Annotated in this window: 53 protein-coding genes and 1 tRNA gene (2 of these 54 cut by a window edge); 18 read left to right on the top strand and 36 right to left on the bottom strand. The window is 47.8% G+C overall.

Annotated elements, in window-relative coordinates; translation table 11 throughout:
- Nucleotides 1-1,074, top strand: partial view of an MFS transporter gene (locus BUA56_RS07980; protein ID WP_072850655.1) — the 3' portion only. It extends 105 nt beyond the left edge of the window; 1,074 of the gene's 1,179 nt are visible here — the last part of the coding sequence; its start codon lies beyond the left edge, outside the window; it ends in the stop codon at nt 1,072-1,074.
- 59 nt (nt 1,075-1,133) lie between these two features.
- Here the strand turns inward: BUA56_RS07980 and BUA56_RS07975 are convergent, their stop codons facing one another.
- The 13 genes from BUA56_RS07975 to BUA56_RS07915 all read right to left on the bottom strand — a co-directional run bounded on the left by BUA56_RS07975 (nt 1,134) and on the right by BUA56_RS07915 (nt 16,731).
- The gene (locus tag BUA56_RS07975) at nt 1,134-2,375 is read right to left on the bottom strand and encodes a CapA family protein (RefSeq protein ID WP_072850653.1); all 1,242 of its coding nucleotides are present in this window, start codon (nt 2,373-2,375) and stop codon (nt 1,134-1,136) included.
- 78 nt (nt 2,376-2,453) lie between these two features.
- Nucleotides 2,454-3,206, bottom strand: a complete 753-nt coding sequence (gene yaaA, locus BUA56_RS07970; protein WP_072850651.1) for a peroxide stress protein YaaA — start codon at nt 3,204-3,206, stop codon at nt 2,454-2,456.
- A gap of 203 nt (nt 3,207-3,409) precedes the next feature.
- Nucleotides 3,410-4,603, bottom strand: a complete 1,194-nt coding sequence (locus BUA56_RS07965) for a transglutaminase domain-containing protein (RefSeq protein ID WP_072850649.1) — start codon at nt 4,601-4,603, stop codon at nt 3,410-3,412.
- Between the two features lie 121 nt (nt 4,604-4,724).
- Nucleotides 4,725-7,379 (bottom strand): ABC transporter permease, encoded by a 2,655-nt coding sequence (locus BUA56_RS07960; protein ID WP_139249476.1) that lies wholly within the window; start codon nt 7,377-7,379, stop codon nt 4,725-4,727.
- Nucleotides 7,369-8,094 (bottom strand): ABC transporter ATP-binding protein, encoded by a 726-nt coding sequence (locus BUA56_RS07955; protein ID WP_072850646.1) that lies wholly within the window; start codon nt 8,092-8,094, stop codon nt 7,369-7,371. Before BUA56_RS07955 ends, BUA56_RS07960 begins: the two co-directional genes overlap by 11 nt.
- A 65-nt stretch (nt 8,095-8,159) precedes the next feature.
- Nucleotides 8,160-9,110, bottom strand: coding sequence for a sensor histidine kinase (locus BUA56_RS07950; RefSeq protein ID WP_103710989.1), 951 nt, complete (start codon nt 9,108-9,110; stop codon nt 8,160-8,162).
- Complete coding sequence (locus BUA56_RS07945) at nt 9,107-9,793, bottom strand: response regulator transcription factor (protein ID WP_072850644.1); 687 nt, start codon at nt 9,791-9,793, stop codon at nt 9,107-9,109. The genes BUA56_RS07950 and BUA56_RS07945 overlap by 4 nt, the downstream gene beginning before the upstream one ends.
- A 38-nt stretch (nt 9,794-9,831) precedes the next feature.
- The gene (locus BUA56_RS07940) at nt 9,832-12,300 is read right to left on the bottom strand and encodes an ABC transporter permease (RefSeq protein ID WP_072850642.1); all 2,469 of its coding nucleotides are present in this window, start codon (nt 12,298-12,300) and stop codon (nt 9,832-9,834) included.
- Nucleotides 12,297-12,971: an ABC transporter ATP-binding protein gene (locus BUA56_RS07935; protein ID WP_084067773.1), complete on the bottom strand. Its 675-nt coding sequence runs from the start codon at nt 12,969-12,971 to the stop codon at nt 12,297-12,299. Before BUA56_RS07935 ends, BUA56_RS07940 begins: the two co-directional genes overlap by 4 nt.
- A gap of 122 nt (nt 12,972-13,093) precedes the next feature.
- Nucleotides 13,094-14,251 carry a sensor histidine kinase gene (locus tag BUA56_RS07930; RefSeq protein ID WP_072850640.1) on the bottom strand — a complete coding sequence of 386 codons (1,158 nt, stop codon included), beginning with the start codon at nt 14,249-14,251 and terminating at the stop codon, nt 13,094-13,096.
- On the bottom strand, nt 14,224-14,901 hold the full coding sequence (locus BUA56_RS07925; RefSeq protein ID WP_072850638.1) for a response regulator transcription factor: 678 nt from the start codon (nt 14,899-14,901) through the stop codon (nt 14,224-14,226). Before BUA56_RS07925 ends, BUA56_RS07930 begins: the two co-directional genes overlap by 28 nt.
- A gap of 83 nt (nt 14,902-14,984) precedes the next feature.
- Nucleotides 14,985-16,154, bottom strand: coding sequence for an SAM-dependent methyltransferase (locus BUA56_RS07920; RefSeq protein WP_072850636.1), 1,170 nt, complete (start codon nt 16,152-16,154; stop codon nt 14,985-14,987).
- 127 nt (nt 16,155-16,281) lie between these two features.
- Nucleotides 16,282-16,731: a GatB/YqeY domain-containing protein gene (locus BUA56_RS07915; protein ID WP_072850635.1), complete on the bottom strand. Its 450-nt coding sequence runs from the start codon at nt 16,729-16,731 to the stop codon at nt 16,282-16,284.
- 283 nt (nt 16,732-17,014) lie between these two features.
- Between BUA56_RS07915 and BUA56_RS07910 the strand changes: the two genes are divergently transcribed.
- Nucleotides 17,015-17,419, top strand: coding sequence for a bacteriohemerythrin (locus BUA56_RS07910; protein WP_072850633.1), 405 nt, complete (start codon nt 17,015-17,017; stop codon nt 17,417-17,419).
- Between the two features lie 54 nt (nt 17,420-17,473).
- Here the strand turns inward: BUA56_RS07910 and BUA56_RS07905 are convergent, their stop codons facing one another.
- A complete protein-coding gene (locus BUA56_RS07905; protein ID WP_084067771.1) occupies nt 17,474-18,274 on the bottom strand; it encodes a sugar phosphate isomerase/epimerase family protein in 801 nt (266 codons plus the stop codon).
- 223 nt (nt 18,275-18,497) lie between these two features.
- On the opposite strand from BUA56_RS07905, the gene BUA56_RS07900 reads away from it, so the two are divergent.
- Genes BUA56_RS07900 through BUA56_RS07890 form a run of 3 tightly spaced genes read left to right on the top strand, consistent with a single transcriptional unit; the run spans nt 18,498 to nt 19,968 of the window.
- Nucleotides 18,498-18,974, top strand: coding sequence for an RNA polymerase sigma factor (locus BUA56_RS07900; RefSeq protein WP_341443406.1), 477 nt, complete (start codon nt 18,498-18,500; stop codon nt 18,972-18,974).
- Nucleotides 18,975-19,439, top strand: coding sequence for an anti-sigma factor family protein (locus BUA56_RS07895; protein ID WP_072850627.1), 465 nt, complete (start codon nt 18,975-18,977; stop codon nt 19,437-19,439). It begins immediately after the preceding gene.
- Nucleotides 19,432-19,968, top strand: coding sequence for a hypothetical protein (locus tag BUA56_RS07890; RefSeq protein ID WP_072850626.1), 537 nt, complete (start codon nt 19,432-19,434; stop codon nt 19,966-19,968). Before BUA56_RS07895 ends, BUA56_RS07890 begins: the two co-directional genes overlap by 8 nt.
- A 220-nt stretch (nt 19,969-20,188) precedes the next feature.
- Here the strand turns inward: BUA56_RS07890 and BUA56_RS07885 are convergent.
- From BUA56_RS07885 to trmB, 4 genes are all read right to left on the bottom strand, one after another.
- Nucleotides 20,189-20,261 (bottom strand) — tRNA-Lys (locus BUA56_RS07885).
- A 158-nt stretch (nt 20,262-20,419) separates the two neighbouring features.
- Nucleotides 20,420-20,737: a thioredoxin gene (gene trxA, locus BUA56_RS07880; RefSeq protein ID WP_072850624.1), complete on the bottom strand. Its 318-nt coding sequence runs from the start codon at nt 20,735-20,737 to the stop codon at nt 20,420-20,422.
- Nucleotides 20,738-20,779: 42 nt separating this feature from the next.
- Nucleotides 20,780-20,923: a hypothetical protein gene (locus BUA56_RS22950; protein ID WP_158640992.1), complete on the bottom strand. Its 144-nt coding sequence runs from the start codon at nt 20,921-20,923 to the stop codon at nt 20,780-20,782.
- Nucleotides 20,924-21,008: 85 nt separating this feature from the next.
- Nucleotides 21,009-21,662 carry a tRNA (guanosine(46)-N7)-methyltransferase TrmB gene (gene trmB, locus BUA56_RS07875; protein WP_072850622.1) on the bottom strand — a complete coding sequence of 218 codons (654 nt, stop codon included), beginning with the start codon at nt 21,660-21,662 and terminating at the stop codon, nt 21,009-21,011.
- Nucleotides 21,663-22,033: 371 nt separating this feature from the next.
- Between trmB and BUA56_RS07870 the strand changes: the two genes are divergently transcribed.
- From BUA56_RS07870 to BUA56_RS07825, 10 genes are all read left to right on the top strand, one after another.
- Nucleotides 22,034-22,345, top strand: a complete 312-nt coding sequence (locus BUA56_RS07870) for a hypothetical protein (protein ID WP_072850620.1) — start codon at nt 22,034-22,036, stop codon at nt 22,343-22,345.
- A gap of 4 nt (nt 22,346-22,349) precedes the next feature.
- Nucleotides 22,350-23,396, top strand: a complete 1,047-nt coding sequence (locus BUA56_RS07865; protein ID WP_072850618.1) for a V0D/AC39 family V-type ATPase subunit — start codon at nt 22,350-22,352, stop codon at nt 23,394-23,396.
- Between the two features lie 21 nt (nt 23,397-23,417).
- A complete protein-coding gene (locus tag BUA56_RS07860; RefSeq protein WP_072850616.1) occupies nt 23,418-25,364 on the top strand; it encodes a V-type ATP synthase subunit I in 1,947 nt (648 codons plus the stop codon).
- A gap of 34 nt (nt 25,365-25,398) precedes the next feature.
- The gene (locus tag BUA56_RS07855; RefSeq protein WP_072850614.1) at nt 25,399-25,833 is read left to right on the top strand and encodes an ATP synthase subunit C; all 435 of its coding nucleotides are present in this window, start codon (nt 25,399-25,401) and stop codon (nt 25,831-25,833) included.
- A 7-nt stretch (nt 25,834-25,840) separates the two neighbouring features.
- Nucleotides 25,841-26,149, top strand: coding sequence for a V-type ATP synthase subunit F (locus tag BUA56_RS07850; protein WP_072850612.1), 309 nt, complete (start codon nt 25,841-25,843; stop codon nt 26,147-26,149).
- Between the two features lie 35 nt (nt 26,150-26,184).
- Nucleotides 26,185-26,781 (top strand): V-type ATP synthase subunit E, encoded by a 597-nt coding sequence (locus BUA56_RS07845; protein WP_242946738.1) that lies wholly within the window; start codon nt 26,185-26,187, stop codon nt 26,779-26,781.
- Nucleotides 26,774-28,540, top strand: coding sequence for a V-type ATP synthase subunit A (locus BUA56_RS07840; RefSeq protein WP_072850609.1), 1,767 nt, complete (start codon nt 26,774-26,776; stop codon nt 28,538-28,540). The genes BUA56_RS07845 and BUA56_RS07840 overlap by 8 nt, the downstream gene beginning before the upstream one ends.
- A gap of 15 nt (nt 28,541-28,555) precedes the next feature.
- Nucleotides 28,556-29,950: a V-type ATP synthase subunit B gene (locus tag BUA56_RS07835; RefSeq protein WP_072850607.1), complete on the top strand. Its 1,395-nt coding sequence runs from the start codon at nt 28,556-28,558 to the stop codon at nt 29,948-29,950.
- A 16-nt stretch (nt 29,951-29,966) separates the two neighbouring features.
- Nucleotides 29,967-30,587: a V-type ATP synthase subunit D gene (locus tag BUA56_RS07830; protein WP_072850605.1), complete on the top strand. Its 621-nt coding sequence runs from the start codon at nt 29,967-29,969 to the stop codon at nt 30,585-30,587.
- Between the two features lie 868 nt (nt 30,588-31,455).
- Nucleotides 31,456-32,052, top strand: coding sequence for a hypothetical protein (locus tag BUA56_RS07825; RefSeq protein ID WP_103710801.1), 597 nt, complete (start codon nt 31,456-31,458; stop codon nt 32,050-32,052).
- A 160-nt stretch (nt 32,053-32,212) separates the two neighbouring features.
- Here the strand turns inward: BUA56_RS07825 and BUA56_RS07820 are convergent, their stop codons facing one another.
- The 3 genes from BUA56_RS07820 to BUA56_RS07810 all read right to left on the bottom strand — a co-directional run bounded on the left by BUA56_RS07820 (nt 32,213) and on the right by BUA56_RS07810 (nt 35,757).
- Nucleotides 32,213-33,199 carry a C40 family peptidase gene (locus BUA56_RS07820; protein WP_072850602.1) on the bottom strand — a complete coding sequence of 329 codons (987 nt, stop codon included), beginning with the start codon at nt 33,197-33,199 and terminating at the stop codon, nt 32,213-32,215.
- A gap of 255 nt (nt 33,200-33,454) precedes the next feature.
- Nucleotides 33,455-34,420: a thioredoxin-disulfide reductase gene (gene trxB / locus BUA56_RS07815; protein ID WP_072850600.1), complete on the bottom strand. Its 966-nt coding sequence runs from the start codon at nt 34,418-34,420 to the stop codon at nt 33,455-33,457.
- Nucleotides 34,417-35,757 (bottom strand): hypothetical protein, encoded by a 1,341-nt coding sequence (locus BUA56_RS07810; protein ID WP_072850598.1) that lies wholly within the window; start codon nt 35,755-35,757, stop codon nt 34,417-34,419. Before BUA56_RS07810 ends, trxB begins: the two co-directional genes overlap by 4 nt.
- A gap of 158 nt (nt 35,758-35,915) precedes the next feature.
- Between BUA56_RS07810 and BUA56_RS07805 the strand changes: the two genes are divergently transcribed.
- A complete protein-coding gene (locus BUA56_RS07805; RefSeq protein WP_072850596.1) occupies nt 35,916-37,727 on the top strand; it encodes a DUF885 domain-containing protein in 1,812 nt (603 codons plus the stop codon).
- 61 nt (nt 37,728-37,788) lie between these two features.
- On the opposite strand, the gene BUA56_RS07800 is transcribed toward BUA56_RS07805, so the two are convergent.
- Entirely contained in the window at nt 37,789-38,250 is a 462-nt protein-coding gene (locus BUA56_RS07800; protein ID WP_072850775.1) for a MarR family winged helix-turn-helix transcriptional regulator, read from the bottom strand.
- Nucleotides 38,251-38,358: 108 nt separating this feature from the next.
- A complete protein-coding gene (locus tag BUA56_RS07795) occupies nt 38,359-39,000 on the bottom strand; it encodes a TetR/AcrR family transcriptional regulator (RefSeq protein ID WP_072850594.1) in 642 nt (213 codons plus the stop codon).
- Between the two features lie 387 nt (nt 39,001-39,387).
- Between BUA56_RS07795 and BUA56_RS07790 the strand changes: the two genes are divergently transcribed.
- Together BUA56_RS07790 and BUA56_RS07785 are read left to right on the top strand one after the other, a co-directional pair.
- Nucleotides 39,388-40,812, top strand: coding sequence for a trimethylamine methyltransferase family protein (locus BUA56_RS07790; RefSeq protein ID WP_072850592.1), 1,425 nt, complete (start codon nt 39,388-39,390; stop codon nt 40,810-40,812).
- A 90-nt stretch (nt 40,813-40,902) separates the two neighbouring features.
- Nucleotides 40,903-42,213, top strand: coding sequence for an MFS transporter (locus BUA56_RS07785; RefSeq protein WP_072850590.1), 1,311 nt, complete (start codon nt 40,903-40,905; stop codon nt 42,211-42,213).
- Between the two features lie 135 nt (nt 42,214-42,348).
- Here the strand turns inward: BUA56_RS07785 and BUA56_RS07780 are convergent, their stop codons facing one another.
- The 13 genes from BUA56_RS07780 to rfbH form a co-directional block, all read right to left on the bottom strand.
- The gene (locus BUA56_RS07780) at nt 42,349-43,632 is read right to left on the bottom strand and encodes a TRAP transporter large permease (protein WP_072850588.1); all 1,284 of its coding nucleotides are present in this window, start codon (nt 43,630-43,632) and stop codon (nt 42,349-42,351) included.
- Nucleotides 43,632-44,138 (bottom strand): TRAP transporter small permease, encoded by a 507-nt coding sequence (locus BUA56_RS07775; RefSeq protein WP_072850586.1) that lies wholly within the window; start codon nt 44,136-44,138, stop codon nt 43,632-43,634. The genes BUA56_RS07780 and BUA56_RS07775 overlap by 1 nt, the downstream gene beginning before the upstream one ends.
- Before the next feature lie 13 nt (nt 44,139-44,151).
- Nucleotides 44,152-45,219: a TRAP transporter substrate-binding protein gene (locus BUA56_RS07770; protein WP_072850584.1), complete on the bottom strand. Its 1,068-nt coding sequence runs from the start codon at nt 45,217-45,219 to the stop codon at nt 44,152-44,154.
- 239 nt (nt 45,220-45,458) lie between these two features.
- Nucleotides 45,459-46,145, bottom strand: coding sequence for a YczE/YyaS/YitT family protein (locus tag BUA56_RS07765; RefSeq protein WP_072850582.1), 687 nt, complete (start codon nt 46,143-46,145; stop codon nt 45,459-45,461).
- Nucleotides 46,146-46,155: 10 nt separating this feature from the next.
- Nucleotides 46,156-46,911: a creatininase gene (locus BUA56_RS07760; RefSeq protein WP_072850580.1), complete on the bottom strand. Its 756-nt coding sequence runs from the start codon at nt 46,909-46,911 to the stop codon at nt 46,156-46,158.
- Nucleotides 46,912-46,934: 23 nt separating this feature from the next.
- Complete coding sequence (locus tag BUA56_RS07755; RefSeq protein WP_072850578.1) at nt 46,935-48,770, bottom strand: hypothetical protein; 1,836 nt, start codon at nt 48,768-48,770, stop codon at nt 46,935-46,937.
- On the bottom strand, nt 48,739-49,755 hold the full coding sequence (locus BUA56_RS07750) for a glycosyltransferase family 2 protein (protein ID WP_072850576.1): 1,017 nt from the start codon (nt 49,753-49,755) through the stop codon (nt 48,739-48,741). Before BUA56_RS07750 ends, BUA56_RS07755 begins: the two co-directional genes overlap by 32 nt.
- A complete protein-coding gene (locus tag BUA56_RS07745) occupies nt 49,752-50,678 on the bottom strand; it encodes an NAD-dependent epimerase/dehydratase family protein (RefSeq protein ID WP_072850574.1) in 927 nt (308 codons plus the stop codon). Before BUA56_RS07745 ends, BUA56_RS07750 begins: the two co-directional genes overlap by 4 nt.
- Nucleotides 50,675-52,516: a thiamine pyrophosphate-binding protein gene (locus BUA56_RS07740; protein ID WP_072850572.1), complete on the bottom strand. Its 1,842-nt coding sequence runs from the start codon at nt 52,514-52,516 to the stop codon at nt 50,675-50,677. The genes BUA56_RS07745 and BUA56_RS07740 overlap by 4 nt, the downstream gene beginning before the upstream one ends.
- A gap of 12 nt (nt 52,517-52,528) precedes the next feature.
- Nucleotides 52,529-53,842: a phenylacetate--CoA ligase family protein gene (locus tag BUA56_RS07735; RefSeq protein WP_072850570.1), complete on the bottom strand. Its 1,314-nt coding sequence runs from the start codon at nt 53,840-53,842 to the stop codon at nt 52,529-52,531.
- Nucleotides 53,843-53,844: 2 nt separating this feature from the next.
- Nucleotides 53,845-55,089: a lipopolysaccharide biosynthesis protein gene (locus BUA56_RS07730; RefSeq protein ID WP_207650922.1), complete on the bottom strand. Its 1,245-nt coding sequence runs from the start codon at nt 55,087-55,089 to the stop codon at nt 53,845-53,847.
- Entirely contained in the window at nt 55,067-56,380 is a 1,314-nt protein-coding gene (locus BUA56_RS07725; RefSeq protein ID WP_072850566.1) for a phenylacetate--CoA ligase family protein, read from the bottom strand. Before BUA56_RS07725 ends, BUA56_RS07730 begins: the two co-directional genes overlap by 23 nt.
- Nucleotides 56,370-57,671, bottom strand: the 3' portion of a protein-coding gene (rfbH, locus tag BUA56_RS07720; protein ID WP_072850564.1) for a lipopolysaccharide biosynthesis protein RfbH. Its footprint extends 60 nt past the window's final position; 1,302 of the gene's 1,362 nt are visible here — the last part of the coding sequence; the start codon falls outside the window, past its right edge; it ends in the stop codon at nt 56,370-56,372. Before rfbH ends, BUA56_RS07725 begins: the two co-directional genes overlap by 11 nt.

Genomic DNA, 57,671 nt, shown 5'->3' with positions numbered 1-57,671 from the left:
TTTGAAGCTTTTCCTCAATCCAATACAGGACTGCTGAATTTTATCCTCACCGGACCGTCCCTGATTCTTATCTTCTCCTCTGTCCTGTGCGGCGTGATGGCTCAGTATATAGGGAAAAAAGTCCTGATATCCGGGGCCTACATCCTTTTTACACTCAGCTCTCTGGCCTGTGTCTTTGCTGACGCACCGGCTCTGCTGGCGGTCATGCGCGCTCTGATGGGAGTTGCCATGGGCTTTATCGGGACAGCTATGGTAGGTCTTATCGCAGAGCTTTACATAGATGAAAACGCAAGAAGCTCTGTCCTGGGATACTATAACGGCATTATGGCGGGGATGGGGGCACTTTTCTCCCTGGGCGCAGGATATCTGGCACTTAAAAACTGGCATTTTGTGTTTCTTGTATTCCTGGTTATGGTCCCTGTCACTCTTGCTGTCATTGCCTTTATCCCCCAGACAGAGCCGGAAGGGAAAAAAGACTCCCGGGGCACCGCCCGTGAGGCCGTCCCCTATAAGAATGTCCTGGCACTGGCCGGCGCCGCCTTTGTAGTGAATGCTATGTATGCAGTCATTCTCACCCAGGTAGCTGTTGTAGTCACAGAACTGGGGATTGGCAACGCATCCACTGCAGGGGTAATGGGATCTCTTGGGACCATAGGAAGCCTGTGCGCCTGTCTGGCTTTTGGCCGAATCTATGATAAGTGCAAGAACTTTATTCCGGTTATCTTTACCTTAATCATGGCTCTCGGATATACAGGGCTTTACTTCTCCCGAAATATCCTGCTGGTAGGTCTGATGTGTACGATCCTTGGAGCAATGTACGGACTCAGCTTTTCTTATTACCTCATGTATGCCTCTGTCATTGTTCCGCCCTCAAAGGCATCCCTCTCCATCTCTATCGCCAATGCTGCCGTTTATCTGGGCATCTTTGCAGGACCCTATGTCCCTCTTGTGTACCAAAAGGTATTTTCCAGATCCACTATTGTTGCCGTCCTGCCATATATGATTGGGACACTGGCCGTCTGCGGCATCATTTCCGCAGTCCTGTCCGTAAGAAGGAATCATACTGCCGCATAAAAGGGAGCCTGTGGAGGACAGCACATACCTCTGTCCCCCACAGGCTCCTACTTCTCTCTTTACTGCACGCCCGCCATCTTCTTCAGGCTTTTGACTGTAAATTCCTCGTCCGTCTCCCCATGGATTCCATGTTCTTTGGCCAGCTCCTCGGTATAGTCCTCCAGCTTATATACTCCCATGACCTTTCTCGGTTCATCGTAGTGCATAACCAGAGGCGTAAGTCCGTAATCCTCAATCCATACGTTCCCGCTGGCCGGATCCTTCTTCACAGTAATCCGGGCCATTCCGCCCAGGAGTCCTTTTACGTCTTTCTGCAGGGACGCAAAATTCCCCAGAGAATAATAAACCAGCATCTCGCGCCCGTCCCCCACTTTTCTCATTTCATACCCCTGAAGCACATGGGGATGTGTTCCTATAATTATGTCAACCCCCTGTTCCCCCAGAAATTTTACCCACTCCTGCACGGATTCATCCGGTCCGTCAGAATATTCTGTTCCCGCATGGAGGAAAAACACTACCAGATCTCCCATTTCCCGGGCCTCTTTCACCTCTGCCGCAACCTTCTCCTTCTCCAGAATATCCAGAAGATAGGTATCTTTGGACAGGGTGTCCCCATTGACCCCATAGGTATAGTTCAGCATGGCTACCTTGAAGTTTTTAACCTCCGCCACCCGTATAGGGGAATCCCCCTCCTCATCATGGAGCCCCAGAACTGACAGCTGGGGATAATTTTTTTTCCAGAATCCTGCGGTATCCAGTATCCCCTGTTTTCCCCTGTCATAGGCGTGGTTAGACGCATGCTCCACCACCCGGAACCCTGCGGAAACCAGGGCATCTCCCACAGCAAACGGGCTTCCGAAATCAGGGTATCCTCCCACCTCGTCCTCATCCCCGATAAAGATCGTCTCCTGATTCACCGCTGCGAGGTCAACCTTCTGAATCTCGTCTTTCACATGGGTATACAGAAAATTAAAGTCCCAGGAATCGTCACTCTGTCTGGCTTCCTCCAGGATCTGGTCATGCATGATATTATCTCCCACCGCAGCTATCCTGAGTGTGTTTTCTTCTTCCAGAGCCAGCTTCTCCTCCCGCTCCTTTTTCATCTGCACTTCTTTTGCTTTTGCGGCAGCCTCCTCTGCTTTCACCCTTTTTTTATGTATGGATAGAGACACGATGGCTGCGATAACGGCCAGCAGCAGTATTCCCATGCCGGCCAGCCGCAGCCGCATTCTCTTTACCTGCCTCTCTCTTATTTTCTGACGCCTGAGGCGTTCCTGTCTTCTTTTGACCTCCTCGTCCATCCTTCCGCCCCCTCCTGCTTTTTCTTCATTATACCAAAATCAGGCAGAATGAGACAATAAAATCGTCACTTTATGCTATTATTTTAGAAAAACATACTCGTAGCCTGTGGAATACTCCGGGCAGTATTCATATCCCAGCCCTGTAAACTCCTTTACATCCTCCAGATTTTCCACATAGGTCTCTGCCATCCAGCGCACCATCTCCCCTCTTGCCATCTTAGCCTGGGTTGCCTTTACCTTAACAATACTCTGCGACAGTTCCCCGAAGATACAGGAAATATACCGGACACTTTTGCCGGGATATCTTCCCAGGTACCGTTCCACCGTCTTGCTGTATTCTTTGGAGGCCAGATTTAAAATCTCATCCTCGCCTCTGGTTAGTTCCCTGAAGATCTTGTCCCCCCAGAACTCATACAGATTCTGTTTCCCATCTGCCTGCAGTCTGGCCTGCATCTCCAGACGATACGGCGCCACCCCATCCATGGGCCTAAGCACCCCATACAATCCGGAGATAATCCTAAGATAGTGATCTGCATAATCCCACTGCTTGTTTGTAAACACCTGCGGCGCCATATATTGATACTGAAGCCCCTCGTATGCCAGCAGTGCGGGGGTATTCCGTCTGACCGATTCCCAGTTCTGCAGTCTCTCATAGTTCAGCCGCGCAATCTTATCATTGCAGCACCACAGTGTCTTCAGTTCTTCATAGCTCATCTGCCTCAGGCATTGAAAAAGCGCCTCCATCTCTTCCTGAAACACAGGCCTCTGGTCCGTATTCATCATGTCATCACACAGGTTCATCTTCTTTGCCGGAGAAATAATAATTTTCATACCTATCCCACTCCTCATGTAAATCTGACTGCCGGGTTGCTGTTTTCTCTTGTAAATTCATTTTAAAGTTATAGTACCATATTTTATCCTGATGTTACAACTGCCGTTCAGGGTAACTTTTTTAACGTTTATGTCAAAAAAGAGCAAAAAAATACCCGCGGGAAGGAATCCTCTTGTTCCTCCCCGCGGGTATTTTTATGGTGTCACGATTCAACAAAGATAAAGCGGATAAGATGGAGACCGTCAACATTTCCATACCGGAATTCTACATGCTCAATTCCCCGGACCTTCATGTAATACTGACTCAGTTTGTCCAGGCTCTCCTCTGTAAACAGATCCCCGGCAGCAGCCTCATAGCTTTCCTGGTCGGCAAACTTCATCATCATATCAGATGCACCCTCATCTATTTTCCCGGCACAGTACTCATATATCTGCCCGGGATCGTAGGAGGTGAAATAATCTCCCGCCATCTCATAGTAATTATAGGCTCCTGACTCACAGACCGGAAGCTGAAAATCCCCGTCCGGACTGCAGATACTCTCATATTCCCGGGGAACAGGGCAGAGGTAATCATATAAAATGATGCCGTTTAAGATTCCCTGGGTATCCCCCTCTGCCTGGGAGGATGCGCTGTCCGGATCCCCATAGGTGGCATCCACATAGTAATACTCACCGTCTATCTCTACAATATTCCACGCATGTCCGATATTTGTCTCCAGGGAGGTTCCCTGTACATAAATACATGGAATGCCAATTTTGTCCAGAAGGTATTTGACAGAGGCCGCATAGCCGGCGCACACGGACTGGTTATTCTGAAATACACTTACAATATTCTGATCATCCTGAGAGTCCAGATACTGAGTCGTATTGATAATATATTCGTAAACGGCCTTTACCATATCGTAGGAAGATCCGCCTCCGGCAGCAATCTCCTCTGCCACAGCATCTGTCTTCCCCTCTATCTGGGTCTGTATCTCCCCGGCCTCTTCCCGGTTTCTCTCATAATTAGGTTCAAAGACAGCATAGTCATCGTAGAGGGTTGTGTAATAAGTAGAGGCATTCTTTACCCAGAACAGCTCCATCCGGTCACACAGCAGTGCACTGTATGCTCTGTCTATGATATCCTTGTCACCGCTGGCGACCTCCACCTCCCCCTGAAACTCCTGAATGCCCTGTAATAGCTGCCTGTAGATTCCCTTTTCCTCTTCTGCAAGCTGATTGTAATAGTAACCGGCCCGGATCTCCTCTGTCTCTTCCGGGATCTCACCCCCGTGCTCCGGTTCTCCGGAGATGAGATCCGCAATGGCAGATTTCCCCTCTTCTTTCGGCTGACATCCGGCGGCGGCCAGGACAACTGTCATACATACTGCCGCGGCCCATTTTCCATATTTTCTCATTTACCTGCTCTCTTTTCTTCATATTCTAAAAAAGTACTCCCGGGAGCAGCCGGCACAGGCCTGCTCCTCTGCCTATTTTATCATATGAGAGCAGGTTTGCAAAATTTAATTTCTCCTCCTGTCACTCTCTCAGTCTTTCCACTATGCTTATCCTGTTCACCCTCCGGTACATGAGTACAGGAATGGCCACAGCCAGAATTGCCATGAAGGGCAGTACCAGCGCCACCGGCAGCAGGGTAAAGTCATATACAAACCAGCGCAGGGTTCTGCCAAAGGGCCTGAGAATGAGAAGGCTTACCAGGCTTCCCACCGCCGAGCTTATAAGACCGATAAAGATGACATAATACAGCCCCTCTAAAATGAGCATCTTCTGCTGCTGCCGATCCGTCATTCCAATGCTTTTCATCATGGCCAGTTCCTTCCTCCTGGTAATAATTCCTGTCAGTGTCGAGTTTACATAATTCAGCATGCCCACTGCCCCCACTACAATGCACAGAGCGCCTCCGATGAGCTTCAGCACCTCCATCATCTGCATAAACTCCTTCTTCAGCTCTTTTCTGGATCTGTAGTCTGTCTGAGGATTTATCTGAGTTGTATATTTCTCAACCGCAGCTTCCGCTGTGTCCAGGTGTTCCTCCCCTATCTCAAAGCATGCCAGATATCTCTGGTACCCATTGACAGCAGCGGTTCGCTCCAGCTCTTTTTTAGGTACGATCATAGAGATCTCGGGAGCTCCCGCGGCCAGGCCTGCAACACCCTCCCCCAGCTCTACAACAGCCATAACCTCATACTCATCCCACGGAAGTTCTCTGACCCCCCTGTCTGATACGATTCCGGTAGTGTCCACCGGGTTTCCGTAGGCATCATAGAGTTCTTCCTGCCTCTTGTCATACTGCTCCCGGGTATCATACCGGCAAAGCTTTACCTTATCCCCGGGATGATACCAGCTCTCGTTCTTATTATTAATATCCATCTGTGCAACTGCGAGAACATACCCTCCTTCATTGAACTTTTCAAGATCCAGTTCTCCCTCTGTCACATGAAGCTGCCTCAGAATATAGGGATCAAAGGCAAACCGCCGCTCCGTCATGATCCGGTCCCGGGTCAGCACCTCTTCATAGGTTTTCCTGAAACCAGCAGCGGAATCCTTTAGAAATCCCTTTTCCATTCCCTGCCGGAGACGCTCTTTGCCTGTCTCGTCCATGAGATACGGAAAAAACGATATATATGCGCTTCCGCTCTCTTCAATCCCGTCCATCTTATTTACAGTGTCAAAGAAATTCTCCGGCAGCTCAATGTCTCCGGTTCCGTAGTTATGGAAATAATCTGTGGTTCCTATATTGAGATCCCCGCATATCATTTCATCCATATATTTGTCTATGCTGAAACCTCTGACTGCAGAGTATATTGTCAGGAGCAGAATAATCCCAAGAGACAGGGATGTGATAACTACAACTGCCTTTTTCTTATAACGGAACACATTGGCCAGGGCCATCCGGCCGATTTTGCCCCTGTGAGAGGCTGCTTTTTGCTTTTTTCTTTTCCCTTTGTCACATTCTACATATTTAACAGCCTCCACCGGCGACACACAGGAAGCTGCCTTTCCCGGCCTGCGGCAGCTGATTAAAACGGTAATCAGTGAGAAGACAGCTGATCCCATAAATATAACAGGGCTTGCTGTAAAGCCATCTCCATAGACTCCCGAAGCCAAATGAAGCATCACAGGGGTAAGCTTAATCCCCAGCAGCCACCCCAGAATCAGGCCTGCCGGTATCCCTGCGGCGGAGAGTATAAGAGCCTGCCTGCGCACCAGGTAGCGGATCTGCTTTCTGGTAGCCCCCAGAGTCTTTAGCAGTCCGTAAAACCGGATATCCATAACAATGGATATCTGAAAAATATTATAGATTACCAGATACCCGGTTATTCCAATCAGTACCAGCACAAATACAACGCCCAGCATTGTCTGTGCGTCCGCGCTCTCTGTTTTTCCGGACAGATACGCCCAGTTCACCCCGAAATCAATTTCATTATCTTCAAACCCGCATTCCTTTAGTACTGTACGGGCATTTTCCTCTATCCTCCTGCTGCTTCCAAAAAAGACCTCTGCCTGGATCAGTCCTTCTCCCAGGCTCTTCCCGGACCGCATCATTTCTTTTCTGTCTGTTTCATCTACGGAAGCGATCACTTCCTCCACATACTCCTTTGACAGATATATCTGGCTTGCCCCCAGCATGGGATCTCCCTGGTAGATTCCGGACACCGTAAAAGTGTCTCTGTGCTTATGCCCCAGATAATCGAATTCCAGGGTAATCTTTTGGCCAAGTTCCCTGGGTATCCCCATCATCTCCAACACAATGGTATCTGCCAGTATCTCTTTTTTATTCCTGGGATAAGTGCCCTCCTCCGGCTCGCGGAATCCCCACTCCAGATCCTTCGGCTCCCCGTAACGGATCTCTGTCTGGCGTTTCGCCAGCTCCCCGTTGGCAGCCATCCCCACCAGGATGTTATAGCTTATCTCCTTAATCCTGGAATTTCCCCGGATCTTGTCATACTCTGCCCGGGTAAGATCTTTGTAACCCGCATGGGCGCTGGTTCCTACCTGACGCATGATCTCCTTTTCCATGGAAGAAATCAGACCCATTGCCAGGGTAAATAGGGTGGTAAAGAGAATGGTTGTCAGTGCGATGGCGATCACGGCGAATAAGTTTCTCATCCTGCTGTTTCTAAGGCTTGCCTTGGAGAGCTTTTTTACTGCCTTCTGGTTGTTATTCCTCACGTTCTCCGCCACCTTTCTCTCCCCTGCAGGCAGTCTCCCTGTTCCTGGTATCCCCCGCCAGTTTGCCGTCTTCTATATGGAGCACCCGCCCGCAGAGCTGGGCAAGGGCCTCGTTGTGGGTAATCATAATGATGGTCTGGCGGTAGCGCTCCCCGCTCAGTTTCAGAAGTCCCATCACCTCAGTGGTGGTCCTGGAATCCAGATTTCCTGTGGGTTCGTCGGCTAAAAGAATCGCCGGCTTTGACGCCAGAGCTCTCGCTATGGCTACTCTCTGCTGCTGTCCCCCGGACAGCTGACCCGGCAGTGCGGACATTTTATCTGTCAGACCAAGGCTCTCAATAATATCCTCAATAAACGCCCTGTCAACCGCCCCTCCGTCCAGCTCTGCCGGAAGAGTGATGTTATCATAAACATTTAAGATAGGAACCAGGTTATAGTCCTGAAATACAAATCCGATGTTGCGCCGCCTGAAAATGGTGAGCTGATTATCATTCAGGCGGGAGAATTCCACCCCCCGGATGCTCACCCCTCCGCTGGTAGGGTAGTCCAGTCCCCCCAGCATATTTAGCAGTGTAGACTTACCGCTCCCGGAGGTCCCTACTATGGCCACAAATTCTCCTTCCTCCACCGTAAGATCTATCCCGTCAAGAGCCTTTACCGTATTATTTCCCTGCTGATAGTATTTTTTCAGCTGACTGGCTGTTAAAATTGGCATAAAAATGTCCTCCTCTTATTCTATCTGCCTTTAGTATAAGAGAAGGACCTTACATCCTTATGACATCAGGAAGTAATTTTATGACGATTCTGTAAGAAACCCACAGGAAGCATCACGTGAAAGCAGCTCCCGGTTCCCGGCTGGGACTGTACGGCTGCATACCCTTTTTCTTTGGAGAGAATCAGCTGGGTCAGATACAGGCCCAGGCCGGATCCAGGAACTTTCTCCCCATTTTTTCCTCTGTAAAATCTCTGAAAGATAAGATTATATTCATCCTGGGAGATTCCCGGGCCTTCATCCTGAATCTCTATATCCACATAGAGCTCCAGTACATTTACCCTTATCACAATGGCCGAACCTTTGGGAGAATACTTTACAGCATTCTCCAGTATATTTCCCAGGGCTTCCACCGTCCATTTCCGGTTATGCCAGACCTGTATCTCCGGAAACTCCTGAACCTGAATCTCAATCTGTTTCTCGCCTGCTGCCGCAAATACAGAGGCTACACTGTCTGCAACCGTCTGTTTCAGCCCATTCCAGGCGGGGGTGAAGGAGACAGCTCCTGTCTCCAGACGCGAAATCTTCACCAGCTGGGACAAAAGCCACTGTATCTTTTCCGTCTGCTCCCTGATACGGTGAAGAAACTCCAGGCGTTCTCCCTCTGTTAAGGAGGGTTCCTCCAGCAGCTCTGTACACATTTTAATGTTGGAAAGAGGTGTCTTCAGCTGGTGGGAGATATCACCAATCATACCTTTTACTGCCTCTTTTTCCTCTTCCGCCTCCCGGCTGGCATGCAGCAGCTGCCCGGACAGTTTCACGCTGAGGGACACCAGCTTATCCTCCCTGGTGTCCCCCAGTGTCTCACTGTAATCTACGGTTTTCCGGTTCAGGATATCCTGAAGAACTTTTTCTGTTTTTGCATAGGACCTCTCCAGTTTTCTTTTGTACCCTGCCAGGAGGATACCCCCAGCCAGGAGAAGGAGCAGTGAGATCCCCATCCATACGCCCCCGTTCAATCTTTCTCTCCGTGGAACAGATACCCCATTCCGTGAACCGTCTTAATATAGAAGGGATTTACCGGATCATCCTCGATTTTTTTTCTGAGCCGCGATATGGTTACCGGCAGGGTATTCTCTTCCACAAAGTTTCCTTTCTGATCCCATAGGATATCCATGATCTGTTCTTTTAAAAGCACCCGCTCTCTGTTTTCCATAAAGTACTTCAGCAGTCGGAACTCCTGGGTAGTCAGACAGACCTCTTTTCCTCCTTTAAACACCTTCACTCTCTGCGGGTCCAGCGCAAGATCCCCGCAGTACAGCGTACTCTCCTTCTCCCCGCCCTGATGCTTTCTGAGTGCGGTCTGTATCCGCACCTTCAGCACGGCAAGAGAAAATGGCTTCTTAATGTAATCATCTGCTCCGGACTCCAGACCGATTATCTCATCCGTTTCCATATCCCGGGCGGTGAGCATGATAATGGGAACCTGTGACTCTTTTCTGATGCGGCAGCACAGCTTGAGGCCGTCACCGTCCGGGAGATTCAGATCCAGTACTATGAGATCCGGCAGCTTTTCCCGGTACAGCCGGCAGGCCTGTTTCACAGAATCTGCGCCCCAGACCTGATAGCCTTCTCTCTCCAGGGTAAAACATATCCCCCGATTCAGCCCTGCGTCGTCCTCAACCACCAGAATCCCATACATATCATGTACCTCCTAACGTTAGCTTTTATACCTATATTTTATTCCGAAAAACGGATTCTTTCAATCATACTTTGTCTCCTGAAATTTTTCATAATAAGATAGGTAAGCAATAGCTGTATCACAAGCACCACAGCAATAAGAACTATGGTCTGTACTGCCGGGTAATGGTAACTGATAATTCCCAGCAGTCCGTCTTTCTTCCCATAGAGGAAAGTCAGATACCCCAGCAGATTTCCCAGTCCCAGCGAGAGGAGAAGGGTACCTGCGGTGTAGAAAGCCCCTTCCATCTGCAGCATCCGTACCAGCTGGCGTTCCGAAAGCCCTATGGCCTGCATAATCCCAAGCTCTCTTCTTCTCACATAGATGCTGTTTATCATAGTGTTAATAAGGTTCATAATCCCCACACCGCCCAGAACTGCCATAAAGACATAGCAGAGCTGTGATGTAAAGCCCGAATTTTTCGTTCTCTCCGCCAGCTCCTCCTCAAAGGTTCTCATCTTAAGGTTTTGATTCTCCCCAATGACCGCACGGAGCTGTTCTTCCACCGCCTTAACTTCCTTATCCCCGGCAGCAATGGACCAGTAGTAATCCATTGAAAGCCCGCAGATATCATCCAACACGGCTTTGGGCAGCACAAAAGAATTATAATGGCTGAGCCCGTTGGGCATATCTGCTACCGCGGCGATGGTAAATTCCTTTTCCACCGTCTTATCTCCCGCCTCCAGGATCATGTGAATGGTATCCCCTGCCTTAAATTCCGGCGCCCAGTGCCGCATTTTCTGATCCATCACGATTTTATCGCCCTGCAGCAAATCCTCATAGGTGCAGGAGCCTTCTACAATACTTTTCTCCATCTCCCGCGCATATGTCTCCGGGATACCCACGATTCCGGTCTTCCAGTACTCGTCACCATCCATAAGTTCCTTCAAATCTGCGTCGGCGGAGCTGGTCCTTGTTACCTTCTCTGTCCCGGGAATACTCATAATGTAATTCTCTAATTGGTCGTTGAGAGGATTGTTCTGGCTGATCACCGACCACTCCTTCTCGGGGTGCATTTTATCCCCGTTGCTGCTGTCAACAGACAGGACAAACTCATCGAACATGCTGTCACGTGCAATTTCTTCCGGGTCCGCACAGGACAGAACAGTAGAAATTACCATGAACAGAATTCCTGTCAGGCTTAAGGTTATAATCGTAATAACCGTCCGCTTCTTATTGCGGGAAAGATTGGCCCCCGTGAGATGAACCAGATTCATCTCTTCATGGCCCTTTCTCACCTTTTTCCGGGTTTTAATGCTTCCGTCATAGCGCATGGCTTCTACCGGGGAGATTTTAGACGCAATCTGCATCGGACGTATGAGGGAAAGGGCTACAGTAACAAGAGTGATCCCTGCCGCAGCCACATAAATCCAGGGTTTCAGCATGGCAACCTCGTTACACTCTACCAGCTGTCTTGTAATGTCCCCCAGGGCATCTCCCTCCCCGAACGCATTCAGCAGGTATTTAAATCCCAGTTTAGAAGCGATGCTTCCCGCCAAAAGTCCCACGGGAACGGCAATACAGGCTACCAGCATTCCCTCCCGGAACACAATCTGGCGTATCTGGCGCTTTGTGGCTCCCAGGGCTTTTATCTTGCCGTATTCCTGTACTTTATAAATCATAGAAATATAGTAAATGCTGTATATAGTCATGATTCCGGCCAGTACCACTACTAGAAGGATACCCACGATTCCTGAGTAGAATGCAGGATCCACATAATTTGCCATCAGGTAGCTGCTGTTGTCTGCAATGTCTCCCTCCGGAATCCCCAGCTCTGCCGCGACTTTCCCGTACACGTTCTCAATCTGATCCTTGGTCATAGAATCTGCCCCCTGGATCCGGAACATTACTCTGTATTTCCTGGACTCCCCGGGCTGCTCCTGTTCCATAAACTCTTTGGAAACCAGAGCGGAATACATCTTTGTCTCTTTTTGTTCCTCTGAGGACGGAAGCAGTCCGGTAATCAGAAATTCCCCCTTTTTCTCATAACCAAGTCCGCCCTGCTCGACAGGCTGATAGGGCAGTGTAATCGTATCTCCAATCCCCGCGGTAATGCCTAAAGCCTCCAGAAGCCCCTGTGACACAGCAATCTCATTTCCTCTTTTCGGAAACTCCCCCGCCTCCAGTTCCATCTTGCCCAGCTTCAGGGCCGTATCATCCATATAAACCATCATGCCTGCTCCATCCGGCACCGGAATCTGAGCCGGATCCTGCCGGAGTCCCATGGTCTCTATCTCGCCCCGGTAGGACAGCTCCTCGATAGTCTTAAGATCCACATCCCGGAACATGGCGTGAAATGTCGGATAATATTTATTGATGGCAGCCATCTGGGTATCTACTGTTCCAAGTCCAACCGTGGGAATTACAAAAATCAGAATGGTAGTCAGGAAAATTGCGATCCCTGTCAGCATATTTTTGCCCTTGTTCTGCTTCAAATTGGACAGTGCGGTTCTGTTTACTGTATTCATTGGCTCACCACCTTACCATCCTCAATGACAAGAATCCGGTCAGCCATCTGGGCTATGGTCTCGTCATGGGTAATCATAACTAACGTCTGACCATATTCATTTACACAAGCCTTTAAAAGAGAAATGACTTCCATCTCTGTCTTAGAATCCAGATTCCCGGTAGGTTCATCCGCCAGTATAATGGCAGGCTTGGCTGCCAGTGCCCGGGCGATGGCGACTCTCTGCTGCTGGCCGCCGGACAGCGTGTTGGGAAGGGATTTGAGCTTATCCGCAATCCCGATGCGCTCTGCCAGATCCAGGACAAAGCTTTTATCTGCCTTTTTCTTGTCCAGCCCCATGGGCAGTACAATGTTCTCCCACACGTTCAGAGAAGGGATCAGGTTATAGTTCTGAAATATAAATCCGATTTTCCTCCTCCGGAAGACTGCCAGCTGTTCATCTTTCAGGTGAAATACATTCTTCCCCTCAATGAGTACCTTCCCGCTGTCCGGGCGGTCCAGTGCGCCCAGCATATGCAGAAGCGTGCTTTTGCCGGAACCGGAGCGGCCTACTATGGCTGTGAATTCCCCTCTCTGTATATCCATTGTGGTATGGTCAATGGCCTTCACCAGATTATCTCCGCTGCCGTAATATTTACACAAATCAACTGTTTCCAATAACATTGCACCCATAAACAATTCTCCTTTTCTGTTATTCTCTCTTCATATTACTCTGTGATTCTTACAACAACATATCGGGAAAAATAACAGAATTGTAAGATAAGAGTCCGGCAAGCCGGACCTGCACCGGAACTTTACTTCTGTGCTCTGTACGGGGTTTTGGGAAGGGAAATCTGGAAGATGCTTCCCCTTTTTCCTTTCCTGATGCGGATGCTTCCCCCCAGATCCTCCAGGATCTTTCTTGTCAGGTACAGGCCCACCCCGGACCCCTCCGTGTCCTGCACCTCAGTACGGTCTCCCCGGTAAAACCGCTGAAACACCTGATGCATCTCTTCTTTTGGGATCCCTATGCCCTGATCTTCAATTTCAATCAGGCAGCAGCTGACCATTGAGGACACCCGAAGCTCCACTTCTGTTCCCGGCGGGGAATACTTTACCGCATTATCCAGAACATTAACCAGTGCTTCCTGGGTCCATTTGGGGTCCTGAAAAATCTTCTCGTCTTCAAATTCGTCCACAGAGATTGTAATATTCTTTTCAAATGCCTTCATATAAACACTGTTAACCGCACCCCGGATGGTTTTTTTCAGGCTTTCCATTTTCCCCTCCACCCGGATCATGTTAGTCTCCAGACGGGAGATCTGGACAAGTGCTTTGGTCAGATTCTCCAGCTTGTTCACCTCATGTATTCCCTGCCTTAGAAACGTCTGCTGCTCCTCTTCTGTAAAGCTTCCGCTGTCTGCGATTTCATAGCACATCTTCAGGGATGCCAGCGGGGTTTTCAGCTGATGGGAAATATCAGTTACCAGCGTCTTGGTTTTTGCCTCTTCCCTGGCCATTCTCTCCCGCAGTATCTGATTTTCTTCTCCCATTTCAGCCAGCTTATCCTCCAGATCAAAGATTTTAATGTCGGCCAGATGTCTTTTCTTTTGCTGGTAAAAGATAAGAAACCCTGTCAAAAGGGTACAGAACAGCATAAAACTGATCAGCACCGGTAAAAAGGCGGCGAGGGACGGGGAAAACGTCCGGAATCTTTCTGTATATCCATACTTATCCCGTGCCTCCCGGCCCGTGCGTAAGGCGCGCTCCCTATCCACACTATTTTTCCCCAGAAAAGCGGCTGTATATTCTCCTTCTGTCCCTGGTTTCAGCAGAATACACTGCCCCAGCATCTCCAGTTCCTCTGTATGTACCGTATCTATCCACCGAACGGCAGCCAGTGCCCCTCCCAACAGTATAAGAAAGAGCAGCCCTATAAACAGAACTACTCTTTTATGACTTCTTTTGTCCATATATATCCCATTCCCCTTACATTCTGTATGGCATCGTCTTCCAGTTTTCCCTTGAGGCGGCTGATGTTAACGGGTACTGTATTGTCATCTACAAACTGCCCGTCAACATCCCAGACAGCCTCCGTGATCTGTTCTCTGGACAGAATCTGTTTGGGATTCTCCAGGAAGAATATCAGAAGCTGCATTTCCTTTTTGCTTAAGGGGATCTGCTCCTCTCCCCTCCACGCCTTCATTTTCTGAAGAGATACGCGGATATCTCCGCTGTTCAGATAAACAGTCTCTGCCATCTCCACCCGCTTCATCAGCGCATGTACCTTGGAGACGAGCACCATGAGGCTGAAGGGCTTGGTCATATAATCATCCGCCCCGGCGTCATAGCCGTTTACAATATCCATCTCCTGGTCCAGAGCGGTCAGAAAGATAAGATGCACACCGCTGGTTTCCCTTAGTCTGCAGCAAAAATCAATGCCGTTCCCGTCTTCCAGGGTAATATCGCTGATAATCAGCTGGACCTTGTTCTGTTCCATCAGCGCTTCCGCCTGGGATACGCCAAACGCAGAAAGAACGTGGTACCCTTCCTTTTCCAGCCGCATTGTAATCCCACGGTTCAGATTCTTATCATCCTCCAGAAGCAGTATTGTTTTCTTCACCTGAACTCTCCCTTCCCATTGATAGTCTGATTATAGAATACCGGGACGGGAATTGTCAACGGTCCCCGCCGGGCATAGGTTTCCTATACTACCCGGCGCATAGGGAGATCGTTATTCACCCCTTTTGAGACAAGGATCTGGTGGAGGTCTATGATTCCGTTGTGGAAGGTTGCTGCGCAGGAATCCAGATAAAGTTCCCACATTCTTGTGAATTCCTCCCCCATCATATCCATGATCTCCTCCCTGCGGGCCGTAAAATTATCCCTCCAGCAGAGAAGAGTCCTGTTATAATGGCGTCTCAGGCTTTCGATATCCAGGGTATAAAAATTATAGTCCGGAAGAAGATTTACAAGCTCCCGAAGGCTTGGCACCGTTCCGCCCGGGAAGATATATTTGCGGATCCAGGGGTCTCCGGGGTGCTCTTTCTGTGCGGTAATGCAGTGCAGAAGAAAGAGCCCCTGGGGTTTCAGAACTGCGTCTACATTCTTCATAAAGGTCTGGTAATTGTCTCTGCCCACATGCTCAATCATTCCCACACTTACTGCCCGGTCAAAGGCCATACCGCTTTTCTCCAAATCCCTGTAGTCCATAACCTTCACCTCCAGGGAATCTTCCATTCCTGCCTTCCTCGCCCGCTCCTCAAATTCCTTCGCCTGTTCGGTACTCAGGGTAATACCCACGCCCTTTACCTTATACTTTTTCACTGCCTCCATTAAGAGAAATCCCCAGCCGCAGCCGATATCCAGCAGTGTCTGCCCTTCCTGAAGCTGCAGCTTATCCAGAATATGGTGTACCTTATTCACCTGTGCCTCATACAGAGTATCAGACGCCTCCTTAAAATACCCGCAGGAGTAGCTCATAGTCTCGTCCAGCCACAGCTTATAAAAATCATTTCCTATGTCATAATGGCTGGTCACTTCCTTCGCCTGATTTTTCTTACTGCTGGAGGTAAAGAGAAGCTTGTGCAGTACGGACTTATTGGTTGTAAATTTGCCCATCTGTCCCATAAACTTATCCAAAACCTCATAGAGATCCCCGTCCACTTCCAGATCCTTATGCATGTAAGCCTCTCCCAGCGCCAGAGATGTGCTGGTTAATAATTCCTTCTTACTAAGAGGTTTATTCAGAGTTACTGTGAATTCCGGTGTACCTTTGCCGACCGTAGTCGTCTCCTCATCTGTCTTCAGCACAAATGTGCAGGGAATAATGTTTCCCAGGTATTCCGTTAAAAAGCTGTCTGTCTTCATCGTCATACTTCCTTTCCATCAGAACAAATATAACTATAGTTTTCCCCAATTAATTAGTTTCAGACCCCCTTTTCCTCAGATCAAAGCAGGCGAGTCCGATCCCCCATGGGATCCGACCCGCCATTTGTCTCTCCTAACTCTTCATCATCCCTGCCAATACCTGATTGACAGCCTTACCGTCAGCTTTTCCCTTCACCTTCGGCATCAGTTCCTTCATAATCCTGCCTTTATCCTTAGCTGTGGGAGCTTCAATTCCCAGGCCGGACAGAACTTCCCCAATCACAGCCTTAATTTCCTCTTCCCCCATCATCTTAGGCGCAAACTCCTCATAGACAGCAATCCTCAGCCTGCATTCCTCAATAATGTCCCCCCTGTCTTCCGGGGTCATCTCCAGCGTCTCCTTTGTCTGCTTAATCTCCTTTAAGACAACTTCATTCTCCTCCGCTTCCGTCAGATCTTCCCTTTTATCAATGGCCTTATTCTTCAGCGCAGACAGCAGCATAGACAGAGCATCCTTTCTGCCCTTGTCCCCCGACTTCATAGCCGTAACCATTTCTTTTCTTACCTCATCAATTTTACTCATATGGTACCTCCTTTTTAAAAGGGGGACGTGTTCTTTCTAGAAAGAACACGTCCCAAAATCAGGGCGGCCTGTCCCAAATTCAACTTGCCCTGTCCCTTATTCTATATGGTAGCAATCTGTTTAAATTTTGTCAAACATAAATTTTCACAAACTTTGCCCCCGCCCACCATTATTTCTGATAAAATTTTTCAACTTCCTGTGGAAAGCAGGACTAAAACAGTATATAATAAGGACATCAGTGATGTGAAATAATTAAGCATCCCAATTTAAAGGAGGAATTGAAATGAGCATTATATTCGACGAGAGTCTGGTAACCGGAAACAATATGATAGATACACAGCATAAAGAGCTGATTGATCGTGTGAATAAGCTTGTTGCCAGCTGTGAGACGAATAAAGAGAAAAATGTTGCCATCCAGACACTTGATTTTCTGATGGACTATACGGTATTCCATTTTGATGCGGAGGAAAAGCTTCAGAAGGAGACTGACTACCCGGATTATGACTCTCATAAAAAGCAGCATGAAGAGTTTGCCAAGGCTGTAGAAGATCTGAAGGATATGCTTCAGGAAGAAGAAGGACCTACAGATGCATTTGTGGCTGCTGTTAAAAGAAATGTTTCAGACTGGCTGGTAAATCATATCCAGGGGTATGATAAAAAAGTAGCTGACTATGTGAAAAGTTTATAACATTAAAGAGACCTGTATCCGGGTGATTATCTCCGGATACAGGTCTCTTCTGTCTCAACCCACACTCGCTTTGATTAGACCGAGAGCCGCCTCTGCGTCCCTGCTAAAATTATTGGCATATGCCTCAAAGCTGATTCTGCTGTCATATCCGATGGACTTCAGTGCATGAAAAAACTCTTTATAACTGCAGTGCTCCTCCCCTGTAGGATAATATCTGTTATCCGGCCGGGCAAAATGTACATGGCGGAGCATGTCTGTAGTCTGCCCGGTGATATGATCTGCGGGCTCTTTCTCTGTACAAAAATGATAATAATCCACCAGAATCTTTACATTCCTGCTGCCTGTGTCCTCTGCCAGCTGCCTTGCCTCCGTAAGGGTATGGATTAAGTTACATTCTTCTTTTCTCAGAGGCTCAATTAGAATCGTAATCCCCTTTTTCTCCGCTATTCTCCCCAGCTGCCTCATCAGTCCTGCAAGCTGCCGGTATCCCTCATCCAATGGTACACCCTGGGGTACGTTCCTTGACGCACCGCTCCCTAATCCCACATACTCCGCACCTAATCTCTCTGCCCTGTCCAAAACGAGTTCCGTATACTTCAGAATCTCCTCTTCCTTCCTGCGCGGACCTACGAGGGGCATGTCAGCAGGAAAAAAGTTATTACAGGCTTCACATGTGATCCCTGCGTCTTTTATCTGTTTCTTTAATTCATGAAATGCATCCTCTGACAAACTGCCCAGGCCCGACAGAGGCAGTTCTATATAATCGTAACCGATTCGGGCCGCCTCTTTGATAAACTCCCTGCCCGTTTTATCAGGACCTTCTGCTACCATGCTAAGACAACATCCGTATCTCATATCCTAATCCTCCATCCTCTGTTCCTTTACTTTCTGTCTGTTCTATTGTATCATAGATTTTCTACTGCAATCACAGAGAGAAAGAAAAATTAAATAAAATATATAAAAACTGAAGACTTTCTCACCTTTGACTCGTTATAGTATATAGGTGAGTTAAAACACAGGCTTACAAATACCTGCAGAGGAGGCGGATCACATCAACCGGGAAGAATATTTCGAACATCTGATAGACAATTACCAGAATCTCATTTACTCCATATGTCTTCAATCCGCAGGAAATCCATTTGATGCCGAAGATTTGACTCAGGATGTGTTTCTAGCCGCCTACAAAAGCCTTTCATCCTTTGACGGTGCTCATGAAAGGGCCTGGCTCAGCAAAATAGCGGTGCATAAATGCCTGGACTATCGGAAGCAGGCCGCCAGGCGCATGATTCCGGCTGAAGACTCTTATTTCACCGGTATAGCAGACAAGGAAGGCTCCCCGGAAGCGCAGTATCTTCTTGCAGAATCCAGCCTTAAGGTACAGAATCTGTGCGGACAGCTGAAAAGCCCGTATCGGGAAATTGCCACAGAGCATTTCTGTCACGAGCTTTCACCTAAAGAAATTGCGGATAAAACCGGAAAGAACCTTAAAACCATTCAAACTCAGCTCTACCGTGCCAAAGGGATGCTGAAAAAACTTGTGGAAAGGAGCGGTTAGATGCATATAAAGGAAAAGTCCCTGCAGAATTTTCTAAACGGCACACTGAACGCCGATGAACTGCTGCAGGTATTAGAACATCTGGATACCTGTGAATATTGCCGGGAAACTCTGGCCGCACTGGAGAAAAGTACCCCGATGGTTCAGGCTCCCGCCTATCTGAAAGAGCAGATTAAAGACCGGGTGCACCGCCCGGATATACAGGCTGCCGTCCAGGTGAAAGAGACTACGAAGCAGCTTCAGCTGCTATACTACAGTCTGAAAACAGCCGCAGGCGTCATAGGTGCTCTGCTGATTCTCCTGGCAGTGAGCCGATTTGATCTGATTCCTTCCATTTCCCGGGAGGAGTCCCCTGGCATCACCTCACAGATGCCCGGGCGAATTCAGGAAAAAGGCAGTCAGATGTCCGATTGGCTGCAGGATATTACAAATAAAATTATAAATGGAGGTAACTACAATGACTAAACAAAAACGTGGCTTTTGGCTCTTTATCTTCTCTCTTATCCCAGGAGCGGGGGAATTATATATGGGCTTCCGCAGGCAGGGAATCAGTATTATGGGTGTTTTCTGGGGGATTATCGCACTCTCCACAACACTGAATATAGGCATATTGATGCTTGCCATCCCGGTGCTGTGGTTTTACAGCTTCTTTAATGTCCATAATCTGGCATCCCTCTCCGAAGAGGAATTTTACTCCCTGGAAGATACTTATCTGTTCCATCTGGATGAGCTTCTGAGAGATAAAGAAGGCTTTCTCAGAAAATATCAGGGATTTGTCTCCCTTGTACTTATACTTATGGGTGCTTCCATGCTGTGGAACATTATGCGCTCCATCTTCTATAGTTTTATGCCCGCTTTTATTATCGACATTCTCAATGGTATCAGCAATTATCTGCCCAAAACAATTATTGCTGTCGGCCTGGTAGCCCTTGGAGTTTACCTGGTGATGGGTAAGAAAAAAGAGCTGGATATGGAGGATGATGATATCTATTAGAGAAATTCATTGTTAAAAACCGTTCCTACCTCTGGATACCATTACAAAAAACCAGGGCTTGAAACTTTCAGGCCCTGGCTGTATGATCAAGAATCAAAAAATGATTTTTCTAAAGGGATTTTATCCTGAAAAGCTGATACCCTATCCCGCCCATATATCTCCCGTAAACATAAAAAACACCGTCCCCGCAGCTCTACGTCTGCAAAAACAGTGCCTTAAATGCGCGATCAGGGGTTCGAACCCTGGACACCCTGATTAAGAGTCAGGTGCTCTGCCAGCTGAGCTAATCGCGCTTATTTGATTTATTTCTTTTACGCTGCTTCACCAGCGCAAAATTTATTATAATAGAAACTCCCGAAAAATGCAAGCATATTTTTTACTTTTTTCATATTTTTTTTACAAACATGAAATTTAAACGAAATCCTCCCCGAAAAAAGAGAGACGCAATGCTTTAAAGCACTGCGTCAAGCTTTTCTTCCAATTCCTTTTTGTCAATTGCGCCCATGGCCTTTCCTGCCACCTGACCGTCCTTGAGAATCACAAAAGTAGGAATGGACATTACACCGTATTTCTGAGCAAGTGAGGGATTCTCATCCACATTCACCTTTCCGAATACCGCCTTTTCTTTGTACTCCTCAGAAAGCTCTTCTACTACGGGAGCCATCATCTTGCAGGGTCCGCACCAGTCTGCATAGAAATCTACCAGCGCCGCCTTGCCTGCTCCCATCACCTCTGTCTCAAAGTTCTCTTCATTTAACACTTTAACCATAGCTGCTCTCCTTTCTTTGTCGGGGATGTATATTCATCCAATTTACTTATCTTTCTTCTTTTCACCCAGCAGTTTCTGGACCTCTTCCAGCGATTTCATAATATCCGTCATCTTACTTCCGGCCTTCTTATTCTGATAGGCCCACTGGGTCAGCGAAGTTTCTAAGCCTTTCTTTCTTTTTGCCATAGAGCTTTACGTCTCCTGCTTCTGCCTTCTTACACTATAATATGAAAGCATTCCCTTAAATGTAAATTTTATTCTAAAATCACGTTCAGGGTCTGGCGATCAGCTTGTGTATAGGATTTCCCATTCCTGAAAACTTTTCTTCATACTCCGTCATAATGTTGCTCTCAGCCAGTTTCCTATCATGATGAAGATCATACGTACAAGTCATTAATTCCCATCCCGACGCCTGAATCTCCTCCAACGAAAATTCAAACAGGGGCCCATTATCTGTCTTGAATTCTACAAGCCCATCGGGGCATAATATCTTAACATACCGGTCCAGAAACTGGCGGGATGTCAGTCTGCGTTTGGCGTGGCGTTCTTTGGGCCAGGGATCGGAAAAATTGAGGTAAATTTTAGCAACCTCATCCTTTGCAAATACCTCCGGAAGTTCCCTGGCATCCATGCGCAGGAACCTGAGGTTTCCCGGAACACAGCCCTTTGCGTTCTTATCATCCATTTTCTGAAGGGCCCGAAGCAGAACGCTGTCATACATCTCTATCCCCACAAAGTTCCAGTCGGGATAAAGTTCTGCCATATCCATGATAAAGCGGCCTTTTCCCATACCTACCTCAAGGGCGATAGGGTTGCTGTTGCCGAATACATTCATCCATCGGCCTTTATAGTCCTTTTCACCATGTACCACATACGGGCTGTTGGATATCTCATCTTTTGCAGCTGGAATATTTCTTAATCTCATAGCTTCCTAAAAACATTTACGAAATCTTAACGCTCCCTGAGAGAGGGTTAAATTTATCGTTTTGCCCTTTCTACGTTTTTTGCACACCCTAATAGTACAATATATCTTCTGTTTAGGGAAGCTGAAATGTATATTTTAGACCAAATTTAAGCATTTCCGGCAGCGAATCTGCCAAATTTCGAGGGTTAGCCCACAGAATCAGCATAATTTGCCTCTTACGTTAACACTTACGATATTTATTAATAAAATACATTAATTTTATATAAAGACTCTTCCCTTTTTCAAAAAAAGGTGTATGATATAGAAAAGAAGAAAACTGGCAGCCAAGTGTAACTATATTGTCTAGCAGAAATGTAAGAAGGAGGAGAAAGATGGAAAACGTGATTAATAAATTATCCGAGATAGAATCTACTGCGTCGAAGATTATGGAAGACGTTAACATCCAGAAGAAGGCCCTTGCAGCGGAGATGGAGGAAAAGCAAAAGGCCTATGATGCGCAAATCGATTCCCAGACACAGAAAGAATTGGAAAACATTAGAAAGAAGCTGGAAGAGAAAAAGGAATCCGAACTTGCAGGGTTAAAGATGCGTACAGACACCCTGGTGAAAAAGCTGGATGAATTTTTCGAGGAAAACCATGAGGATATCTCCAAGGAAATATTCAATAAACTATTAAGGATGTGATATTATGGGAAGCTTATTATCCTACAGTGGGTTATCCACTAAGATTCGGGCTATGCAGCGCCGTCTGATAGACATCCCCCAGTTCCAGGAGATCTCACAGATGACCAGCGTTCCCCAGGTAGTGGCCTACCTTAAGAAGCAGCCGGGATTTGAAAAACTGTGGGCTGATCTTGACGAGAACACACTTCACCGGGGGGAAATCGAACACCTGCTGACCCATACCATCTACCAGAACTTTACAAGGATTTATCATTTTTCTAATCCAAAGCAGAGAACCTTTCTGGCACTTTACTTTAAACGCTATGAGATCTCAATTATGAAAGATTGTCTTCGTAAGATTTTTGATCACAGGGAGGCAACATTAGACCTGTCAATCTTTAAGGAATTTTTTGACCGCCATTCACAGCTGAACATTTCCAAGCTCACTGCTTCCGGCACCATCGAAGAATTCATTAATAACTTAAAGGACACTGAGTATTATGCCCCCTTAAGCCGCATACTGAACTCCCCAAAAGAACAGCCGCTGCTGTTCGACTATGGAATGGCCCTGGATCAGTACTATTTTGCACAGATCTGGAAGGTGAAGGATAAGCTGTTTAAAAGCGTGGATTTAAAAGAAATGACTCAGGCGTACGGCCGCAAATTCGACATGCTGAATCTTTCGTGGATTTACAGGTCCAAAAAGTATTATCAAATGTCACATGCCGAAATCTATGCACTGCTGATCCCAGTGCGGTTCAAACTTCACAAAGAAGAGATTACGGCCCTGGTAGAGGCAAATGATATGGACGAATTCGGCAAGCTGCTGGCGCAGACATACTATGGAAGAACCTTAGATGATATGACACCTGAGAATCTGGAAAATGAGTACAATTATGTGCTCCGCTCCATTTTGGAAGTGGAAGCCCGCAGGAATCCCCACTCTGTGGCTATCATCTATTCATACCTGTATCACAAAGAACATGAGGTAGACCGGCTAACTACTGCTGTGGAATGTGTAAGGTATGGTGTTCCCCCTCAGGAAACCATGGAACACATAATGAAAAACTAAAAAACCCTGGAGGTAATGCACGTGATTGTAAAAATGAAGTTTTTAAGTATTACCGGCCCTAAGGAAGACATTGACCGAGTGGTAAATAAATACCTGGCCAAATATGAAATCCATCTTGAGAATGCCCTGGCTCAGCTAACCCAGGTACAGCATCTCACCCCTTATATACAGATAAATCCCTACAGGGAAGCACTGAATAAGGCGACTGGATTCACCGAGCTTTTAGGTAATACAGACGATATTCCAATTGAAGACATCAGCGTTGAAGATGCCATTAAGCTGGTACAGGATATGGAAGAAAAACTAAGCGGCCTGAACAGCAAAAGGGCTGCGCTGGAAGAAAAAAGGAGTGCTCTGGAGGCCTCCATGGAGAGGATTGAACCCTTCCAGGAACTCCCCTGTGATATTTCTTCGGTGATTCACTTCAACTTTGTACAGTCCCGGTTTGGAAAGATCGGAAAAGAATTCTATTCGAATTTTGAAAATTATGTTTATGAAAACCTGGATGCAGTGTTTTATCCCTGCCATTCAGATGACGAGTACGTATGGGGCGTGTACTTTGCTCCCCGTACCACCATTGCCAAAGTAGATGCGGTATTCTCTTCCATGCACTTTGAAAAGGTATTTATCCCGGATCACTATCAGGGTACTCCCTCTCAGGCTTACAAAGCACTGGACGGGAAATACCAGGAGATATTAGAAGAGATTCAGTCCTGCAAGATGGAAATTACCCAGGTTCTTCAAAAAGAAGCAATCCGCCTGGTTTCCGCCCAGGACCGCCTGGCAGCTCTCTCTACAAACTTTGACGTCCGCAAGGTAGCTGCCTGCACGGCAGCGGATCTGGATACCTTCTATATCCTGTGCGGGTGGATGGCTGAAAATGATGCGGAGGCGTTCCAGAAAGAAATTGAGAATGATATGAATCTCTTCTGTATTATTGAAGATGATCAGAACAACATTCACTGCCAGCCGCCTACTAAGCTAAAGAATCCCAGACCGTTCCGTCCTTTCGAGATGTTTGTAAGGATGTACGGACTGCCGGCATACAATGAAATCGATCCGACTATATTTGTAGCTGTTACCTATGCCTTTATCTTCGGCGCTATGTTCGGGGATGCCGGTCAGGGCCTCTGCCTTGTAGCCGGAGGCTTTCTGCTTTACAAATTCAAGAAATTGAACCTGGCTGCCATTATAGGCACTGCCGGAATCTTCTCAACCTTTTTTGGTTTCATGTTCGGAAGCGTCTTTGGTTTTGAAGATCTAATCCCTGCAGTCTGGCTCCGCCCGGTAAAAAGCATGACCCAGCTCCCTCTCATCGGGAATCTGAATACTGTTTTCGTGGTGGCGATTGCCTTTGGTATGTTCCTGGTAGTGGTGACCATGATCTTCCATATTATAAACGGTATCAAGGCAAGAGATACAGAGAACATCTGGTTTGACACCAACGCGGTGGCAGGTCTGGTGTTTTACGCCGCAATTATACTTACCATAGGGTTATTCCTCACGGGGAATAAGCTTCCGGGAGCCATTGTTCTGGTGATAATGTTTGTTGTCCCTCTGTTGGTCATTGCAATGAAAGAGCCTTTAACCAGGCTGGTGGAAAAGAAAAGTAAGATATTTCCGGATGAGAAGGGTATGTTTATCGCCCAATCCTTCTTCGAGCTTTTTGAAGTTCTTCTCAGCTACTTCTCCAATACCCTTTCCTTTGTGCGTATCGGAGCATTTGCAGTAAGCCACGCCGCTATGATGGAGGTTGTCCTCATGCTGGCAGGGGCCGAAGCAGGCAGTCCCAACTGGATTGTTGTAGTAATAGGCAACATCATTGTCTGCGGTATGGAAGGTCTGATCGTTGGTATTCAGGTACTTCGTCTTGAATATTATGAATTATTCAGCCGTTTCTATAAGGGCACAGGCAAGGAATTTATCCCGTTTTTATATCGCAGCAAAAAAGCAAAAGCTGCGAAATAAATAAATATTAACTTTAAAAATAGGAGGTCACATTATGACAACAGCAATTCAAATCTTATTAGTAACAGCATTAGTACTCAGCATCATCGTTCCTTTCGGAGCATACCTGATCGGTGAAAAGAACAGAGGACGTTACAAAACCTCTCTCGGCATCAATGTATTTTTCTTCTTCGGAACCCTGTTAATCGCCGTAGTGACCATGTTCACAGGAACCAGCCCGGCGCTTGCCGCTGCCGGCGACTCCGGTGCAGGCCTCTCCACAGGTCTCGGTTATATGGCTGCTGCTTTAGTTACCGGATTATCCTGTATCGGCGGCGGTATCGCAGTTGCTAGTGCTGCAAGTGCTGCTCTCGGTGCAATCAGCGAAGATCAGAGTGTACTTGGTAAATCACTTATCTTCGTAGGACTCGCAGAAGGTGTCTGCCTCTACGGTCTGATTATTTCCTTCATGATCTTGGGAAGGCTGTAATTCTATTATGAAGATGTATCTAATCAGTGATAACGTTGATACTTACACCGGTATGCGACTAGCAGGAGTGGAAGGGATCGTAGTTCACGAAAAGGAAGAACTGCGGAAGGCTCTGGAGGCGACCCTCGCCGATAAAGAAATCGGGATCATTCTTCTGACAGAAAGATTTGGAAGGGAATTTCCAGAAATTATCGATGATGTAAAGCTCAATCACAAGCTTCCACTTATCATTGAAATACCGGACCGTCACGGTACAGGCCGTGCACCGGACTTTATCACATCTTATGTCAATGAGGCAATAGGCCTGAAGTTATAAAAATCTATGAGCGATGTTCGTTCTAAGAAAAGAAGGTGAAAGAATTGACAACGGACGAAAAATTACAACATTTCTATGATGTTTCCGTGGAAAGTGCCAAGGCCGAAGCCGCACAGGAAATTGAAAATTATAAAAAAGCTTTAATGAAGCTGTTAGAGGAACATAAGGAGGAAAAAATCCGCCAGTCACAGATGGAGTTAAAGGCTGAAACAGACAGCGCAAAACGGCAGATTAACAAAGCTCTCTCTGTAGAGCAGCTGAATATCAAACGCCGTCTGGCTAAGAAACAGCTGGAACTCAGAGACTCCATAATCTCCGAGGTTAAAAACCGGCTGGAAGAATTTATGAGTACTCCTGATTATCCCAGATACTTATGCAAGAAGATTAACGAGGCCCTTGAGTTTGCAGACGGGGATGAGATGACAATCTATATCTCTTCCAATGATGCTTCTCTGATGCCTACTCTGGTTGCCCAGACGAACCAGCAGGTTGAAATCTCCTCCGAGACTTTTTTCGGAGGCCTAAAGGCTGTGATCCCATCCAAAAATATCATCATTGACAATACCTTCTCTGCCCTGGTAGAGGCAGAAAAGGCGGAATTTACATTTGACGGAGGGCTTTCTTATGAATAAAACAGGAATTATCTACGGCATCAACGGCCCTGTCATTTACCTAAAAGGCAACACCGGTTTTAAAATGTCAGAGATGGTTTATGTCGGAGAAGAGCATCTGGTAGGCGAGGTTATCGGCCTGACCAAAGACACAACAACCGTACAGGTCTATGAGGAAACCTCCGGCCTGCGGCCCGGAGAAAAGGTAACTGCAACCGGGGACGCTGTGTCTGTTCTCCTGGGACCTGGTATCTTAAATAATATTTTTGACGGTATCCAGAGACCTTTAAGTGAAATCGCAAAAGAATCGGGCAAATATATTTCCCGGGGAATGCAGGTGGATTCTCTGGATCCCGATAAAAAATGGGATGTCCATCTTACAGTCTCCGTGGGAGACGAGGTAAGCGGAGGCACCATAATTGCGGAGATACCGGAGACCAAATCCATTGTACACAAATCTATGATTCCTCCCTATCTGAGAGGAAGAATTATAAAGACAGCAGAAGACGGACAGTATACTATTAACGATCCTATTGTAACCGTACAGAGGCACGACGGCTCTGAGGTGGAGGTCCGGCTGGCACAGAAGTGGCCGATCCGAATCGCCAGACCCACAGATAAGCGCTATCCGGCCAGCAAGCCTCTGATCACCGGCCAGCGTATCCTGGATACCCTGTTTCCTATTGCCAAAGGGGGAACCGCAGCCGTACCGGGAGGCTTCGGGACCGGGAAAACCATGACCCAGCATCAGATCGCTAAATGGTCAGATGCAGATATTATCGTATACATCGGATGCGGAGAGCGCGGAAATGAGATGACCCAGGTGCTCGAAGAATTCGGTGAACTTCAGGATCCTAAAACAGGCAATCTGCTGATGGATCGGACCACCCTCATCGCCAATACCTCCAATATGCCGGTTGCGGCCCGTGAGGCCTCCATTTACACAGGGCTTACCCTGGCAGAGTATTACCGGGATATGGGATATGATGTGGCTATCATGGCTGACTCCACTTCCCGCTGGGCAGAAGCGCTCCGTGAATTATCCGGACGTCTTGAAGAAATGCCCGCAGAGGAGGGCTTCCCTGCCTATCTGGCATCACGCCTCTCCGCCTTCTATGAAAGAGCAGGGATGATGCAGAACCTGAACGGTACCGAGGGCTCTGTGTCCATCATCGGTGCGGTATCACCCCAGGGAGGCGACTTCTCAGAGCCTGTCACCCAGAATACCAAACGATTTGTCCGCTGCTTCTGGGGCCTGGATAAATCACTGGCATATGCAAGACATTTCCCGGCCATCCATTGGCTTACCAGCTACAGCGAATATCTCAATGATCTGGCTCCCTGGTACAAGGATGAGGTCTCACCCAAATTCGTAGACTACCGAAACCAGTTACTGGCTATCCTGAATCAGGAGAGCAGTCTTATGGAGATCGTAAAGCTAATCGGAAGTGACGTGCTGCCGGATGATCAAAAGCTGACTCTGGAAATTGCAAGGGTGGTACGCCTGGGATTCCTGCAGCAGAATGCTTTCCACCCGGAAGATACCTGTGTCCCTATGAGCAAGCAGTTTCTTATGATGGAAGTGATTTTATATCTCTATAAGAAATCAAAAGCACTCATTGCTATGGGCATGCCTATGTCCATCCTGAAAGAGGATAACATCTTTGAAAGGATAATTGCAATCAAATATGATGTTCCCAACGATAAGCCTGAAATGTTTGAGGACTACAAAAAGGCTGTCGACGAGTTCTACGATAAAGTTTTGGAAAAGAATGCGTAAAGGAGGGTAATGAATATGGCAATTGAATATTTAGGACTAAGCGAAGTAAACGGCCCCCTTGTTGTTCTGGAAGATGTAAAAGGCGCATTCTTTGATGAAATGGTAGAGTTTCGCATGGATGACGGCACCAGAAAGCTGGGGCGTATTGTAGAAATATACGAAGATAAAGCAGTAATTCAGGTGTTTGAGGGAACGGAGAGCATGTCCCTCATCAATACCCATACAAAATTGACCGGACACCCTATGGAAATCAATCTTTCTTCTGATATCCTGGGGCGTACCTTTAACGGGATCGGCCAGCCCATCGACGGACTGGGCCCCATTATCTCTGATACTAAGGTCAATGTAAACGGACTTCCGTTAAACCCGGTGACCAGAGAGTATCCCAGAAACTATATCCGCACAGGTATCTCAGCCATTGACGGACTCACCACTCTGATCCGCGGACAGAAGCTTCCTATCTTTTCAGGAAACGGACTTCCCCACGATCAGCTGGCCGCCCAGATTGTACAGCAGGCCTCCCTGGGGGATGACACAGATGAACAGTTCGCTATTGTATTTGCCGCTATGGGGGTTAAATACGATGTGGCAGAATTTTTCCGCCGGACCTTTGAGGAAAGCGGTGTGTCTGACCACGTTGTTATGTATCTGAATCTGGCCAATGACCCAGTAGTGGAGCGGTTGATCACCCCTAAGGTTGCTTTGACAGCAGCCGAGTATCTGGCCTTTGAGAGAGGAATGCATATCCTGGTTATTCTCACAGATATCACTTCCTTTGCAGAGGCTATGCGTGAGGTCTCCTCTTCGAAGGGCGAGATTCCTTCCAGAAAGGGCTATCCCGGTTATCTGTACAGTGAGCTGGCAACCTTATATGAGAGGGCAGGCATTGTGAAGGGGGGGAAAGGTTCTGTTACACAGATCCCTATCCTGACCATGCCTAATGATGACATTACGCATCCCATTCCTGACCTTACGGGTTATATTACGGAAGGTCAGATCGTGCTTGACCGGCAGCTGCACGGCCAGGCCATCTATCCGCCCATCAATGTACTACCCTCCCTGTCCCGCTTGATGAAGGATGGGATCGGTGAAGGATACACCCGGGTGGATCACCAGGATGTTGCCAACCAGCTGTTTTCCTGCTATGCAAAGGTGGGGGATGCAAGAGCCCTGGCATCCGTTATCGGTGAAGACGAATTGTCTCCGCTGGATAAAAAATACCTTCTGTTCGGCAATGCTTTTGAACATGAGTTTGTAGGTCAGGGGCCTCTGGAAAACCGAACGATTATTGATACCCTGGAAAAAGGGTGGGAGCTCCTTGGCATGCTGCCGAAAGAAGAGCTGGACCGTATTGATACTAAGATTCTTGATAAGTACTATAAACCCACGGAAGTTAAGGCGGAAGTATAAGTAAGGGAGGGATTTTATGGATCCGAATACATTTCCTACCAAAGGAAACCTTATATTGGCAAAAAACTCCCTTGCCCTCTCCAGACAGGGCTTTGAACTCATGGATAAAAAACGGAACATTCTCATCCGCGAGCTGATGGGCCTCATTGACCAGGCGAAAGAGATTCAGTCACAGATTGATGTAACGTTCCGAACCGCCTATGCGGCCCTTCAGAGCGCCAATATGGTGCTGGGCATTAATATGGTGGCACAGATATCCTTCTCCGTCCCGGTGGAGACTTCCATCCGGATTAAAACCAGAAGTGTTATGGGTACGGAGATACCGCTTGTAGAGTATGATAAAGGTTCTTCTGTTCCAACTTATGCCTACTATGGCACAAAATCTGTACTGGACGAGGCCAAGGCTGCATTTGAGAGGGTGAAGGAGCTGACTATCCGGCTCTCTATGGTGGAGAACGCTGCTTACCGGCTGGCCGTCAATATTAAAAAAACACAGAAACGCGCTAACGCACTGAAAAATATAACGATTCCTAAATTTGAAGCGCTGAGCAAGGATATTCAGAATGCTTTGGAGGAGAAGGAACGTGAGGAATTTACCCGGCTGAAGGTAATAAAAAGGATGCAGGGGAAAGGATGAGTCAGGGGACCTGGTCTTTGGGATCAGGTCTCGTTTTTTATTGATGTTCAAGAAAAGATGGGTGCAAGGGTGGCAGCAGAGGGCGACTGGCAGACTCGAGGCTGCGCCCGCCTCAGCTAACGGTCTAGTGATCACTAAGCAGCTCAGGAAAGCCTTCGCGGCTAAGTGTTCACTGGCCGTGGATCTTCGGCTCGTCTCCGCTTGACCTCGCCTGCCAGTCGCCCTCTGCTGCCACCCTTGCACCCATCTTTTCTTGGGATAAACTTTGTTGGCTGGAACTGATCGGCGGAAAGACTTTCCTAACCTAGTGTTTCGTTGTTTAGCAGGGGGGAGAACGGTAGTTTATGTTAGGTTTACCATAATGTTTAGGTTATGGTAAACCTAAATTTTTACACAATTTGTTAAGTTGTTTGGTTATGTCGCTCAGTTTCGACGGCCTTTGACCGATATTTGACATTGAAAAAGTCAAGGGATTTGGGTGGTTTTTTTTCGAAATAATGCGATTTATAAGAACTTCACAAAACCTTTGTTCTTTATTATTTTATGTAAAACACTCTACTTTAACCACTTTTTTGTGGACGATGTGGATAACTTTGTGTACAACTCCATTTTATAGCTATTACCAACTTTTTACCATGTGGATAACTTTATGGATAAATTGTTGATGAAAAGGAGGGTTTTTTACATGGTTCGACAAACTTTGTGCATTTTTTACAAACGTGAATTTTCTGAAAATTATACGTCGGATTTTCAGGAAATAACTTGTGGAACTTCCCTTACTTTCAGAGTAATTTAAGGAACAGCACTTATGATAACCATGTTAGCCGGACTGACATAGAAGCTCCGGCGGAAAGGGATGATATGGTTTATGAAGAAGCGTATACTTACCGGAATCTTATGTCTCACCGCAGCAGCGTTTCTTGCTGTGGGCTGTCAGTCAGGCAGTTCCGATGATACAGCCAAAGATACCTCTCAGGAGAGCAAAAGTATCCTGGGTCAGGTAACGGCAGTGGAAGACGGCACCATCACACTGGCCCTTGGTGAGCGTTCTGAGAATGAGAAGATGCAGCCTCCGGATGGTGAAACCCCCGGCACTCCTCCAGACGGTGAGGACAGCGGCACACTCCCGGACATGGAGAATGGCGGTACCCCTCCCGGCGGCGAGGACGGCTTCACTCCCCCGGACGCGGAGAATGGCGGTACCCCTCCCGGCGGTGAGGACGGCTTCACTCCTCCGGACAACGGGATTGGTCTGCCGGGCGGGCTAGAACTGACCGGTGAGGAAACTACCATTGCTGCAGATGATTCCGTGTCTATTGTACTGGACACCAGGGGAGAAACCTCTGAGGGTTCTCTGGATGACATCTCTGTAGGCTCCATTCTTACCGTGGAAATGGATGGTGATAAGGCAGTAACTATAACTGTGACTGTCATGGACGGCGGCTCTTTCACACCGTCTGCTTAAGCCCTTAATACGCACTGCGTATTTACCTAATATTTGTCTTCAACGTAAAAGCAGCCATCTGCACTCCCTCGCAGATGGCTGCCTCCTTTTATATGATATACTCCGCCTTATTCCCCTTCTGCTGTCAGCTGCCCTACGGAATGTATCCAGGGCGGCCTTCTCAGATATAACGCCCTACTTTCACAGGCTGCCTGTAATCATAAGGAGAAATTTTAATGCCTGTTTTCGGGTTGCTGGCATGGATGATCTGTCCGTCCCCAATATACATGGCCACATGGTTAATAGAACCTCCCCTGCTGTAAAACAGCAAGTCCCCTGGCTGCATCTCCTCCTGGGAGATCCCTGCCGCACCTGCGGCCTGGGATCTGGAGTCCCGTGGAATGGCATATCCGAAATGCGCATACAGGGACTGCACAAATCCCGAACAGTCCGTGCCATTGGTAAGGCTTGTCCCACCCCAGACATAAGGATTGCCCAAAAACTGTTTCGAGTAAGATACCATCTCCTGACGGATCCCAGCCTCCTGTCTGGCTGCTTCCTCTGCCAGCCGGGCCTGCTCCTCTTCTATAGACTCCGCCGTCTCATAGCCGCTTTCCAGACTTACATATTCCTGAGAAATATATCCTTCCTGCTCCCCGTAGGAAATCTTTTCCCATCCCTCCAAGGATTCTATTACCGGAATCCGCTCCCCTTCCTGCAAAGTGCCGAGAATTTCCGCATCCATAGTCTTGTCCGCCCGGACATGAAGAACCTCTGTATTCACTGTAGCTGTGCTTGTCCTGGCTTCCCGGATGGCAGGCTCTGCCTCCTCTCCATAAATCAAATACTCCCGCTTTATGTATCCCTCTACAGAACCGGATGATACCTGATACCATTCCCCTTCCAGTCCTGTAATCGCTGCCACTGCCCCGCGGTAGAGTTTCCCCACAATTTCGCTCTCCTCAGATGCTCCGCTTCTGATGTTAACATAATCCTCCACATTGGCAGCTGCCATACTCCCTACTGCTTCATAGGTTTTCTCTAAAGGTAGACTGATTCCCGCAAGTGCAGACTCCGTAGGCAGTGCATGTGCATTCACCGGAGAACCTGCGAGTACTGTCAGTCCAGTGAGCGCACACACTGTTACTTTTGCAATTTTGTTCCTCATATTACCCTCCAAATATAACCTTCTAATTTTTTATGTATAAGTCTTACGCTGATGTCTCTTTTAAATGTTACGAACTTGTTACGACTTATTACATTTTTATTCTATCACGCGGAGGTTTTTATGTCAAATATTTAATATCTGTTTATTTTTACTTAATATTTCTTTATCGGACAAATTCCCGCACTGAGCCTGCAAAAAAACCGCTGGGGTATACAGTATCCTGTATACCCCAGCGGTTACTGCCCTCTGCCGGGACTAAATCCCCAGCAGATAGTTCTGGGAAGCGGTCACGGAATTCGCCCCGTCAGCCGCTGCCGTAATAATCTGCCGCAGCATCTTTGTTCGGATATCCCCTGCCGCGAAGATACCGTCCACACTTGTTTTACAGTCTTCGCCTGCAATGATATATCCCTTTTCATCTGTATCCACAATCCCCTGGAACAGTTCTGAATTTGGTTTAATACCTACGGCAATAAACACGCCGTCCACAGCCAGCTCCGTTCTGGAAGTATCCTTCACATTTTCAACCACCAGCGTATTTACCTGGCCTTCCCCTTTGATTTCCTTTGCCACATGATCCCATACAATCTCCACGTTATCCAAAGAAAAAAGTCTCTCCTGAAGGATCTTTGCGGCCCTCAGCTCATGTCTGCGGTGTACCAGATAAACCTTTTTGCAGATCCTGGCCAAAAATATTGCATCTTCCACAGCCACATCTCCGCCGCCTATTACCGCGGTTGTTTTGTCCTTGAAAAAGGCTCCGTCGCAGGTAGCGCAGTAGGATACTCCCATGCCGGAAAATTCTTCTTCCCCGGGGATTCCCAGCTTACTGTGGCGGGCGCCCGCGGCAATCACAATAGTCCTTGTCTTATATTCGTTTTTGTCTGTGATAACCTTTTTAAGCTCAACTGCAGGTCCGTCCTCGGCCACATGCATCTCTGACACGTCCTCCGTCTCCGGCACTACCTCCTGAACCTTTTCCGTAATAAACTGGGCGCCCAGCTTTTCCGCATGCTCCCGGAAGCTGGCCCCCATATCAAAACCATTCATCCCAGGAAGTCCCGGATAGTTATCTACCTCATACGTGTTCACAACCTGGCCTCCGCTTACATAATTCTGCTCTAGTATAATAGCATTCAGCTTCGCCCTTGCAGCGTAGATCGCCGCACTCAGCCCGGCCGGGCCGGAACCGATAATTACCATATCATAGATTTTACTCATTCTGATTCTCCTTTCTCATTACTGTCATCGGGCAGGGTACTGGCAGGCACATTGTCTTCCCGGGGCGGCTCCTCCGGTGTATACATTGCCGTGGCATCCGCCGAATCCTCCCCATCCTCCTGCTCCCCCTCATTCTGCGGCAGCACATCGGGATTGTTGTTAACCTCTATCTCCCGCACAAGCCCCAGACTTTGGTCTATGCTGATCTTCAGATAATCCAGCTGCTCCTCATCCGCATAGTAATAATAATTCAGGACTCCGTCCTCTTCTTTTGTAACATATTCCACGCCGTCCAGCAAAGCTTTGACGTTCTCCTCATCCATTCCCAGGGTGATCCCCTTATAAACCTTAATCGGCACCTTGGTAACTTCAAAGTCTCCATGGACAGACGTAACAAAGCTATTTTCTATAATAACAGGAACATCACTGTAATTGGTTACTACTCCGTAAAGCCTCTGCCCGTCTTTTTCCAGGGCCACGTACCCATGTTTTCCGGCTTCCACACTTTTATCAGATCCCTCCTCCAGAAGACTCCAGCCGTTCTTCAGGAACTCAGCCACAGGAGCAGGAATTCTGTAGTAAAATCCCCCGTATTCCAGCGCAAATGCAGAGATATCCTCCTGAAGTCCTTCAGGCCTTGTATAACCCATAACCTCTTTTGGGGGCTCCCGGCTCACCTGCCCGGCTCCCTTTTCACTGGAGGGACTTCGAAAATTTTTCATTTCTATCTTATACAGAATCTCTTCCTGCGCATCAAAAAGCAAATCTGCTTTCTTATAAATACCATATTCATAGGTCAAAAAAATGGTATCCTTTTCTTCATACTGATCCGCAGCCTCCCCGTAAGCTTCCAGAACATCGTTCAGAGAGGACTTTCCCATAACAATCCCTCCGGGAAGAGTTACCTGCATGTCCTTATTCTCCCTGAGATCAAGGGTAATTCCCCCCATTTGACAGCTGGCTATGGGGAGGGTTTCCCCCTCCAGATTCACAATATCTGCCGTCAAAGTTACTTTTCCCCTTTTAATGGTGCTTCCCTCCAAAAAGGATTCTGAGTCCATACTCTTGGTATCATCCCCGTCGTAAATCCATCCCATGGAATTCAAAGCTTCTACAGACATGGGGAGGGAATATGCCTCTCCGTCCATAGCAAATGCAAAATCCGACAGCTTCCCGGGCAATTCTATCTCCCCGTTGGGGTCTTTCTCCCCCTGAGGTTCTTCCTCTATCTGATGCGAGGATGTGCTTTCTTCCTCCGTTTTATCATTTGCTTTGTCGTTACAGCCTGCCAGCATCACTGTAACTGCCAGCAGACAGAGCCATGCCCGTTTTTTCATAGGCAACCTCCTTTAGCAGTCTCATCCTATGGAGATTGTAACACACTCCCTCATCTTTTCCAAATAATTCTTTCCACCAGATCTGGAAAATATTCATACCTTGACTATCCGCTCATAAAATGATAAAGAATCCTTTTCTTCTTTTAAGGAGCCTTTCTATGGACAAATCCTTACTTCGCAAACGTCTTCTTCCTATCCTTACCGTCCTGCTGCTGTCTGCCGGGTGTCTGACTGCCGCCGGAATCAAAAAAGACGTATTTCCTACAGAAAATAAAAAGTTCCAAAAATTTACCGATCAGCTTTTCCAGGAGGAGGTCAGCTCTAACACTCTGAATCTCCACTATACACTGGCAAATCCATCCTCCTACGGCATCACCGACTACCCCATTTCACTGGGAAGCCTGCGTTCAGAAGCCATACCCGCCAGCTATACGGCGATTGAAAACTATCAGACAAAGCTGCATTCCTATAATTACGAGAAGCTTTCAGAAGAAAATCAGATGACCTACGATATTCTGGATCAGGATTTCTCTACTCAGCTCTCCCTGGGGGATAATTATATGCTCACAGAGGTCCTAAGTCCCAGCCTGGGCATTCAGGCACAGCTTCCTGTACTTTTGGCCGAATATACTTTCCGCACCGAACAGGACATTGCGGATTATCTGAACCTCCTGACATCCATTCCCAAGTACTTCGAAGAAATCGTGGTATTTGAGCAGGAAAAATCCGAAAAAGGCCTATTTATGAGTGACGCCACCGTAGATCGGATTGCAGAACAGTGCAATGCCTTTGTGGAATCCGCCTCCTCCAATTATCTCACCGCCATGTTCCGGGAAAAACTGGAAGATATGGCCTCCGGCGCCTCTTCAGAAGCGTCATACCAGCCCTCTCCGCAGGATATTGACCGATACATAGAAGCCCATCAAAAGGTAATGGATACTCAGGTATTCCCTGCCTACCAAAACCTGGTGAAGGGCCTGACCGCCCTGAAGGGTACAGGAAAGAATCCCAATGGGCTGGCCGGTTATCCCAACGGTGTGGAGTATTATACCTATCTCATCCGGAAGGATGTGGGGGATTTCTCCTCCCTGGAAGAGATCGAACAGCGTCTCTACAAACAGCTGCTCGCAGATTACCAGGAGATGCAGCAGCTTATCACTGCCCACCCGGATCTCATAACCCAGGCCACCGAGCTGGAGGCATCTTCCTCTAATGTTGCCGCAGATGTCCCCACAACGGATGTCCCCAAAGAAATGCTGGAGTCCCTGGAAAAAAAGATCCAGACAGACTTTCCCAAGGCAGCCGATACTTCCTATGAGATCAAATACGTTCATCCTTCTCTGGAGGAGTTTCTGAGCCCTGCCTTCTACCTTACACCACCGGTGGATACGCAGTCCCCCAATGTTATATATATTAATAACGGTACGCCATCCTCCTCCCTGGATCTCTTCACCACGCTGGCCCACGAGGGGTTCCCCGGCCACCTGTACCAGACCCTCTACTTCGTCCAGCAGGATCCCTCCAATATCCGGTACCTGCTTAGTAACTCCGGTTATGTGGAAGGATGGGCCACCTACGTGGAATCCTACGCCTACGGCTATGCAGACGCAGATCCCGCCGTTACCCGTCTCTTATGGCTGAACCGCTCCGTCAATCTGTGTCTGTATTCTATTATGGATATGGGGATTCACTATCGGGGATGGACCGTTGACACGGTAAAAGAGTACCTCCAGGAGTTCGGCATAGCCAGCGAAGAGATAGCCTCTGAGATCTTCCAGTATATTGTAGAAAACCCGGCAAACTATCTCAAATACTATGTAGGGTACCTGAACTTTCTGGATCTGAAAACTGAGATGCAGACTTCTCTGGGAGATAGTTTTAACCTGAAAGAATTCCACAAAGAAATACTGAAGCTTGGGCCTTCACAATTTCCGGTTCTTAAAAAATATCTGAAGTCTGAAATGTTATAAAGGAAAAGACAGCGCTGCCTGCAGGCTCATGGCCTGCGCCGCAGCGCTGTCTTTTCCTTCTCTATTGATATCTCTGAAAAAACTTCAGCAAGTTCTTCAGTGCACCTGTCAGAATCTTTGCTTCCTCTTCTGAGAGTCCCTCCAGGGTTGCACGGATCATATCCTCATGAAACCTCCTGTGATGTTCATATGCCTTCCTCCCAATGTCTGACAGGGAAATCAGAACCACTCTGCGGTCTTCCTCGCTGCGCACTCTGTTTACATATCCCTTTTTCACCAGGCTGTTTATCGCAATGGTCAGTGTCCCTACAGTTACAGACAGTGTCTTGGCCACTGACGACATATTTCTTGGTTCCCCGACACCGATCGCTTCTATAATATGCATATCATTATTGGAAATATTACCGAACTCAGAAGTAATAAGTGCTTTTTCTTCAATATCCATAATTTCATGGAACATATTCACGAAAAGTTCATTTAGTGTGCTGTAACTCTCCACATTATCACTCCTTTTTTCTTTCATTATACACGAAGGATGTATATTACTCAAGAAAAAAGGGGAAGGAATGCGAAATTTTTGATAATCAAATCTTTTTAACATACCCAGACCCCAAGCAGAGGGCCTCAGGAATTATTTAAGCAGAAATTTGTCAACAATTGTAGTCAGATTGGATATAAACTCAGAGGCTTTGCAGTTCAGCTCCTCCGTAGAATAACCGTTTTTCCTGCATTCAATCAGCAGTCCGTGAAACATATATACACCGGTCTGCGCAAGCAGACGGGAAGCGTCCGCGGACAAGTACCCCATATTTGCAGCACGGCGGTAGAACATATAATCCCTCTCGAAGATATCGCTGTTAAAAATAAAGCTAACCGCAAAACCGTCTAATCCCGAAAAATTAGACGCGTAGATTTCGTAATATTCATACATGAGCTCCATAAGGTTTGTACTGTATGAGCCGAAGAATATCGTCTCAAAAACATCTGCATTATGAAAGGCATAGAAGGAAAAACGCTCCCACAATTTCAGATTCAGTTCCACCGGATTGATAATAGTACTGGAATAATTTTTGATATCCTCTATATACGGCTCCAGATATTTCACGGACGCAATACAAATCAGGTGCTCCAAATCATTAAAGTACCGATAAAGGGTTGCACTGTTGCAGCCAACTTCGTTTGCCACTCTGCGTATGCTCACCCCGGACACGCCTTCGGTCTGCAGAAGTTTATATACACACTCAACATATTGTTTCTTTACATCTTGCTTCATTTCTCATTCATGTATTCATGATTCTAATGGAACCAAAAAGCTTTAAAATCATAGAATCCCTTTCTATTTTCTGGTAAGTCTCAGCCTATAAACCATTTCTTTATTATATAATCCGGGAAATTAATAGTCAAGACATCTTGAGTCTCCCATGACGGCGCATGAAATAAATCATGATTATTCTATTGTATGCTCTTTTCCATTAAATTTGAACAATTATTTATGGATTGTACCTATATTATTCAATTATTATCTGGAATTCCCCGTTTTTATATTGACATCTTCCAACTCATATGATATGTTCTAACTAACAATTAATAATCGCGATTACACATTAAGTAAAATCGCGATTTCTATATCGGTCAAATAAGAATGATAGGAGGAACTGCTATGACAAAAGAAAGGATTAACATTCAAAGAATTCATGAGGCAACTATGGAATTGGTAGAAAAAGCCGGCATGAAATTTCATCACCCCGAAGCTGTAGAGATTTTGAAAGCACACGGAATCCGTATGGAGGGGAATGTAGCCCATTTTACCGAAGAGCAGCTGATGTACTGGGTGAGGAAAGCTCCCGCCGCCTTTAAGATTTATGCCCGCAATCCCAAGTACGATATGGTAATCGGAGGAGACCGCGTGAACTGTGCCCCTGCTTATGGCTCACCTTTTATCTCTGATCAGGACGGCAAAACCCGTGACGCTACCATAGAGGATTATGTGAAGTTCACAAAGCTGTTCCATATGAACCACAACTTTGATATGAACGGCGGTATTATCTGTATGCCGGATGATGTGCCTGTTGACAATGCTACCCTGCTGATGTTCTATGCCGCCTTTACCCATTCGGATAAGTGTATGTTTGCCGGCTCCGGCAAGCGGGAACAGCTGGAGGCGATGTTTGAGATGGCAAAGGCAGCTTATGGTTCTGAGGAGGACCTGATTGCCTACCCAAGGTTTACTACCATTGTAAATGTCAACACCCCTCTGCAGTTTGCCGAAGGCATGACGGAAACCCTGATGACATTTGTAAAATACGGGCAGCCCATTATAGTCGCAGCCTGTGATATGGCCGGAACAACAGCGCCCATTACTCTGGCCGGTATGATGACACTCACTAACGCAGAGGTTTTATGTACCATAGCCCTGGCCGAAATGATCCGTCCCGGTACTCCGGTTATCTATGGTTCCCAGTCAACCGGCTCCAACCTCAGAAACGGCGCGATTACAAGCGGATCCCCCGAAGGCGCCATTGCCTATAAATATGCAGCCAAGCTGGCTAAATATTACGGTCTGCCCTGCAGAGGCGGCGGCAGTGTCAGCGATGCAAAAGTTGTGGATGCCCAGGCGGGCTACGAATCACTTCTGACTTTTATGGTGTGCAGTCAGAGCGAAATGAATCTTATCGTACACGCGGCTGGTATTCTGGACGGCTATAACTGTATCTCCTTTGAGAAACTGATGCTGGATTTCCAGGTTATTGACTATGTCAGAAGATATCTGAAAGACATCGAATCCGACGGGGACAGAATCCCTCTCGAACTTATGATCTCTCAGGGGCAGAGCGGGCAGTATCTGACCGAAGAGCACACTCTGGATTACTGCAGGGAAGAACCCCTGGATCCTTTCCTCAGCGTCAGCGGCCCCTGTTCGGATCCCAAGAACCAGTTTGGCATAAACATAGAAAAAGCAATTTCCTCCTCTCTGGAAAAATATAAAATGCCCGAAAACGACCCTGCGGTGCTGGAAAAAATGAGGGCAGTCCTGCTTGCAAGAGGCGTGGACGCTGCGCTGCTGGATAAAATCGAAGCATTATAAGTAAATCAGATGTGTCTGCCCCCTCTCACCGGGGCAGACGCATCCGGAGTCGTATGCAAGGGATGAATAAAGAAAAGGAGGCGGTAGGATATGGTGTTAACAGGAAAAAAACGGTGGCTGTTGCTGGTAATTGTCTCATTATTATCCGGTATTATGGTATACGTACCTTATCTCCGTTTTAATTATTACGACCAGATGGTCCTGCTTTTTTCAGAATATAAACAAATTGCAAAACCTTCCAATGTAAACGAGTTTATTGGAGACTGTACGCTTGTCCTGGGAGTTGTCTGTACCGTAGGATACCCTATCGGCGGTTATCTTGCGGATAAGTTCAGTGAAAAATGGCTGATGATTCTGGGGGCAGTACTTATGGGGGTATGCTCTTTCTGGTACGGTCTTGTGCCGGGCGGCTATTCCCTTCAATTTATCCACTTCTTTTATGGGATTGGTACCAGCATCCTTATCTGGAGCGCATATCTGAAAACCGTTCGCAAACTTGGCACCGCAAAGGAACAGGGACGAATGTTTTCCATGTCGGAGTTTGTCCGTGCCATCTGGGGGACGGTGCTGGGATTCCTGGCTGTAGGACTTCTGAACAGGGCCATTATGCCCGGCGGGGAAACGGATCTGAATGTGCTCGCGGCTCAGTGGAAAAATGCCATGTTTTTTTGCGGAATAGCCTTTTTTGTTCTTGCGGCGCTGGTGTTCTTTCTGCTTCCCAATCATCTCGTAGGCGCGGAAGTGGAAGGAGACATTGTCCAGGAAAAACTCACGTTTAAAAATGCATTAACCATATTGAAAATGCCGGGCACATGGCTGGTTTCTCTCCTGATTTTTTTCTGCTATTCATTTACAGCTGCAGGCTCCGGATATTTGGGCGCGTTTACTGTAAATGTTCTGGGCGTCTCCCAGACCACAGCCAGTTCCTTTGCCATTGTCAGAAATTATATTATAGCAGGACTTTCCACTCTGGCCATTGGCTTTATTGCAGATAAAATCGGATTTAAGGTAAAGACCCTGGGATACTATCTGGCAATAGCAAGTATCTTTGTTGCTGCTATGCTTCTCACAAAGAATTCCTTAACTCTGGGAATTGTAATATCCTTTGGTTTTGCAATTATTTACACAGGCATGCGTGGCGTTTATTTTGCCACTTTAAGTGAAGTGGGTATCCCCCTGGCACTGAACGGCGTTGCCACTGGGGTGGTGTCTCTCATCTGCTATCTCCCCGATGTATACTTCGCAAAAATTGCAGGGATTTGGCTGGATACCTATGGAAACCACGGTTATGATCTCATTTGGTACTGGACCATAGGATGCGGCGTGCTGGGTGTGATAACTGCTATCATTACCACACGTTATGCAAATAATCTGAAAAAGAAGTCTGCGTGCAGGCCATAGCATTTTCTGTACAGCACAATAGCGGGGGTATACTTCCCCCGCTATTGCTTCAGATGTCTATAAAAAGGATTATGTCCCGGCGATACTTCTGTGAAGTGTGCACCGGAACCGGATAGCACAAACATACCTATAAATTTATACTCCAAATACTCCCGGCAGCCAGGTAATAATCCCCGGGATAAAGGTCATAACCAGTAAAGCAGCTACTTCGGCACAGAGATAAGGTACAATCCGTTTGCTGATCTTGCCAATACTGGTATCTGCGATCCCGGAAGCAACAAACAGGTTGACCGCCATTGGCGGCGTTATCATACCAATAGATGTATTGATGATAATAATGATACCCAGTGCAATCGGTGATAATCCCAGGGACGCTGCAATCGGGAGAAGAATGGGCGTTACCAGAAGGATGATGGCCTGGGTTTCCAGGAAGCACCCTAAAAACAGCAGAATCACGTTGATCATCAGCAGCAGAGCCACTTTGTTGGTGAACAGACCCAGTACGCTGGATGCAATAAATGTAGGAATGTTCTGGTTTGTCATAAACCAACCGAAAGGCGCGGACATACTCACCACAAACAGTACCACCGCAGAACTTACTGTGGATTTCTTAAAAATTGCATAAATATCTTTTATATTTAATTCTTTATAGACAAATACACTGATAAGAAATGCGTACACACAGGCAACTGCTGCCGCCTCTGTCGGGGTAAATAATCCCCCGTAGATCCCCCCCAGGATAATAACGGGCATAAAAATGGCCAGCAATGCTTCTTTAAAGGAATAAAGGAATGTCTTTACCGTAACCTTTTCCGTCTCTGCAGCATCATACCTGCGGCAGAGAAAAATATTGGTGGCAATTAGTACCACTGCCAGCAGCAGTCCCGGTATAATGCCTGCAATAAACATAGTGCCGACAGATACTGAAGCAGTTACCGCATAGGTTACCATAGGAATACTGGGAGGAATGACTACTCCAAGTGTACCGGCCGAAGCAGCTACACCCGCCGCCACATCATCCGGATACCCTTTTTCCTTCATACGGGGAATGGTAATCCCCCCGATGGCAGCAACTGTTGCGGGATTGGAGCCGGAGATAGCTCCGAAAAATGCAGAAGCGGCAACTGTAATGCAGGACAGGCGCCCCGGCACCCTTCTCATTAAAATTTCAATAAAATCAATAAGCCTTTTAGAGATTCCGCCTTTTTCCATGATATTTCCGGCCAGGATAAAGAAAGGAACCGCCATGAGGGTAAAGTTATCAGCCTGTGTAAACATTCTCTGCGGAACTGCAGGCAGAAGATTCATGTTCCCGCTGGCTACGATTGCCACGCACACTGAGATTCCAAGGCAGACAGCAATGGGAACTCCCAGAAACAGCACAACAAATAAAATTCCGAACAGCATTCCTATAATCATTATTCCGTCTCCTTTTTTTCTTTTTCCGTAAGTTCTAATTTACCGGTTACTCTTTCATAAGTGTGGTACCCATAGCATATTGCCATGAGGAGCAGTCCCAGGGGAATTGCCAGATACATCATCCACATCGGCCATCTGAGACTGGGGGTTATCTGCCCGCTTGCCATCTGTGACTCCAGAATCCGAAACCCGTAACAGGAGGCGAACACACAGAAGCCCAGAACCAGGACAGAATTCACCACATAAATAACGTTCAGTATCCTTTTGCTGCAAAACAGCTCCAGAGCTTCCACGCAGAAGTGTTCCCCATTGCACGCGGCCACACCGATCCCCAAAAAGATAACCCATATCATACAGTACCTGGCAAGCTCTTCTGCCCAGGGTATAATAAACAATCCGCTGAAACGGGCTACGGTTGCCACAAAAATAATCACACACATAATTACCATTAAGATAACCAGCAATACTTCTTCCGCCCTCTTCAGGCCATCAAAAAATTTTTTCATAACGCTCACCTCATTATTTAGATGCTTGAATTTTCTCTACCAGTTCCTTATTCAGCCCTAAGCTGTCAAGCTCATCGTAGACGCCGGCTGCCGCTTCCTTCCATTGGGCTTTGTCTACGTCCGTCACCGTAACACCGGCATCCTTCATTTTCCGGACAGCCTCGTCTGTATAACTTGCACTGTATTCTCTCTGATAAGTTTTCGCTTCTTCGGCTGCCTTGTCAAATGCCTCCTTCTGTGCATCGGTAAAGCTGTCGTAGGTGCTCTGGGCAATCATCAGCACACATGGAGAGTAGAATAGATCGATCATTGAGACGTATTTCTGGACCTCATACACCTTTGCGGACTCGATAATGGCAATGGGGTTCTCCTGTCCGTCCACTGTTCCCTGCTGAAGAGCGGTGAAGATTTCACTCCAAGCCATGGGGGTTGCCGTAGCCCCAAGCTCCTTATAGGTAGCCATATGTACGTTATTCTCCATGGTTCGGATTTTCATGCCCTTCAAATCTTCCGGTGTAACAATTTCTTTCTTGTCATTTGTCACTTCCCGGAACCCGTTCTCCCAGAAGCCTACGCCCTTAATCCCCTGTCCGTCCAGCTTTCTCAAAAGAGAGGTTCCCACTTCACCGTCCAGAACTTTATATGCCTGCTGGGCATCCTCAAACAGATACGGCAAATCCAGCACCGCAAAATCAGGTACAAAGTTCGGAATAGGACCTGTGGAGATTAGGCACATTTCCTGTACTCCCATGCCTACATTTTCCATCATATCACGTTCATTTCCCAGCTGAGAGTTAGGGTAAATATCAATGGTCATCTCACCGCTGCTGTACTCCTCCAGTAGTTTCTGCATCTCCTGCAGACCTTTTACGTAGTGTCCGTCAGGGGCTGTGGTCGTACCTGCCTTCAGATGCACCGCTGCACTCTCAGATCCCAGCATGGTATCCTCTGACCCGCCTCCGGTTTTCGTGGTCTCTGTAGTTCCTGTGTCATTGGAGGCACCAGCGCCTCCGCTGCCGCAGGCCGTCAATGTGCCTGCCAATGTTGCCGCAAGTAAAACTGCAATTACCCGTTTTTTCATGTTCTCTCTCCTTCTCCCTTTTTGGATTTTAGTTGGTACTAGTCTTTTTGGTTCACCATATGCACAATAGGTCTAACGTTTAACGTCTTTGGTTTTACTATTATAAATCATATTTTTGCTGTTGTGTTGGGATTTACTGGATCCTCACAGAATCTTAACGCCCGAAGTTAACGTGGCAAAAATAAAAGGCGCAAAAAAGCAGCGGCACAGTTTCATATCAAACTGTACCGCTGCTGCGCCTATCCTACTGTAATTTCCTCTTTCTTGTCCGCCTCTTCTTTCACCGTCCTCAGCATATTTTCCATGAAGCCAAGCTTTCTTAGAAAAAATCTGGCAATCATCCCCACGACTACCGCTGCTGCTATGGTTCCTTCCCTGACCCCTTGAATACTATGAAACATCACAACCGAGATCCCTCCGGCAATCACTGTCATAGAGGCGTCAAAGGCCACTTTTGTACTGCCGAAATCTCTGTGATACACCGTGGAAACCGCATTTACAAAAGCTTCCCCCGGCAGCATTACCACATCTGCCAGCACTTCCATAAATATACCGAACCCCAGTATCACGCAGCCGCACAGGAGAAACAGCAGCTTCCTGTAATACACCTCTGGGTGAACCCACTTCAAAATGACCATTGTAATATCAATAAAATACCCGAATAAAACAGAAACCGGTATTTGTAGAAGCTGATATTTTTTAAAATCTTTCTTTAATATCAGCATCTGCCCCAAGATGAGCAGGATGCTTAGAACAATCGTAAACTGCCCGATGGTAGGGGTGAATCCCAGGCTTAAAACGTATGGAATGCTGGAGATAGGAGAAGTCCCCAGATCTGCCTTTGTAATACAGCTTACACCCAGAGAAGCAATAAACAAGCCTGCCAGAAAAAATAAACAGCGTTTTATAAGTTCTTTCTTATCCATTTGTCCCTCATCACTCTCCGGGCATTTCCCTTTGGCAGATTTTTACCAGTTCCGGTATCACAGCCTCAACGATCTGCTCTCCTTTTTCCGATGACGAGGAATAGGCGCTTGCCAGAGCACCGGTCTCGGGGACATCCCCCTTTTTCAGCGGGTATCTGAAATAGGGCAGTGCCTCCGCCGGCGGTGCCTCTGCCATCCTCTCCAAATGGCAGAGCCAAGGAGCAAAATACAGCATCAGAGAAGTCTCTGTCACCGCCGCATGTTCAAATGCCCAGCCTGGAAACGGTACCTGGTCAAATACCTTTTCAATGACCTCCTCCGGCAGAGGATCCCACCAGTTGGATTCCACAAGGAAAACAGCTCCCTTCGTATCTCTGTTTACAAGATCCATCGCTTCCACAAGAAAAGCCTCATTTTCAAAATGGGCATTCATAATGAAAATTTTTGTGAATCCGTCTCTGACCAGCTCCATCAGCACATCATATACCAGGCGAATTACCGTCTCGCCGTTTAAGTCAATGGTCCCCGGAAATAAGGGGCCTCCCCCGCTCAGCGGTTTTGACTTATACCCGTAAGACAAAGGCGGCATCACCACACCGTCTATTTTCTCTGCCAGCCGCAGAGCAAACTGCTCTGCAATCACTGCATCCGTACAGATGGGCAGATGCAGGGCATGCTGTTCCACAGCCCCAACCGGCAGGATAACTACCCGGTCCTTTTTCTCCGCAAACTCCGGCCAGGTCATTTCTTCCATACGATATGTCATAGCTTTATTCCCACAATCCTTTCCTATTTGTCTACCCCTCGTATTTTCATAATCAGCTGCTGATCGGTGGGGTTTCCGTCTTCATCCAGAGCCACTTCAGTCTCACCCTCCCCTGCCTCTTTATAGTAGCCGGAGATACACCCGATCTCCACAGCAGGACTGGTAAGCTCCAGCTCATACAGGTGCCCTTTTTCCACTTCCACAGGACCCTCTATCACAGAGTACAGCGCATCTTCCCTGGTAAAGGGAAGCGTATCTACCTGTCCCTCATATACCACCGTCCCGTCTTCATGGCTGCGCACCACTACATTCATGTACGAATCGTTGATCCGGTTATGGAGGCACATCTTCATCTGGATATCTGTGAGTGTACTGCCGTCAGCATAGAACAGCTGCCGGACGCTGGAGTCTTCACTCACATCCACCTCCACACACTCCTCCCGTTCTGCGGAGGAGTTATCCTTGAAAATAACTTCCCCCCTCACCACACTGGCCAGGCAGAGGAAAGCGGGTACCGCGAAAGCCAGAACCCCCACTGCAAATGCTGCGCGGAGCTGGTTCAGAAGTCCTCTGGATACCTCGGTTCTCTGGTTAGTGTGGAATCTGGGATGGTTGAAGACAAAATATGCCAGCAGGACAACCCAGATGGCCGTGGCCAGAAGCGTCTCATCGTGGAATCCATAGATATCCCACATGCTTGTTGCAAAATGCCGCCCGTCTATCAGATATTTAAAAATCCCCCCCGTCAGCACACCGGCGCCTACCAGAGAATGGCTCATGAATATATACATGGCCACCATAAGAATATTGGTAATCATCACAAAAAGATTGCCGTTTTTATTCCGGAAGATGCTGAGCAGCAGGAAGGGAACAATCAGCAGAAGCCACTGAGGGTTCCAGTTTGCCAGTCCAAAGAGGGTAAAGCTCATACCTGTGGTGAGAAAAAGCGCCCAGGACTGCAGTTCTCCGGGAGCTGCGGCTTTTTTCTGGTAGGCCCAGACCAGAAGGAAGGCAGCCAGCGCCATCATCAGGTTGATCCCCGAGATAAATCCAACTTCAAAACCATTGTCAACAAAGTCAAGGGCTCCAAAGCCAAGAACACTCCTGTGAAAGTAAGGAGAATTCCAGTTGGGCAGTACCTCCGCAGCCAGGGGAGCCAGGGCTGGAACTGCATACTTTATGATATTCCGTATCTTCTTCTCTTTCAGCACCAGCAGAATCAGAAAATAGGCAAGAGCCTGGTACTTAAAGGTGGCTGCCATTCCAAAGGCTAGGGCAAACTTCAGCATATCCCACTTCTCACCCTTAAAGTAAAAGTATAAGCCCAATACCACAAAAAACACAGTAAAGATGTCATACTGGCTGAAGATAAACTGGCTGTACACTCCAATGGGGAAGATGATAAACGCAAACTTACAGAGTCTTGCTTTCTTCTCTCCAAATCCCAGAAGCATAGCAATCTTGTAGATAAGATGCGCTGTAATAAAATACAGAAGCACCGGCAGGAGCTTATACCACATGTTGCTCACAAAAGAATTCACGGTATTGTCCGCAGGAGCCCCCTTCAGAAAATAGAGGGGCAGGTTCCAAACGGCAAATGCGAGGAACGTGCTGGGCATATAATTGGCATAAAAGTTGCCGGATTGCTCAAAGCTTGCCTTATAAAAGTCAAAAGGATGCTTATACAGCAGAAAGGAACGGTTTCCTGTCACTCTGATATCACCGTGCAAAAAGGTGACGTACAGAAAAGCCAGCACCACTATAGTGACTATAATATCTAGTTTGCTTATTTCTTCGCTCTTCAGCAAGGGCATCCCCTTCCATCTGCTAAACAGCGTCTCTCTGTCTTTCTTCTTCACAATTCTTCTCCTCAACTAACGCTTCTTCTTCGGAGCAGGAAGACCCGTCCCCGAAATTAATTCTTTCCTCTTCTACCACCAGCGGCCTGTCCAGAACCCTGGTATTAATGCTGAGCACATATTCCCCGAGAAAGCCGATAAAAAATAACTGCAGGGCTCCCAGAAAGAATACGCCGATGAGCATAGGGGCAACCCCCGCAGAAAACCTGTCCCAGTAGATTAATTTCATAACGAAGTAGAAGAGACCGGCCAGAAAGCTCAGTCCGGCCACCAAAAAGCCCAGAAAGGTGGCCATACGCATCACAACTTTGGAGTAGGAAGTAATCCCCACCATAGCATAGTCATACAGGCTGTAAAAATTATTTTTACTTTTTCCGGCCTTTCTCTTCTGCTGCTCATAGGGAATGGCTTTATAGTCATAGCCCAGTTCTGCGATAATCCCTCTCAGATACGGCATAGGATCGTGAAGCTGTCTCACCACATCCACAAAGGATTTATCATAGAGGCCAAAGCCGGTAAACTGTTCAATATGATCGATATCTGTGATCCGTTTTACCAGTTTATAGTAGCAGGCACGGACAGCATACATAATGCGCCTCTCCTTGCTGGATTTCTTAATGCCTATTACAATCTTATGCCCGTTTTCCCATTCCTGCACAAATTTTTCAATCATCTCCACGGGATCCTGGAAGTCCGCACACATTCGGATGGCACAGTCCCCGGTGGTCTGTTTCAGACCATATACAGGCGAGCGCATCTGTCCGAAGTTTTTTGTGTTGAAGATCGCCTTTATTTTTTTATTTTCTCTGCAAAGATCCCGAAGATAGTTCTGGGTCTGATCCTGAGAGTGATTATCTATGAATATAATTTCATAGTCGTACCTGGAGAGCTTTCGGGTAAAGACCTCTGTTATGGCGGCTGCCAGAGGCTTTACATTCTTCTCTTCATTGTACGTTGGGATAATCACGGATATTTTCTTCTTCATTTTACATTTTTCTCCTTAAACCACTCTACTGTTTCCTTAATCCCCCGCTCAAAGGTATATTCCGGAACAAACCCCACATCTTGCGTGAGGGTACTGATGTCTGCACAGAGGTTCATAACAGCGCCAGGCGGATACGGACGTTTCCCTATACCGGGAAGTACCCCGGGTGCTGCCGCATCCCGCATCTCATAGATGTATTCCTTCAGGAGACGGGCTTTCCCGCTTCCCACACAGTATACGGCACCATCTCTTCCCCTCTCCCCTATGAGATAGTACGCTCTGCCTGCGTCCTTGCTGTACAGATAATCCCACCTCTGTTCCCCGGGGGTAAACTCCCCCGGCTGTCCCCGGAGGAATTTCTCTATGCTGCTCATAATCATAGAGCTTTCCTTGTCGTGGATCCCGTATACACTGAAGATCCTGGGCCAGATGCACTCCATTCCCAGCTCCCGGCAAAGGAGAAACGCCAGCTTACCCGCGGCCAGCTTGCTGACTCCGTAGGGTGTCCGTGGGCTGACCGGAGCCCCGGGGCCGATCCGTTCCATATCCAGCACACCATATTCCGCCTGGGATCCCGCGCCGATAAACCGGCGGCACCCAAGTGTCTTTGCCGCGCGCACCGCATCCAGAGTATACTGAATATTATTGCTTTGAAGCTGAACGCTTTTATCCCTGGACGCACCGGTGTTCCCCCAGGCAATATGGTAAAAAGTGTCGCAGGAATCTTTGATGAGACCTGGCAGCCGTTCCAGCTCTTCCAGAGGACAGCGGATAATCCTCAGCCGCTCATGGCGGGGAAGGCGCAAAAGCTTCGGAGAGTCCTCGCGCACCGCCGCGTAGACCAGCAGTCCCCGGGTCAGGCATTCCTGCACAAGTGCTGTCCCTATCATACTGGTGGATCCGGTTATTATAATCTTCTTCACGATTCTTCCTCCTCCAGGGGGATGTACATGTTATCTTCCAGTTCCTCCCGGTCCAGGAAGGGATACATGTCTTCCAGCGTGGCAGATACCATGGTGCCGTCGGGAAGCTGCCGGGAAGCGGTCTTAGGCTCTGTCATCTGGCATTTTGTAGCATATACTTCGCAGATACAGGGGGTTCCTGCCCTCAGGGCGGCCTTCAGATCCTCTCTCAGAGTTTTCCCGGATCTGCAGCTGCAGTAGGGATACCCATAGGCTTCTGCCAGTTTTCTCAGCTCCGGAAAGCTGAGATCCCCGCTTTCCTCTCCCACTCCTACCAGAGGCTCACCAAAATAATTGCTCTGCGTCTGACGGATGGAATGATACCCCTGGTTATTAATGACAAAGATCCGTATGGGGAGCCTGTTGTGCAGAATGGTCTGGAGTTCCTGCAGGTTCATCTGCAGGCTTCCCTCCCCGGTGACACAGATGGTTTCTCTTCCTCCGGCAGCGCTGACACCGATAGCTGCAGGGAGGCCATACCCCATGGAAGCCGTATTGGGGTTTGTAATAAATCTCTGGTCCTTCTTGATGACAGACGCCTGGCTTCCCGCCACCCGGGCGGTGCCCACGCTCACTACCATCTGGGCTCCCTCTTCCAGCAAGTCCGTTAGCTCATGATAAAAGGCATAGATATTGGTATATCCCGGTTCCAGGTCCTGGTAATGTTTCTCTGTCACAACCGGGTATTTCTTTTTCCAGCCAAGGCACTGCCTCCGCCATTCCTCCCCGGAAAACCACGGGTGTCCGGGAGAACATCCCCGCTCTCTCACCGAGGCCAAAAGCTTATGTATCAGGTCTGCGGCATCCCCGCATACGGGAAGGCTCACATGGAGATTAGGTTTTTTCAATTCCTCCCCATCAATATCATTTAAAATGGTATAAGCCCCCCGGGCCCAGCTTTTATATTGGAAGCCCGTCTGCACAAAGCTCTGGCGGCTGCCCAGGGAGAGGAGTACATCACAGTTCTGAACCGCAAAGTTCCCCGCCCGGTCCCCGGTTCCTCCGCTCCGCCCCGTATACAGAGGATGGGCCGTCTCCATAGCGTCTACGCTGCTCATCCCTGTAACTACCGGTATCCCCAGATGTTCCGCCAGAGCATGGAATTCACGGATTGCCCCTGACAGCCTCACCCCATTTCCCGCGAACAGTACAGGACGGGAAGCTGTCTTTATCTTCTCCAGAATCTGTTCCACTATTTCCTCCGGCACAGCACAGGGCAGTTCCCCGGCGTCTTCTTCGGGGCAGTAGGGGATCAGATCCTCTGTCTCTATTACCGCCCCCTGAACGTTCAGAGGCACATCCAGCCACACCGGGCCGGGCCGCCCGTGGCCGGCCAGATACAAAGCCCGTTCCAGGTGATAGCGTATACTGAGTGGATCCGTCACCATGACCGCATATTTTGTCATAGGAGCTGCCGACTGCACAATGTCGTATTCCTGTACCCCCATACTGCGGAGTCCCAGCCCTGTGCTTCTCACCGTAGTGTCATACCGCACCTGACCGGACAGAACCAGCATGGGAATGGAATCCATCCAGCCGCACAGCACTCCTGTAAGGGCGTTGACTGCCCCCGGCCCTGAGGTAACGCACACGGCCGCTATCCTGTTGTTCACTCTGGCATATGCCTCCGCTGCCATGGCGGAAGCCTGTTCATGATGGTTATAGATGCATTTCAGCTCCGGGTGATGGCCAAAAGCATCGTTTAAATGCATGGCTCCCCCTCCGGTAACGGTAAACACATGTTTTACTCCCCATTGGGAGATATAATCTGCAATGTAGTTGGATACTTTCTTTTTCATACTGCTGCCTTCCTATTTCTCTTTCCAGCGGTTTTCACATACCATACGCTTCCCCGAGGCCTGTATGGGAATCTCATCCACGTAGGTCACACGTATGTCTGCTTCCTCCCCCAGATATCTGCGGTACAGCCCTACCACTTCTTCTTCCTTAATCTTTTCACGATCTGCATTCAGCAGCAGCTCATATTGGGTTCTGTCCCACTGAATGCATTTTGCCTGATGTACAATGCCTTCCAGATGGATCAGCACATTCATAAATACGTGTATGGACAGCGGCTCCCCTTTGCAGTTAAAGAGCAGAGAACCTCTTCTGCCGTAGATTTCCGTGAGTGTGCCGTGCACCCTGCCTTTTTTATCTGTTTTCAGCTCCATAATCCCGGTGTCTCCCGTATCATACCGGATCATAGGAAACATTTTATTATAATAATCGGTGACTACAATCCGGCCCAGTTCTCCCGGAGAGGCCGGCTCATCGTTGTCCAGCTTCAATATTTCTACATAAAAATTATAGAGATCTATGGTGTAGCCCTTCTCCTCACCCAGCTGAATGGCAATAAATCCATTTTCATTATTACCGTAGGAGCGCACAGGGGAGAAGCCAAACTCCTCTGTGAGAAGATGATATGTATCCCAGGGAAGAGCCTCCCCCATGGCAAAGATCATTTCCACACTCCAATCCTTCACCTCTATCTTATTGCGGGATATGTAGCGGGAGAGCGCGGTCAGCGCACTGGAGTAGCTCACCAGTACCTGTATCTTTTCTCTCTGGATCCGCCTGCAGATGCCTGCCAGGGCGTCATCCCCCATATTGGAGATATCAATCATCAGCAGATTATTTTTAAATGATTTCCAGCTGCTGATGGTATTCTTTCCCGGGATCCATACCCGGAACTCCCCTCTTTTCATCCCCATACGGAACCCATTCAGCTCCATGCAGGAGATAAAGTTCATATTTACACGGTTCATTTTATCTCCGTCGCATATGACCGTGAAGGGAGTTCCCGTAGAGCCGCTGGTGCTCAGGGAATATATCTTTTCCTTATTGCTGTATCCCTCACAGGGAATCTCCTCATAATGTTCCAGGTAATCCCCCTTGTTCAGCACCGGGAAGTCACGGAGGCATTCTGCCCCCTTATACTTTCTGTAATAAGGAGAATTCTCCCTGGCATAATCCAGCAGCTTTTCTATTCTTCTGTCTATATATTCCGGGGTGACCCCCTGGACAATTTCTCGTTTATTTACCTCTTTTAACCGGTTGAGCTTTCCCCCCTGAAGGGCGTCTAAACCATTAAAGGCCAACCGGCGCAATACTTCACCTAACTGCATATTCATCCTTTCCTGGCTTTCGCCACACCCAGCAGTATCACCGCCCCTACCCTGAGGCTGTTTGCCGCAAGAGAAGCCCAGGCAAATCCCAAAATCCCAAATGCCCTGGTCCCTGCAGCTGCCAGTACCAGCAGGAGTACAAAATGTGCTGCCTGCAGCCACAGCTGCCATCTCTCATCTGTAAAGGTCAGCACTAGTATAAATAAAAATGCAGAGAGCAGACCCAGAATCTGCGTCAGATTCGTAACCAGAATCAGCCCTTTTACGGATTCATACAGATCTCCATAGAACAGCCGGATAAAAATGGGTGTGGCAATCTCGCAGAACAGGAAAAACAGGGCGCTTATTCCCAGTCCCGCGGCCACTCCTTTTAAGAACTGTTTCTTGGTGAGGGTTTCTCTGCGCTTTGTCAGATAGGATATGACAATAGTATTCACAGGGGCAATTAACAGTACCATAGTTTTTCCGATTAAGGATACTACGTAATATTCCGTAACCGCCAGATTTCCCATCAGCCGGTTCAGCACCAGACGGTCCATATTCAGGGTGGTATTGGTGATAAGATAAGAAAGCGTAAGGAACAGTCCCCGGCGGATCACTACAGAAAAGCTGGCGCTTCTGGCAAAAAAGCTCCTGAAAACAGTACCTGAGATCCCCACATACAGAAGGGCCAGAGATTCCCCCAGAAGAAAAATCAAGAACCAGTTCCCGCTTATGCGGTAGAGGAAAAAACCTCCCAAATACCCCAGAGAAATCATCAGATAGTAAATAAAGTACCTCTTGTAGTTCAGGTTCAGACGATATTCCACATCCCCATAGTACCGAAAAATTGTAATCATTAACAAAAGGAATGTGGCGATATAAGCTGAAGGCGTATGCAGTTCCTTCCCTGAGAAGCCCAGTGCGGCCGCGCTTCCCGCCACACCGAAGATCAGGATTGTCCAGTCATAATCTCCGTTCGTTACCGGATAATCCCTTCTCACCACCAGGCGGCTGGTATTCAGTGACTGGCCTACAGAAGGGCAGAGAATACTGACAAGCCCCATAATATACAGGAGGTTTCCCAGCTGCTCTGCCCCCATCTGACGGTTCAGCAACGGATAGATCACAAGCTGCAGAACGCCGTTCATCAGGAGCATTCCGCCCATGGTATACATGGTATTGGTTATAATTGTTTTGTTCTGTCTCCCCACTGTCACTTGTGATTTACCTGCTTTCTGTACTTCATTGCCGCCGGTACTTTTCACAGCGGTTTTCGATATATTTTCTCTTTCCAGACTGAAGCACCGGAATCTCATCCACATATTCTATGGTGATTAGGGCTTTCTCCCCCAGATGGGGCCGGATTCTCTCCAGTATCAGAGTCTCGTCAATCTCATCCTTATTCCCGTTCAGCCACAGGGTATATTTTGTCTCATCCATCTGTATAAAGCGGAATTGACGGACCCCGCGGACATCCCACATATTATTGGTAATAATATAAGGTGTCACCGGCCTGCCCTCACAGTCGTAGATGAGGTCGCTTCTTCTGCCGTAAAGCTCCGTAAGAATTAGCTGATATCTGCCGTCCTTTACCCGTTTCCTTGCAATGGCAGTATCCCCATTATCATACCGTATGATGGGAAATGCATAATTATACAAATCCGTGATTACAATCCGCCCCAGCTCCCCGGGCTCTGCGGGCTCGTTGGAATCCATTTTGAGGATTTCATAATAATAGCTTTCCGTGTCGATGTGGTATCCCTCATCCTTTTTGTTCTGTATCCCCATAATTCCATTTTCTTCATTGGAATACCAGGCCCGCACCGGGCAGGAAAACTGCCGTTGCAGGGCCTCCCGATCTGCTCTCGGCATGGCCTCAGAGATGGGGATCACAGACTTAACCTGAAAACTTTCTGTGGGAACCTGATGACGATCGATGTATCGGCTCAGCTCACCCAACGCGGAAGAATAACCCACCAGACACTTCACCTTCTTTTTCCGGATGATATCTGTCATCTCTGAAAGGGCAGTGTCATCCAGATTAGAGCTGTCCATCATAATGAGGTTTTCCTGGAGCAGACGAAGCCTGCTCTTCTTCACATTATTCACCCAGACCCGCAGGAAAGCCTCTTTCATTCCTATATAATAGCCACCCACAGCTCCGAGGAAGATTCCTCCCGCTGTGTTATGGTCAATCTTGTCCTTATTCTGTATCATCCTAAGGGGGGTTCCTGTGGAACCGCTGGTACACATTATCCGGTTATCAGAAGCCTCTCTAAACACAGAGGACTGAAATTCCCCATAATGTTCACGAAAGGTATCCTTGTTAACCACAGGGAGCTGTTCCAGCGGAGTGTCCTCCGGGTACTCTTTATAATACCCGGTAGTTCTCACCGCGTGGGCAATCAGCTTCTGAAGCTTTTCCCGGGTCTCCTCCAGAGAAGTACCATCACAAAACCCCCTGTGAATCTGATTATAGTATTTCCTGACCCTGCCGCCCTTTACTGCATCCAGAAGCCAGAATCCATACCATCTCAGCTTTTCATCAATGAGCATTGGATATCTCCTCCTGGTTCACAGCTTCCCTGACTGTCTGTATCATATAATCCAGCATCTCATCTGTCATTCCGGGATAGACGCCGATCCAGAAGGAATCCCGCATAATCCGGTCTGTATTCTCAAGGCTCCCCGCAATCCGGTACCCGGCGCCTTCGGCCCTCATACGGTCAAAGCAGGGATGCTTCACAAGATTACCCGCAAAAAGCATCCTGGTCTGCACGCCTTTCTTCTCCAGGAAGGGTACTACCCGATTCCTGTCCACTCCTTCCCTGCAGGTCATAAGGAACCCAAACCAGCTGGGTTGGGATCCTTCACAGGCTGCCGGCAGAATCAGCTTATCCTCCGTGTCTGCCAGCCCTGCTCTCAGATAATCAAAGTTGCGGATTCTCTTTTCCACAAAACCCGGGAATTTTTTCAGCTGGGCACAGCCGATGGCTGCCTGCATGTCTGTAGCTTTCAGATTGTATCCAAAGTGAGAATACACATATTTGTGATCATATCCCAGAGGAAGCTCTCCGTACTGGCGGTCAAACCGGTGTCCGCAGAGATTGTCCTTTCCGGAAGGACAGCTGCAGTCTCTGCCCCAGTCCCTGAGGGAGCGGATTATTTTATGAAGAAGGGGATTGTCCGTATAGACTGCACCGCCCTCTCCCATAGTCATATGGTGAGGCGGATAGAAGCTGGAAGTGCCGATATCTCCTATGGTGCCCGTGAGTCTCTTCCTGCCGTTCCACGTATATACCGAACCCAGAGCATCGCAGTTGTCCTCAATAAGCCACAGGTTGTGTGCTTCACAGAAGGATTTCACGGCCTTCAGGTCAAAGGGGTTCCCCAGGGTGTGGGCGAGCATCACTGCCTTTGTCCTGCCGGAGAGAGCCTCCTCAAGACTGGCTACATCTATGTTATACTGGGGAATGGTGACATCTGCAAAAACTGGCACTGCCCCGTACTGTACCACAGGAGCGACCGTTGTGGGGAAGCCGGCAGCCACAGTGATTACCTCGTCCCCCGGCCGGATCTGACGTTCTCCCAGAAGAGGGGACGTCAGCGCCATAAAGGCCAGCAGATTAGCGGAAGATCCCGAATTCACCAGAGAACAGAAGCGCAGCCCGAGATAGCCCGCAAATTCCTTCTCAAACTGATCTGTGTATCTTCCGGAGGTAAGCCAGAATTCCAGGGCGCTGTCCACCAGATTCACCATCTCTTCCTGGCCGTACACTCTGGCCGCATAGGAAATCCTGTCTCCGGGAACATAGTCCTTCTTTTTATTATGGTACGTATCACAGTA

It is taken from the genome of Lactonifactor longoviformis DSM 17459 (assembly GCF_900129135.1).
GTDB lineage: Bacteria > Bacillota > Clostridia > Lachnospirales > Lachnospiraceae > Lactonifactor > Lactonifactor longoviformis.
This window is presented reverse-complemented; position numbering and strand designations above follow the sequence as displayed.

Excerpts from the sequence above, each read along its gene's own strand:
- BUA56_RS07775 (WP_072850586.1), bottom strand. The coding sequence starts at position 44,138 with ATGAAAAAATTTTTTGATGGCCTGAAGAGGGCGGAAGAAGTATTGCTG.
- BUA56_RS07930 (WP_072850640.1), bottom strand. The coding sequence starts at position 14,251 with ATGGACAAAAGAAGTCATAAAAGAGTAGTTCTGTTTATAGGGCTGCTC.
- trmB (WP_072850622.1), bottom strand. The coding sequence starts at position 21,662 with ATGAGATTAAGAAATATTCCAGCTGCAAAAGATGAGATATCCAACAGC.
- BUA56_RS07850 (WP_072850612.1), top strand. The coding sequence starts at position 25,841 with ATGAAGATGTATCTAATCAGTGATAACGTTGATACTTACACCGGTATG.
- BUA56_RS07955 (WP_072850646.1), bottom strand. The coding sequence starts at position 8,094 with ATGCCAATTTTAACAGCCAGTCAGCTGAAAAAATACTATCAGCAGGGA.
- BUA56_RS07945 (WP_072850644.1), bottom strand. The coding sequence starts at position 9,793 with ATGTATGGGATTCTGGTGGTTGAGGACGACGCAGGGCTGAATCGGGGG.
- BUA56_RS07895 (WP_072850627.1), top strand. The coding sequence starts at position 18,975 with ATGCATATAAAGGAAAAGTCCCTGCAGAATTTTCTAAACGGCACACTG.
- BUA56_RS07820 (WP_072850602.1), bottom strand. The coding sequence starts at position 33,199 with ATGAGGAACAAAATTGCAAAAGTAACAGTGTGTGCGCTCACTGGACTG.
- BUA56_RS07825 (WP_103710801.1), top strand. The coding sequence starts at position 31,456 with ATGAAGAAGCGTATACTTACCGGAATCTTATGTCTCACCGCAGCAGCG.
- BUA56_RS07760 (WP_072850580.1), bottom strand. The coding sequence starts at position 46,911 with ATGACATATCGTATGGAAGAAATGACCTGGCCGGAGTTTGCGGAGAAA.
- BUA56_RS07935 (WP_084067773.1), bottom strand. The coding sequence starts at position 12,971 with ATGGGTGCAATGTTATTGGAAACAGTTGATTTGTGTAAATATTACGGC.
- BUA56_RS07915 (WP_072850635.1), bottom strand. The coding sequence starts at position 16,731 with ATGAGTAAAATTGATGAGGTAAGAAAAGAAATGGTTACGGCTATGAAG.
- BUA56_RS07795 (WP_072850594.1), bottom strand. The coding sequence starts at position 39,000 with ATGAAGCAAGATGTAAAGAAACAATATGTTGAGTGTGTATATAAACTT.
- BUA56_RS07805 (WP_072850596.1), top strand. The coding sequence starts at position 35,916 with ATGGACAAATCCTTACTTCGCAAACGTCTTCTTCCTATCCTTACCGTC.
- BUA56_RS07910 (WP_072850633.1), top strand. The coding sequence starts at position 17,015 with ATGAGCATTATATTCGACGAGAGTCTGGTAACCGGAAACAATATGATA.
- BUA56_RS07905 (WP_084067771.1), bottom strand. The coding sequence starts at position 18,274 with ATGAGATACGGATGTTGTCTTAGCATGGTAGCAGAAGGTCCTGATAAA.
- BUA56_RS22950 (WP_158640992.1), bottom strand. The coding sequence starts at position 20,923 with ATGGCAAAAAGAAAGAAAGGCTTAGAAACTTCGCTGACCCAGTGGGCC.
- BUA56_RS07800 (WP_072850775.1), bottom strand. The coding sequence starts at position 38,250 with ATGAAAGAAAAAAGGAGTGATAATGTGGAGAGTTACAGCACACTAAAT.
- BUA56_RS07785 (WP_072850590.1), top strand. The coding sequence starts at position 40,903 with ATGGTGTTAACAGGAAAAAAACGGTGGCTGTTGCTGGTAATTGTCTCA.
- BUA56_RS07830 (WP_072850605.1), top strand. The coding sequence starts at position 29,967 with ATGGATCCGAATACATTTCCTACCAAAGGAAACCTTATATTGGCAAAA.
- BUA56_RS07725 (WP_072850566.1), bottom strand. The coding sequence starts at position 56,380 with ATGCTCATTGATGAAAAGCTGAGATGGTATGGATTCTGGCTTCTGGAT.
- BUA56_RS07790 (WP_072850592.1), top strand. The coding sequence starts at position 39,388 with ATGACAAAAGAAAGGATTAACATTCAAAGAATTCATGAGGCAACTATG.
- BUA56_RS07870 (WP_072850620.1), top strand. The coding sequence starts at position 22,034 with ATGGAAAACGTGATTAATAAATTATCCGAGATAGAATCTACTGCGTCG.
- BUA56_RS07780 (WP_072850588.1), bottom strand. The coding sequence starts at position 43,632 with ATGATTATAGGAATGCTGTTCGGAATTTTATTTGTTGTGCTGTTTCTG.
- BUA56_RS07770 (WP_072850584.1), bottom strand. The coding sequence starts at position 45,219 with ATGAAAAAACGGGTAATTGCAGTTTTACTTGCGGCAACATTGGCAGGC.
- yaaA (WP_072850651.1), bottom strand. The coding sequence starts at position 3,206 with ATGAAAATTATTATTTCTCCGGCAAAGAAGATGAACCTGTGTGATGAC.
- BUA56_RS07855 (WP_072850614.1), top strand. The coding sequence starts at position 25,399 with ATGACAACAGCAATTCAAATCTTATTAGTAACAGCATTAGTACTCAGC.
- BUA56_RS07965 (WP_072850649.1), bottom strand. The coding sequence starts at position 4,603 with ATGAGAAAATATGGAAAATGGGCCGCGGCAGTATGTATGACAGTTGTC.
- BUA56_RS07750 (WP_072850576.1), bottom strand. The coding sequence starts at position 49,755 with ATGAAGAAGAAAATATCCGTGATTATCCCAACGTACAATGAAGAGAAG.
- BUA56_RS07840 (WP_072850609.1), top strand. The coding sequence starts at position 26,774 with ATGAATAAAACAGGAATTATCTACGGCATCAACGGCCCTGTCATTTAC.
- BUA56_RS07920 (WP_072850636.1), bottom strand. The coding sequence starts at position 16,154 with ATGACGATGAAGACAGACAGCTTTTTAACGGAATACCTGGGAAACATT.
- BUA56_RS07865 (WP_072850618.1), top strand. The coding sequence starts at position 22,350 with ATGGGAAGCTTATTATCCTACAGTGGGTTATCCACTAAGATTCGGGCT.
- BUA56_RS07975 (WP_072850653.1), bottom strand. The coding sequence starts at position 2,375 with ATGGACGAGGAGGTCAAAAGAAGACAGGAACGCCTCAGGCGTCAGAAA.
- trxA (WP_072850624.1), bottom strand. The coding sequence starts at position 20,737 with ATGGTTAAAGTGTTAAATGAAGAGAACTTTGAGACAGAGGTGATGGGA.
- BUA56_RS07835 (WP_072850607.1), top strand. The coding sequence starts at position 28,556 with ATGGCAATTGAATATTTAGGACTAAGCGAAGTAAACGGCCCCCTTGTT.
- BUA56_RS07940 (WP_072850642.1), bottom strand. The coding sequence starts at position 12,300 with ATGAATACAGTAAACAGAACCGCACTGTCCAATTTGAAGCAGAACAAG.
- trxB (WP_072850600.1), bottom strand. The coding sequence starts at position 34,420 with ATGAGTAAAATCTATGATATGGTAATTATCGGTTCCGGCCCGGCCGGG.
- BUA56_RS07890 (WP_072850626.1), top strand. The coding sequence starts at position 19,432 with ATGACTAAACAAAAACGTGGCTTTTGGCTCTTTATCTTCTCTCTTATC.
- BUA56_RS07810 (WP_072850598.1), bottom strand. The coding sequence starts at position 35,757 with ATGAAAAAACGGGCATGGCTCTGTCTGCTGGCAGTTACAGTGATGCTG.
- BUA56_RS07740 (WP_072850572.1), bottom strand. The coding sequence starts at position 52,516 with ATGAAAAAGAAAGTATCCAACTACATTGCAGATTATATCTCCCAATGG.
- BUA56_RS07735 (WP_072850570.1), bottom strand. The coding sequence starts at position 53,842 with ATGCAGTTAGGTGAAGTATTGCGCCGGTTGGCCTTTAATGGTTTAGAC.
- BUA56_RS07765 (WP_072850582.1), bottom strand. The coding sequence starts at position 46,145 with ATGGATAAGAAAGAACTTATAAAACGCTGTTTATTTTTTCTGGCAGGC.